Raw genomic sequence first — 41,222 nt, 5'->3', positions numbered from 1 at the left:
TCCGACAGGAGGCCGTCCACGCCCTCCCGGTCGGTGGTGTGGTCGTCCGCGAAACGACGGTCACCCGTCGCGTCCGGCACGTACTTCACACAGACGACGATCCTCAAGCTCATCAGCGGTCTCTCCTGTCACGGGTGCACGGATGCACTGGATCCATGGCCTCAGGTGTTGCCGAGGGTACTGAGTGCCAAGTCCGGCCCGGCCGCGACCCGCGCGCCGCAAGCGCTGCCTGGACCGGCATGCCGTGTCGGCTCTCTTCGACTGGCGTTCAGAGGCTCCACCGAGAGCTTACGGCACTCAGTACCCCTGGTAAAGGCACTCAGTACCCTTCCCGGTGTCCAGGGGCGCGCGGGGCGTCCGTCGGTGCCGGCGCCGGTCCGCCGAGGGCGACGGCGGCCTCTCCCGTGTGGACCCGGAAGGTCAGGGACTCCTGGAGGTAGAGCTCGACGGAGTCGGCGTCGTGGGAGAGGTAGCCGACGGATACGTCCTGGCCGAGGTGGAGCTCGAAGTCGCCGCCCCGGGTGGAGAGCAGGAAGGCGCCCTCGATCGCGGGGGCCCAGATGATGTCGCCGTCCAGCAGCCTGGCGAGGTGGTTGTGCACGGGGTAACCGTGGTCGCTGGTCTCGTTGACCGCCGTGAAGGCGGCGGCTCCGAGCAGGAGCGAGTACGGCCCGCCGACGCCGGCCAGGCGCAGGGCGGTGAGGGCGCGGCTGACCGCCTCGGGGTACTCGCGGATGTCGTCGGGGAGCTGGACCGGAGGGTTGCTGGAGCCGGCCCGGATGCCCTCGATGGCGGCGGCGCCGTAGCCCTCGAAGACGGCGCGGTCCTCGGCCAGGGCCAGGGTGCGAGCCGCGTCCTTCACGGGCTGCCAGTCGGAGTCCTCGGAGCCGCGTTCGACGTCGTCCACGGCCGCGCGGGTGACGGTGAAGGGGACCCGCAGTTCCACCACCGGAAGGCTGCTGCGGGCGTGCGCCCGGACGCCGTCGAGGGGCGGTTCGATGCCGGTCAGGTGGCCGGTGCCGACGGCGGCGAGGGTGGCGCCCCCGGGGCCGTTCAGGTCGACCACCCGGCGGCCGGCGATGTGCAGCTTGAAGGTCTGACGGGCTTCCTCCTCGATCTCCTCCCACGCGGCGGCGGAGATCGGGGCGAGGTCCCGGTGGAGGTTGTTCATGCGCGGGGTCCTGTTCAGGGGGTCGGCTTGAGGCTGCCGATGCCGAGCGAGCCGTCCGCGGGCGCGGCGGCGGCGGTGCCCGCGACCCCGACGACTGGAGCGACGGCGGGCGCGGCGGCCGGCACGTCCACGACGGTCGGCGCGGCGGTGAGCGCGGGCGGCGGGGAGTCCAGGAAGTCGGCGGTCGGGACGAAGAACAGCGAGCCGGTGACGGCGGTGGAGAAGTCCAGTAACCGGTCGGTGGTGCCCGGCGGGTCGCCGATGAACATGTTGCGCAGCATCTCCTCCGTCACCGCGGGGTCGCGCGCGTAGCCGATGAAGTAGGTGCCGAACTCGCTCCCACCCTGGAAGGATCCGAAGGCCATGTTGAAGCGGACGATCTTCCGCTCCTCGCCGTCCGGGCCGGTGATCACGGTGAGCGCGACGTGCGAGTCGGCGGGTTTGACGTCGTCGTCCAGCTCGATGTCGGTGAGCTTGGTGCGGCCGACCGCCCCCTCCTGCTCCTCGACGCTCAGCGCGTTCCACTTGTCCAGGTCGTGCAGGTACTTCTGGACGATGACGTAGCTGCCGCCGGCGAACTCCGGGTCCTCGTCCCCGACCACGGCGGCGGCCTCGGCGGCCCGGCCCTCGGGGTTCTCGGTGCCGTCCACGAAGCCGAGCAGGTCGCGGTCGTCGAAGTACCGGAAGCCCTGGACCGAGTCGACCACGGTGGCCGCCCCGGCGAGGCGGTTGGTCAGCTGGCTCGCCAGCTCGAAGCAGAGGTCCATCCGCTCGGCCCGCAGGTGCAGCAGCAGGTCGCCCGGGGTCGCCGGGGCGCGGTGGCGGGTGCCGACGACCTCCTGGAAGGGGTGGAGGGCGGCCGGTCGGGGGCCGTCGAAGAGGCGGTCCCAGAGGTCGGAGCCGATGCCGGTGACGCAGGTGAGGCCGGCGTCGGGGGCGCGGAAGCCGACGGACCGGCGCAGCCCGGCGAGCTCGGGCAGCAGCTCGCGGACGGCGTTCTCGCCGCCCGCGCCGACGGTGAGGACGAGGAAGACGGCTGCGCCGGTCAGCGGGGAGAGCACGGCTTGCGGTTCGGGCTGCATGGCTGCGCTCCTTCTCACACGCCGGGCTGACGACGGGGCCCCGCACGGGCGGGTGCGGAGCGTGACGGATCAGGACACATCTGATCACGCCGGCGATGACATCGCACGGCGGACGCTTCGGCACGGCCGACGTGCGGCCGAACGGCCCCGTCGGACGGAGCGCGGGCGAGCGGAAGGGGCGGGTGCCGCTACTGCGCACCCGCCCCCGGTCGTCGGGCCTCAGACCCGCAGCGCCGCCAGTTGCTCGGCGAACGGCACCACCTGGTCGGGCAGGGACGGCTTCGCCGCCGGGCCACGGGCGGCCAGCAGGGCCGCCAACTCGCCCGCCGCGCGGTCGATCCGGCCCGGCAGGCCGTCGGTGAGCGCGTCGCCCGCCGTGCCCCAGTCGTCGGTGGCCGCGTACACGGCCGTGGGCAGCACCACCGCGCGCAGGTAGCTGAACAGCGGCCGGACGGCGTGCTCCAGGGCGAGCGAGTGCCGGGACGTACCGCCGGTGGCGGCGATCAGCACCGGCTTGCCGGTCAGCGCGTCGTGGTCGACCACGTCGAAGAAGGACTTGAACAGCCCGCTGTAGGAGGCGGTGAAGATCGGCGTCACCGCGATCAGCGCGTCCGCGTCCGTCACCGCGCCGATCGCCTCGCGCAGGGCGGGGGCCGGGAAGCCGGTGACGAAGTTGTTGGCGATGTCCACGGCGAGGTCCCGCAGTTCGACCACGGTGACCTCCACCGGCCGGTCCTCCAGGGCGAGCCGGCGCACGGTCGCCTCGGTGAGCCGGTCCGCCAGCAGGCGCGTCGAGGACGGCTTGCTCAGCCCGGCGCTCACCACCGCCAGCTTGAACGCGCTCACTTGGCCACCTCCAGGGCACTCTCGGCGCGGGCCGCGACCCGCGCGGCGTGGGTCGGCCCGTCCGGCACCCCGGCCGGGCGGCTCTTGGCGAACTCCTCGCGCAGCACCGGCACGACCTCCTCGCCGAGCAGGTCCAGCTGCTCCAGCACGGTCTTCAGCGGCAGGCCGGCGTGGTCCATCAGGAACAGCTGGCGCTGGTAGTCCCCGAAGGTCTCGCGGAAGGTCAGCGTCTTCTCGACGACCTCCTCGGGGCTGCCCACCGTCAGCGGGGTCTGCTCGGTGAACTCCTCCAGCGAGGGCCCGTGCCCGTAGACCGGCGCGTTGTCGAAGTACGGGCGGAACTCGCGCACCGCGTCCTGGGAATTCCTCCGCATGAACACCTGGCCGCCGAGGCCGACGACCGCCTGCTCGGGCGTGCCGTGGCCGTAGTGGGCGTAGCGCTCCCGGTAGAGGTCGATCAGCTTCTGGAAGTGCTCCTTGGGCCAGAAGATGTTGTTCGCGAAGAAGCCGTCGCCGCAGTAGGCGGCCTGCTCGGCGATCTCGGGGCTGCGGATGGAGCCGTGCCAGACGAACGGCGGGACGTCGTCCAGCGGGCGCGGGGTGGAGGTGAAGCCCTGCAGGGGCGTGCGGAAGCGGCCCTGCCAGTCCACCACTTCCTCGCGCCAGAGCTGGTGCAGCAGCGCGTAGTTCTCGACGGCGAGCGGGATGCCCTGGCGGATGTCCTTGCCGAACCAGGGGTAGACCGGTCCGGTGTTGCCGCGGCCCATCATCACGTCGACCCGGCCCTCGGCGAGGTGCTGGAGCATCGCGAAGTCCTCGGCGATCTTCACCGGGTCGTTGGTGGTGATCAGCGTGGTCGAGGTGGAGAGGATGATGCGGTCGGTCTGCGCGGCGATGTGGCCGAGCATGGTCGTCGGCGAGGACGGGACGAACGGCGGGTTGTGGTGCTCGCCGGTCGCGAAGACGTCGAGGCCGACCTCCTCCGCCTTGCGCGCGATGGCCACCATCGCCTTGATCCGCTCGTGCTCGCTCGGGGTGCGGCCGGTGGTCGGGTCGGGGGTGACGTCGCCGACGGTGAAGATTCCGAACTGCATGGTGCTCACCACACTCCAGGAGGGGCCGGGTCGTTTCCAGGTCGTTCAACTTTCAACCACCCTAGCAGCCCCCGGCGCGGCGTTATTCCCGGGGCCGCCGCTCCCTCCGACAACGGCGGTCCGGGCGGCCACAATGGGAGAAGGGCTCCGGAAGGGCGGCGGACCGATGGCGCCGTACATCGCGGTGAGCGCACTGAGCCACGAGGGCCTGGTGCGGGAGCACAACGAGGACAGCCTGACGGTCGGGCCGTGGACGCTCTGCGCCACCGTCACGACCAACCCGCAGACCCTGCTCTTCCCGCTCGGCCTGCCCTGCGTGGTGGCGGTGGCCGACGGCCTGGGCGGGCATCCGGGCGGCGAGGTGGCCAGCGCGCTGGTCGCCCGCCGGCTCGCCGCCGCCGGGGTCGGGCTGGACGGCGAGGAGGCCGTCCGGGAGGAACTGCAGGAGTGCAACCGGGCGGTGTTCGCGGCCGCGGCCGAGGAGCCCGAGCTCGCCGCGATGGGCACCACGGTGGCCGGGCTGGTGCTGCTGCCCGAGCGGGCGGTGGTCTTCAACGTCGGCGACAGCCGGGTCTACCGCGTCACCGGCGACGGGCTGCGCCGGGTCAGTGTGGACGACAGCCCGCCGCTGCCGCCCGGTCAGCGCACCACGTCGATGGTCACCCAGACCCTCGGCGGCTCGCTCGGCCTCACCTTCGTCGAACCGCACGTCCGGGAGGCTCCGCTGGCCGCCGGTGACCGCTTCCTGGTGTGCAGCGACGGGCTGACCGACCCGGTGCCCGAGGAGGAACTGGCCGGACTGCTCGCCCGGCCGGAGGAGGCGTCGGAACGGGCCGACGGCCGGGCGGCGTTCGAGCTGTGGAAGGCCGCGATCGAGGCCGGCGGCCCGGACAACATCACCCTGGCGCTGGTGCGGATCGGCGAGTGACGCGCACGGAGCCGCCCCGGGGCGGTCGATCACCCCGGGGCGGCTCACCGGCCGATCAGAACTGGCTCGCCACGCTCACCCCGCTGAAGCCCTGCTGGGCGTAGAGGCTGAAGTAGACGTACCCGGCCGGCGGGTTGGTGACGGTCAGCGTCTCGGAGTTGTCCGGGCCCGCCGAGCGCGTCGCGTAGGCGTTGGTGTACGCCCAGCCGCGCGGGTTGTAGTAGAGGTCGGCGTTGCCCGTCCCTCCGCTGACGGTGATCTTCACCTGCTGGGTGCCGGCCGGCACCTGGAGGTAGAAGTGGGCGTAGTTGCCGGTGGTCGCCGCGACGTTGCTGCGGCCGCAGCCCGCGCCGAGTTCGCGGGTGTCGGCCGCGGTGCACTCGGGTACCTGCGGGAAGGTCGGGGTGGTCGCGCAGGCACCGTTGGCGCAGGTGGTCAGCCAGCGGTCGAAGTCGGCGTCGTAACGGGTGCCGATGGTGGTCTTGAGCAGGGTGCGGGCGCCGTTCCAGTCCCCCACCCGGTAGTGGGCGAGCAGGGCGTCCACGTCGGAGCGGTGCTGCTCCAGCATGTAGCGGACGGCGAGGTAGCCCCAGCGGTAGACCCGGTCCTGGTCGCCGTAGACGGTGTCGAAGAGGTCGCTCAGCTTGTAGGTGTGCTGGGCGGCGGCCGTGATGGCGCCGTCGTTGACGACCTTGCGGTACGAGTAGGAGACGAACTCGGCGAAGCCCTCGACCCACCAGACGGTCGGGGTGGTCATGGCGGCGTCGAAGTCGCCGTACATGTCGAAGCGGCCGTCGAGGTAGTGGGTGTACTCGTGGTTGAGGTTCCAGATCTGGAAGTCCGGACGGACCCACTCGGCCTCGTAGCAGAGGAAGCGCGGCTGGTTGCCGACGGCGGCGGGGTCGCCCTCCACGTACATGCCGCCGTTGCCGGTGTCGATGCCGTAGATGGCGGCGGCGAGCACCTGGTAGTCGAAGGAGGAGTGGAAGACCACGACCTCGATGGTGCCGTTGTGGTCGTCCTTGACCGGGCCGTTGTCGCGGACCACCGAGTGGACGTAGGCGTCCTGGCCGGTGAGGCTGGTGCAGGTGGTGGCGACCTGGGTGGCGTCCAGCGCCTGGGCGAGCAGCTTGATGCTCGGGCTGCAGGTGTGGTTCACCTTGAGCACGCCGGACTTGAGCTGGTCGGCACCGTTGCAGGTGCCGTAGTAGGAGCAGTTGTCGGCGTCGTAGTAGCCGACCGCCTCGGAGACCGCGGCCCACTGGTAGACCATCCGGCCGCTCGGCGCGGAGGCCGCGGCCAGCGCCTTGGTCAGCGGACGGACCTTGGCCTGGAGACCGGGGTACTGCAGGAAGCGGGCCAGTTCCCTGGTCGCGTTGTACTCCAGCACGCCGTAGCCGCCGCCGAGTTGGTCCTCGTTGCGGGTCACGAAGGCGGACAGTGCGTCCAGCACGCTCGGGTCGGCCTCGACGGCCGGCTCGAAGCCGGGCAGTTGGTGGCCGCGGAACAGCACGGTGAACATCTGGTTCGCCGCGGTGGCCATGCCGGTCTGGTTCCAGGTGGCGCTGGTGTAGTCGCCGAGCAGCCGCTTGACCACCCACAGGTAGCGGGCGTTCTCCTGGGCGCTGTCGATCAGTGTGACGGCCTCGCCGAGGGTCGCCGCATTGGCCGCGCTGACGTCGCGTGAGTGGGTGCTCGCGAAGAACGCGTCCAGCGCGGCGCGGATCGCGGCCTGCAGGACGGTGCCGTAGGTGCCGACATCGGCCGGGTGGTACCACTGCACGAAGTAGCCGGCGCGCAGGTAGAGCACCAACTGCTCGACGGCGGTGCTGTCGTCACCCGGGTAGGCGGCGGAGGCGTCGCGCAGCGCGTTCGCCACGGTGGTCATCTGCGCCTCGCGGAACGCCCCGGCGGCGTCGGTGCCGGTGAGCTGGAACAGCTGGTTGATGCAGCCGGTGTCGACGGAGGTGATCTGCTGGACCAGGGCGCTGCCGGTCCGGCTGGTGAAGTCGCTTGTGGTGCAGGACGGTTGGGCGCCCAGACGGGGCGCCTTCGCCGCCGGACGGGCCTCGGCCGGGCGGGTGTCCACCGGGAGCGGTGCGCGCTGGTCGGCGGAGGCGAACTGCCGCTCTCCATCCGCGCGTTCGGGAGCCCCGACGGCGGGCTGGGGGGCCGGGCCGGTGGGGGTGGGGGCGGCGCCCCGGTGGGCGGGGGCGGGGGACGCGGTGGCGGGGGACGCGTGGGCGCCCGGGGCGAACATTCCGAACGCCAGGACGAGCGTCAGGGCCAGCGTCAACAATCGTGCCAGCTGCGGGAGTCGCAGCAGACGTGCGGGACTCACGTGGAGGCCTCCGGGCCGTCGTCGGCCGCGGCTTGGCGCGCGGCCGGTGGGGGGCGAGGACCGTTGGCGACGGCGCCGTGGGGGCGGTGCCGTCGTGGAAACGGTGGGGAGTGTGACATGTACCATGGCACACATCACATGCCGCTGGGAAGCCTCCGGATGCGGCGCGATTCGGGCAACGCCAGGAGGTCGTGGTGACGGTGCGCCACCACGACCTCCTCACCAGCGGGGCCTACTTGCGGAGCAGCAGGATCGCCCCGGCGGTGGCCAGGCCGACCAGCACGGCGACCACGCCGTACGCCAGGCGGTGCGGCTTCAGCACCGGCAGGAAGCGGTCCACCGCGTAGCGGCCCGGACCGGTCAGCGCGAGGGCCGCGGCACCCGCGGTCAGCAGCAGCTCGTACTCACTGCCCTTCGGCGCGAAGAAGCCGCCGCCCCAGGTGACGGCGATCGCGTTGACCATCGTGCCGACGACGGCGGCGCCCGCCAGCGGGGTCAACAGGCCGACGGCGAGGCCGAGGCCGCCCAGGACCTCGGTGAGTCCGGCGACCACGGCCATCGCGTGGCCCGCCGGGTAGCCGCTCATGGTGAAGAACTGACCGGTGCCGTCGATGCCGCCCCCGCCGAACCAGCCGAACAGCTTCTGGCTCCCGTGCGCGGCCATGGTGAGGCCGAGGACCAGGCGCAGGAGCAGGAGTCCCGCGTCGTAGGCGTGCGGGGAGGTGGCCGCCGGCCCGGAGCCCTCGCGGGCGGATCGGACGGTGGGGGTGGTGGCGGCGGTCGTGCTCGGGCTGCTGCTCGGCATGGTCGTCTCCATCGGTCGGAAGTCGGTCGTCGGGGTGTGATGCGGGGTGTGACGAGGCGGCCGGGCGGGGATGCGGCGACCCCGGCGCGGATTGTTCAAATTTGAACCGGCCTCGTCGACCGTACCCTGAAGTTCGAATTTGAACAACTTGCGGGTCGCGCAAGGTGCGGCCCCTACCGGAGCCGGGGCAGGGTGGAGACATGGCTCAACGCAGGCAACACCGGCGGGCCGCACAGTCCGGCACGCCCTACCCCGAGGCGCTGGCCGCCTTCGACGAGCGGGTCCGGCTGGTCGCCCCCGATCAGTGGGACTCCCCCACGCCCTGCTCCGACTGGTCGGTGCGCGACCTGGTCAACCACCTCACCGGCGAGCAGCTCTGGGTGCCCGAACTGCTGATGGGCGCCACCGTCGGCGAAGTCGGCGACCGCTTCGACGGCGACGTCCTCGGCGCGGACCCGGTCGCGGCCTGGACGGCCGCCGCCGAGGCCGCCCGCCAGGCCTGGGAGGTCCCCGGCGCCACCGAGCTCACCGTCCACCTGTCCTTCGGGGACGTCTCGGGGCAGTACTACCTCGACCAGCTCACCGCCGACCTGGTGGTGCACGCCTGGGACCTCGCCGAGGGCATCGGCGCCCGTACCCGGCTCCCGGCGGAGCTGGTGGACTTCGCGCTCGGCGAGGTCGGCGGCTACGGGGACCTCTCCGGCAGCGGACTGTTCGACCCGCCGCTGCCCGTCCCCGAGGACGCCGGCCCGCAGACCCGGCTGCTGGCCCTCACCGGCCGGCGGGACACGGGGTGAGCCGGGTTCTCGGAGGCGCGCCGGATACTGGAGGGTACGGGGGTACGAGGAATCCCGTACGAGAGGCGGGCGCGCTATGAGCCGCAGGCCGGACATCCTCGGCGAGTTCACCGCCGACCACCAGGCCGCCACCGAGCTGCTCGACCGGGTCGAGGCCGCCCCGGCCGGCTCCGCCGAACGCGGCGAGCTGCTGGCGCGGCTGACCGACCTGCTGTTCACCCACTGCGCCGCCGAGGAGGAGCACCTCTTTCCGGTCGTCCAGCACGACGTGCCGGACGGCGGCGCGCTGGTGTTCAGCAGCATCCACGAGCACCTCGCGATCGGGCAGTACCTCGCCGACCTCCAGGTCGTGGGCCCGGCCGACCCGGCCTTCGACACTCTGCTGCGCGGCCTGGCGGACGCCCTCCGGCGCCACCTGACCGGCGAGGAGGAGCAGCTCTTCCCGGCCGCCCGCAAGGCCCTGCCCGCCGCGGCCCGGGCGGAGCTGGGCGAGCGGCTGCGGGCCGAGCGGGCGGAGGAACCCTGATCCCCGACGACCGCGGGGCGGCAGCCCCACCCCGGGCCGCGGCGGGAACTGGGCACGGCGACCCCGGCCATGCCTCCGCCCGGGCGGTACGCCCGTCGGCCTAGGCTGTGGAGGTCCCGGGCGGCCGGTGGGCCGTGGGAGTCGGGAGGGGCCCGGCCGCCGGGTGGGCGAGGAGGTTCGCGATGAACAGCGGTGAGACGACCGCCAAGGTGCGTTGCGTGGCGGCCGTTCCGTGCTGGGTGAGCCTGATGGCCCGGGACCTGGAGGACGCCAAGGAGTTCTACGGGCCCCTGCTCGGCTGGCAGTTCGAGCCCGGAGGGGAGCGCTTCGGCCCGTACGTCCACGCGGTGACCGGCGGCGAGGCGGTGGCCGGCCTCGGCGTCGCCGGGTTCGGCGCCGTACCGCTCGCCTGGACCAGCTACTTCGGGACGGAGAGCGCCGACGCGGCCGCCGACGCGGTGCGCGAACGCGGCGCGACCCTGGCCGTCGGGCCGCTGGCCTTCGACGCCGGGCGGGTGGCCTTCGCGGCCGACCCGGCCGGGGCCGTGTTCGGCATCTGGGAGGGCCCGCTGGGCCGCGCCCGGCGGCTGGAGCTGCCGGGCGCACCGGTCTGGATCGAACTGCGCACCCCGGACCCGTTCGCGGCGGCGCTGTTCTACGGCGAGGTGTTCCGCTGGGACGGCCGCGACCCGGAGCGCTTCGAGGTGCGGTGGGAGCACGACCGGGTGGTGCTGCGCGCCGAGGGGCACAGCGTCGCGGCGCTGGCCAAGGAACAGGCGGGCGGCCCGGCGGGCATGCCGCCGCACTGGGAGGTCTCCTTCGCCGTCCAGGACACCGACCGGGCGCTGGCGCGGGCCGCGGAACTGGGCGGCTCAGCGGTCGGGCCGGCCTTCGACTCCCCGTACGGCCGGGTGGCCCGGCTGCAGGACCGCGACGGCGCCCGCTTCGCGGTGATCGGCCCGAAGAGCTGAACGGCGGCGCCGGAAGCGCTGCTGAACGGCGGCCCGCTGGACGCCTTGGAGGCGGTGAAACGGGGCGGGGTCAGCGGACCCGGTTCTTGAGCGGCTCGGTGTCCAGGGAGATGCCGACCGGGTCGGGGAGGTGGACCGTCCTGCCGAAGGGGAGCGTCTGGACGGTCTCGTAGCGGACGCCGTCGGGCCGGCTGTGCACGACCACCTCGGCGGAGTCCCGGTCGATCAGCAGGTAGACGGGGATGCCGGTCTCGGCATAGGCACGGGGCTTCTCCACGCGGTCGCGCCGGTCGGTGTCGGAGTCGAACGACGTGACCTCCGCGACCATGAGCACCTGTTCGCTCGAAGCCCAGTCACCCTGCCCCACGAAGGCGTCCGCGTCGGCCAGTGTGCCGTCCGGGCGAGCGAACCCGCCTCGATAGCCCTGCACCTTCAGTCCTTGATCGTGGAGGTACAGCTCAGGCCGGGCCTGGATGCAGATCCTCAGGAGCCACTGGATGATGCGACCGTGATCGCCGTCCGGCACGGGCTTGACCCCCAGCTTCCCGTTGATGAACTCCGGACGGATGCCCTCGGCGGTTGCGGCCAGGTGACGAGCGAGTTCCTCGAACTCCTCGGGCAGCATCTGCGGGCGGTCGGAGATCGCAGTCACGGGCCTTCCCCCTTCGCCTGAGCACCCTCCGGGGGAACGAGCCGGCCGGCGAGTGGTTACGGGTTGCCTGGCTCCGACGATAGTCGACCACCCGCGCCGACACCCTGATGTGACGCAGGTCACATGATGCCCGGAAATAGCGGGGACAGATTCCCCGTTTCCGAGTACGTTGGCCGAAGCGGGGAGAATTTCCCCGGTATTCTGGAGGAGCAGTCGCCATGACCACCGTCGCCGCCGAGTCGGCCCGAACCACGGGGAGTGTGCGTGCGCCGAAGTTGCGCGCGGACGCGAGCCGGAACCGGGAGCGGATCGTGCTGGCGGCCCGGGACGCCTTCGTCGAGCACGGCGCCGATGTGCCGCTGGACGAGATCGCGAAGCGGGCGGGGGTCGGCAATGCCACGCTGTACCGGAACTTCCCGGACCGGGTGGCGCTGATCCGCGAGGTGGCGCTGCTCGTCAAGAACCGCATCCTGGCCCTCGCCGAGACGGCGACGGCCGAGGCGGACGCGGGCGTGGGCGGCGGTCCGTTCGACGCTCTGCAACGGTTCGCGCACGCGACCGTCGCGGAGAAGGTCGGCGGGCTCTGCGCCGTCTTCACCAGCACCATCGACCCCTACGACCCTGAACTGACCGAGATCCGGGAACGCCTGCGGACCGCCGTGAGCGGTCTGATGGAGCGCGCCCGGGCCGCGGGCGAACTGCGGTCCGACGTGGACCACGGGGACCTGTTCATCGCGATGAGCCAGCTGACCCGGCCGCTGCCGGGCGCCTCCTGCGGGCTGCTCGACGAATTCGTCCACCGGCACCTGCAGCTCTTCCTGGACGGTCTGCGGGCACCGGCCCGTTCCGTCCTGCCGGGCCGCCCCGCGACCTTCGAGGACTTCCGACCCCAGGCCTGACCTTCCACCCGGACCGACCCCACTGATCCGACCCACCGGCACCCTGCCGCCGCGCCGCTGACCGGCGCCGCCCGCGGACGCCCCGGCGCGCCCGCAGCCGTACCCGATCCGTACGGCGACGAGCCGTTCCCGTACGGCCCGTCGACCGTTCTCGCACGCCACGCACCGTGAAGTGAGTACCCCCATGTCTCAAACCGACGCCCGCCCGGCGACGCTGCCCGATCCCCGGCGCTGGAAGGCGCTGATCTTCATCGGCCTCGCCCAGCTGATGGTCGTCCTCGACGCCACCATCGTGAACATCGCCCTGCCCTCCGCCCAGAAGGACCTGGGCATAACCGACGGCAACCGCCAGTGGGTGATCACCGCCTACGCGCTGGCCTTCGGCGGCCTGCTGCTGTTCGGCGGCCGGATCGCGGACCTCTGGGGCCGCAAGCGGACCTTCGTGGTCGGCCTGACCGGCTTCGCCCTCGCCTCCGCGCTCGGCGGCGCCGCGGCCAACACCGCGATGCTTCTCGGGGCCCGTGCCCTCCAGGGCGTGTTCGGCGCGCTGCTGGCGCCCGCCGCCCTCTCGCTGCTCGCGGTGACCTTCACCGAGGCCAAGGAGCGCGCCAAGGCCTTCGGCATCTACGGTGCGATCGCCGGTGGCGGTGGCGCCATCGGTCTGATCCTCGGCGGCCTGCTGACCGAGTACATGAACTGGCGCTGGACCTTCTTCGTCAACATCCCGTTCGCCATCGTGGCCGCCGCCGGCGCCGTCATGGTGATCCGCGAGCCCGCGGAGGGCCGCAACCGCAACCGGCTCGACATGCCCGGCGTGCTGCTGGTGACCACCGGCCTGGTCTCGCTGGTCTACGGCTTCACCCGCGCCGAGTCGCACGGCTGGACGGCCGGCAGCACGCTGGGTCTGTTCGCCGCGGCCGCCGTGCTGCTGTCCGCCTTCGTGCTGGTGGAGCGCAAGGTCAAGGCCCCGCTGCTGCCGCTGCGCGTGGTGCTCGACCGCAACCGCGGTGGGGTGTACATGTCGCTGGGCATGGCCGTGATCGGCATGTTCGGCCTGTTCCTCTTCCTGACCTACTACCTGCAGATCGTGCTGGGCTACAGCCCGGTGCTCACCGGCGTGGCCTTCCTGCCGATGGTGGCGGGCATGATCACCGGCTCGACCCAGATCGGCGCCCGGCTGATGACCCGCGTCCCGGCGCGCTACCTGATGGCGCCCGGCTTCCTGACCGCCTCGGTCGGCATGTTCCTGCTGACCCACATCGGCCTGGACACTTCCTACCCGGCGCTGATCCTGCCCGGTCTGGTCCTGATGGGCCTCGGCATGGGCACCGCCTTCATGCCGGCCATGAGCCTCGCCACGCACGGCGTCCAGCCGCGCGACGCGGGCGTGGCCTCCGCCATGGTCAACACCTCACAGCAGGTCGGCGGCGCGATCGGCACCGCGCTGCTGAACACCATCGCGGCCAGCGCCACCACCAGCTGGCTCGCCTCGCACGCCACCGCCGCCGCGGCCGGTTCGCCGGCAGCCGCCAAGGCCCTGCAGTTCCAGGGCATGGTGCACGGCTTCTCGACCGCGATCTGGGTGTCCTTCGGGATCCTGGTGGCGGCCGGCGCGGTCGCCTTCACCTTCATCAACGCCGGCCGGCCCGGCGTGGGTGCGGGCTCCGGTGCGGGCGCGGCGAAGAGCGACGAGGTGCCGGTGCTGGTGCACTGACCCTCTCGGGGTACCGCCCGTCCCGGGCGACTCGGGTGCGTACGCGGCCCGTCCGGTGTCCTCCACGACACCGGGCGGGCCGCTCGCACGTCCGGAGCCACCCCCAGTAGAAACGGGGATCACTCCCCGATTATGGTGGCCTCAGTGCGAATCGGGGACAACTCCCCGCTTCCTTCGGACTGAGGTGCATACACATGACCCGGAATCAGGAATCAGGGCGGGGGCGGCGGGCCGCCGACTGGGCGGACGGCCGGCTGGGGATCTACACCCTGGCCAGGGCGAACCTGCGGAAGGTTTTTCCGGACCACTGGTCCTTCATGCTGGGTGAGATCTGCCTCTACACCTTCATGATCATCATCCTGACCGGCGTCTGGCTGACTCTGTTCTTCAAGCCGAGCATGGGCGAGGTGGTCTACAGCGGCTCGTACGTGCCGCTCAAGGGCATCGGGATGTCGGAGGCCTACGCCTCCACGGTGGACATCAGCTTCGAGGTGCGCGGCGGTCTGCTGATCCGTCAGATCCACCACTGGGCCGCCCTGGTCTTCGTGGCCGCGATGCTCGTCCACATGATGCGCGTGTTCTTCACCGGCGCGTTCCGCAAGCCGCGTGAGATCAACTGGGTCTTCGGCTTCCTGCTGCTGGTCCTGGGCATGTTCGACGGCTTCTTCGGCTACTCGCTGCCGGACGACCTGCTGTCGGGTACCGGTATCCGCTTCATGGAAGGCGCGATCCTCGCGGTCCCGCTGGTCGGCACCTACCTCCAGATGTTCCTGTTCGGGGGCGAGTTCCCCGGCCACGACATCGTGCCGCGGTTCTTCACCATCCACGTGCTGCTGATCCCGGGCATCATGCTCGGCCTGCTGGTGGCGCACCTGATCCTGGTCTTCTACCACAAGCACACCCAGTGGGCGGGCCCGGGCAAGACCGAGAAGAACGTCGTCGGCATGCCGCTGATGCCGGTCTACCTGGCCAAGGCCGGTGGCTTCTTCTTCCTGGTGTTCGGGGCCGTCGCACTGATGGCGGCGATCGCCACGATCAACCCGATCTGGGCCTACGGCCCGTACCGGCCCGACCAGGTGTCCACCGACGCCCAGCCCGACTGGTACATGGGCTTCGCCGAGGGCCTGATCCGCGTCATGCCGGGCTGGGAGGTCGGGCTGTGGGGGCACACCCTCAACCTCGGGATACTGATCCCGTTCGCGATGTTCCCGCTGGTCCTCGGCGCGATCGCGGCCTACCCGTTCGTCGAGGCCTGGGTGACGGACGACGGACGGGAGCACCACCTGCTCGACCGGCCGCGCAACGCGCCGGTGCGCACCGCCCTCGGCGCGGCCTGGATCAGCATCTACCTGGTGATGCTCGCGGGCGGGGGCAACGACCTGATCGCCACTCATCTGCACCTGTCGCTCAACGCGATCACCTACGCCGTGCGGGCCGGGTTCTTCGTCGTGCCGGTCGCCGTGTTCGTGGTCACCAAGCGGTGGTGCCTCGGGCTGCAGCGGCGGGACCGCGACAAGGTGCTGCACGGCCGGGAGACCGGCATCGTCAAGCGGCTGCCGCACGGGGAGTTCACCGAGGTGCACGCCCGGCTCACGCCCGCCGAACTGCACCGGCTCACGGCACACGAGCAGCCCCGCCCCCTCGAACTGCCGCCCGCGCGGGACGAGAATGGAGTGGCCCACCCGGCGGGCGCGCTCACCCGCACCCGGACGAGGCTGTCCCGCGGGCTCCACGGCGAGCACGCGCGGATCCCCAAGCCCACCGCCGAGGAGTACCGCGCGATCACCGAGGGTCACGAGCACTGACCCGCCCCCACGCCGAGGGAGGACACCGTGCACGATCGAACCGACCAGCTCGCCGACAGCAAGTACCTCCTGCTGACGACCTTCGGCGATGACGGAAGCCGGATCGACTCACAGCTCTGGGTCGTGTCCGACGGCGCCGCGCTCGGCGTCTGGGCCCCCGCCCACTCCCGCGAGGCCGAGCGGATCCGGCGCCACCCCCGGGTGCTGATCAGCCCGTGCGACGCCCACGGGCGCCCGACCGGTCGCCGGCTCCCGGCCCGGGCCCGGCTCTGCGATCCCGAGGCGACGGCGCGCTACCGCACCTCGCTGATCAACAAGTACGGCCTGACGGCGCTGATCACGCTGGCCCGCAGCCGGTTCCGGGTCGGGCTGGAGGGGACGGTCGGGATCCGGATCACGCTGAACGAGCTGGAGCAGCGGCTGGTCGGGCCGGAGTGGCGGCCGCCGACGACGTACTGCGCCAACTGACGGCCGGAGCTCGGCCCCAGACCGCCGGGGCCCTGTGTCCGGCCGAGCTCAGATCCCGTCGTCCGGGGCCTTGGCCAGGTCCTCCGGTTCGCAGGCCTCCCGGCCCGTCCCCGCGTGCACGACCTTGACCGCCCGCTTCGGGCCGCCCGGGACGACCCGCTGCTCGTGCCCGCAGCGCGGGCAGATCAGCGGGATGCGCGGACGCTGGGACCTGCGGTCGGCGTGGTCGCCGTCCGGGCGCGGGGCGGTCACGTCAGCGGGTGGGTCGGGACCGGGCTGACCTCCTGGATCTCGCCGTGGGCCTTGGTGAGCAGTTGCGAGGCGAGGTCGTTGAGCGCACGGGCACCCGCGATCTCCTCGCCGACCCTCAGCTGTTCCGGGTCGGAGGGGTGGCGGCTGCTGTAACCGTGGGCCCGCAGTTCGGTCCCGTCGCCGAGCCGGAGCAGGGCGGCGGCGGTCGTACGGGCGCCGTCCTCCCGGAACTCCATGTCGATGTGCCAACCGACCAGAGTCTGCATGGCGGATCACCTCCATCGGTACTCCTCCAGAGTGCGCCGCGCCCGGCGTGTTCACCAGGGCAGCCGGGGCGGAGGCGAGGTTGAACGCGTTCAACTCGGCAGCGTAGAGTCAGCCGCGAGCTTCATTTGAACGCGTTCAAGAGGGGGGTGCCCGCCATGGGCAAGGGCACGACCGAACTGGTGGACCTGGTGGTCCTGCTCGGCATGGGAGCCGTCCTGCCGCTCGGCCTCGCGCTGATCGACGAACCCGGACTCGCCCGGATCCGCCGCCTCTGGCCGCTCGCCGCCGTCCCCGGGGCACTTTCGCTCTGGCTGCCGCGCGGAGCCGCCACCGGCCCGGCCGTCCTCTACGCGCTCGGAACCCTGGCCGTGGCCCTGCACGCGCCGCTGCGACTGGCCCGCACCCGCTCGCTCGCCCCCGCCGAGATCGCGGTGCTCACCGCGCTCACCGCGCCCTCCGTGGCCGGGGTCGCCCTGGTCGCCGAACGCTCCGGCTACCCGCTCTTCGGCTTCGAGCCGCACATCCTGGCGCTGACCGTCCCGCACTTCCACTACGCCGGGTTCACCGCCGCGCTCGTCGCCGGGCTGGTCTGCCGGGCCGCCCCGGCCTCCCGGGCGGCCCGCTGCGCGGCGCTGAGCGTGCCGGCGGGCACCCTGCTGGTCCTGGCCGGGTACTTCCTCGGCAACTGGTGGCAGTTCGCCGGAGCGGTCGTGCTGACCACCGGGATGTGGCTGGTCGGCCTGGTCAGCTGGCGCGAACTCCGCCCGCGCGGCGGGAACGCGGCCACCGCCCGGCTGCTGGCCGCGTCCTCGGCCGTCCTGGCGCTCACCATGCTGCTCGCCCTGTGGTGGGCCCTGGGCCGCGCCGCCGGACTCCCCCACCCCACCCTGGCCTGGATGGCCGCCACCCACGGCCTCGGCAACGCGCTCGGCTTCGCCCTCTGCGCGCTCCTCGCCTGGCGCCGGATCACCGCCCTCCCGGAGGACCACCGATGAACGACCACGGCGACGACTACAGCTACCCCGAGCGGGGCGCCAGCCGAACCGGCGAACTGCCCTCCGGATACCGCCACCTGCGGCACCGGGCCCGGATCGGCCACGGTCGCGCGGCGCTGGAGGTCGCCGGGGCCGCGCTGCTCGGCTGGCGGATGCACCGGCTGGCCGGCGTGCGGATCGAGGCGGAGGCCGAGGAGGCGGCCGCGGGCGTCGCCGTGCGCTGCGGGATCGGCGTCGGGCCGCTGCGGGCGAGCGCGCCGAACCGGGTGCTGGCCGCCGTCACCGGCCCGGACCGGTACGGGTTCACGTACGGGACCAGGCACGGCCACCTGGGCCGGGGCGAGGAGACCTTCCTGGTCGAGCTCGCGCCGGACGGGGAGGTCTGGTTCAGCGTCACGGCGTTCAGCCGACCGGTCGCCTGGTGGGCCCGGCTGGCCGGGCCGCTGTTCCCGCTCCTCCAGCACGCCTTCGCCCGGCGCTGCGGGCGGGTGCTGGCCGCGATCGCGGCGGACGCGGCGTGAAACGGCCGGCCGGAACGCCGCCAGGCCGGTTCCGGAACGCCGAGCCCGCGCGCCAGGCCTTGTGCGCCAGGCCTTGTGCGCCAGGCCTTGTGCGCCAGGCCTTGTGCGTCAGGCCTTGTGCGTCAGGCCTTGTGGGCGGGGACGGTGACCAGCAGGGCGCCGGTGTTCTGGACCCGGACCTCGAAGTGGTCGATGTCGCCCGGCTGGAGGGCCGCGCCGCCGGTGGTGTGCACCGCGGCCTGGTCGTCCGGGTCGCGCCCATAGCCGGCCGCCGGGACGCTCCAGGTGGTCACCGTCTGGTGCTCGCCGGTGTGCGAGACCGCGACCAGGTTGCAAGTCAACGGGCCCTGGACGCCGGACAGTTGCAGACTGATCTGGCTGCCCCAGGTCTTTCCGTCCAGGCCGACGGTGGCCTTGGCGCCGGTGCTCGGGTCGGTGGCACTGAACTGCTCGGCGACGGCGACCACCGCGGGCACGGTGTCGGCGGTGAGCACCGCCGCGGTCACGGCCGGGCCGGCCGCGACCATCGCGGTGGCGGCCAGGGTGAGCACCAGCCGGCGCACCCGGCCGCGCCGCCGGACGGTCGTGACCTCGGCGACCAGCCGGTCCAGGAGCCGCCCGTCCGGGCGCGGGGCGGGCTCGGACGGGTCCAGGCCGGCGGCCCTGACCGACTCGGCGTACTCGGCCAACATCGGCTCCAGGACGCCGAGTTCCTCCAGCTGCTCGGCGCACTGCGGGCAGTCGGCCAGATGCCGTTCGAAGGTTGCTCGCTCGGCGGGCTGCAGCAGGCCGAGGACGTACGCGCCGATGTGGACGTGCTCGGCGCCGTCGGGCACGCCGGGGCCGGCGTCGGGGGGCTTGGTCACGATGTCACTCCCCGTTCCTCCAGCGCGAGCCTGAGCGAGCGCAGTGCGTAGTACACCCGGGACCGTACGGTGCCGGCCGGGATGCCGAGTTCGGCGGCCGCCTCGTTGGCGGTGCGGCCCTTCAGGTAGGTCTCGACGATGATCTCGCGGTGTGCGGGTGAGAGGGCGCCGAGCGCGTCGGCGACGCTCATCATCCGCAGCGCCCGGTCGATCTCGTCCTCGGCGGGCAGCTGCTCCAGCGCCGCCACGTCCACCTCGCGCGGTCGGGCACGGGCGCTGCGGTGGTCGTCGATGACGATCCGGCGCGCGACGGTGACCAGCCACGGCCGCAGCGAGCCGACCTGCGGGTCGAGCCGGTGGATGTTGCGCCAGGCGCGCACCAGCGTCTCCTGGACGATGTCCTCGGCGCGCTGGCGGTCCCCCGCGACCAGGTGGAGCACAAAGCCGAAGAGCGGTCCGGCGTGCTCGCGGTACAGGGCCCGCATCAGCTCCTCGTCCGCGGCGCCGGTGCCGTGGGCGGCGGGGCCGCCGGCGGGGCGCTCCTCGGTCACCACTTCATCGTTGCGCACCCGGGCCTCCCGGTCGAGGGCGGTGGTCGGCATCGGTCAGCGGCCCTCGGTCAGTAGCCCGGTGCGCTGGGCGCCGGGGTGGGCTTGGCCGGCGCCGGGGAGCCGGGCGTCCCGCTGCCGCCGGCCATCGCCTTGCCGCCGGTGGGGGTCACCGCGAACCAGGTGCCGCCCACGCCCTGGCCTTTGGTGTCGCCGGGCTTGGTGTCGGGCGAGTAGCGGTAGACCGGCCAGCCGTTGAGGGTGATCTGCTTGCTGCCGTCGGAGCGGGTCACGGTGCCGACCAGCTTGCTGTCGATGCCCTTCACTGCGACGTTGCCGGCGGCGTGCTCGGGCGGCCAGACGGTGGCGCAGCCACCGTTGCAGTGGGACTCCGAGGGGTTGCTCGCGTCCTGGTCGAAGCGGTAGAGCGTGAAGCCGGCGCCGTCGGTGACGATCGTGCCGAGCGTGGGGTCGTGAGTGCTCTGCAGCGTCGCGGCCGCCGGTGCGCCCGAGCCGGCGGACGTGCTCGGCGTGCTGGGCTTGCTCGACGTGCCGGACCCTGATGACCCGCAGCCGGCGACCAGCGCGGCCACGGCGAGGCCGGAGGCGGCCAGCACGGCGGCCCGGCGGGTGCGGGGTGTGCTGCGCATGGGATGCCTCCCGGATCGGTGCACGGACTGGACACCCTTCTGTACGGTCGGTGGTGGCCGGGTGCTCAACGCCCGTCAATGCGCATCAGTGCTCATCAGCGCTCGTCCGGGCTCGGCAGGGCTCGTCGACGCCCATCAGGGCTCACCGACCCAGAAGCCCCGGAATACCCCGTCGTGGATCACCGTTGTGGGCGGCAGATGGTCCGTACCGCCGGCTTGGAAGGGAAGGATTCGCGAGATGAGCAACATGGTCGAGCTGACCAAGGAGAACTTCGACGACATCGTCCCCGGTCCGGAGGGCAAGGACTTCGTCTTCATCGACTTCTGGGCCTCCTGGTGCGGGCCCTGCCGCCAGTTCGCCCCGGTGTACGAGAAGGCCGCCGAGCGCCACCCCGACCTGGTGTTCGCCAAGGTGGACACCGAGGCGCAGCAGGAGCTGGCCGCCGCGTTCGACATCCAGTCGATCCCGACGCTGGCGATCATCCGCGAGGGCGTGCTCGTCTTCTCGCAGCCCGGCGCGCTGCCCGAGGCGGTGTTCGAGGACCTGATCGGCCAGGCCCGCAACCTGGACATGGCCGAGGTGAAGCGCAAGGTGGCGGAGGAGCAGGCGGCCGACGGCCAGGTCTGACGCCCACCGCCTGCGAGGGCCCGGGGAGCGTCCGCCGTTCCCCGGGCCCCGTCATGCCGGCGGTCCGCTCTCCGCGCCCCAGGCGGCGAGCCGGGCCGCGAGCGTCCGCACCTCCGCCCGCAGCTCGGCGGGCTCGCGGACGGTGAACGGCCAACCGGTGCCGGCCAGCATGATCGCGGCGCCCTCCAGGCTCTGGGCCCGGGCCCGCAGCAGCACCCGGTCCTCGGCGAGCTCGGTGAGCGTGCCGACGACGGGCGGCAGCCGGCGGCGGGCCTCGGCGAGCGTGGTGCCCAGCTCGACCTCCACCCGGTACCGCCAGGGCACTCCGGCCAGTGACTCCACCACCCGCTGCACCGGGTCGACGTCCTCGGGCGGTTCGAAGCCGGTGCCGCCCTGCTCGACGCGCTCGATCCGGTCCAGCCGGAAGGTCCGCGGCTCGCCGCTGCGGTGGTCGAGCCCGGTGGTGTACCAGCGGCCGGAGTGGAAGACCAGGCCGTACGGGTCGAACTCGCGCTCGCTGGGCCTGTCCTCGCGGTCCCGGTAGGCCAGCCGCACCCGGCGTCGGCGGCGGGCCGCCTCGGCCAGCGCGAACAGCGCGGCGGCGGCCGGGCTCGGACCCGCGGTCGGCGCGGCGGTCAGGCCGAGGGTCTGTTCGACGGCCGTGATCCGCTCGCGCAGCGGCGGGGGCAGCACCCGCTGGATCTTGGCGAGCGCCGTCTCGGCGGCCCGCTCGCCCACCGACAGGCCAGAACTGCGGCCGGCCAGCAGGCCGAGGACCACCGAGGCGGCCTCGTCGGGGCTGAGCATCAGGGGCGGGAGCCGGTAGCCGGGGAGCAGGCGGTAGCCGCCGTGGCGACCGCGCTCGGAGCGGACCGGGATGCCGAGTTCGGCCAGGCGCGAGACGTAGCGGCGGACGGTGCGCTCGTCCACGTCGAGTCGGGCGGCCAGTTCGGCGCCGGTCAGACCGGGGCGGTCCTGGAGCAGTTCCAACAGGGCGAGCACGCGGCTGACCGGGTGTTCCACCGGAGGCGCTCCTTTCTCCCGGGACTTCGGGTCCGCCTCCCGCGGCATCCCGCGACATCCCGCGATATCCGGGTCGGATCCGTCCGGATTCGATCCTAGAGTCGGCGGTGACGGCGGTCCCACCGACGAAGGAGCGATCCATCATGAGCACGTTCGTACTGGTTCCCGGGTTCTGGCTCGGCGCCTGGGCCTGGGACGGCGTGGCCGGGCCGTTGCGCGCGGCCGGGCACCAGGTCTTCCCGGTGACTCTGCCCGGCCTGGCCGAACGGGCCGGTGAGAAGGGCGACTTGGGGCTGGAGGACCACATCGCCGACCTGGCCGACCTGCTGGTGCGCGAGGACCTCTGGGAGGTCCTGCTGGTCGCCCACAGCGGTGCCTGTGCCCCGGTGGGCGGCGTCGCGGACCGGATGCCGGAGCGGATCCGGCGGGTGGTCTACCTGGACAGCGGCCCGCTGGCCGACGGCGCCTCGGTCTACGACCTGTGGCAGCCCGACTTCCGGGAGGTCGCCGACGCCGCGGTGGTCGACGGCCGCCTCCCGATGCCGTCCTGGGAGTTCATGGCCGCCCACGGCTCCAGCCCGGAGGGCCTGGACGAGGCCGCGTTGGCCCGGATCGGCGCCCGGTTGACCCCGCACCCGGTCGGCGCGTACCGGGACGCGCTGCGGCTGACCGGCGCCGGGGCCGCGCTGCCGCAGGCGCTGGTCACCTGCTCCTTCCCGCTCGAGCGGGTGCGGGCGATGATCGCGGCCGGCCACCCGTGGTTCGCCGGCATGGACGGGCCGAACTGGGAGCTGCGCGAACTGCCCACCGGCCACTGGCCGATGTTCTCCCGCCCGGCCGACACGGCGGCGCTGCTGGCGGAGCTGGCGGCAATCTGATCCCGTCCGCGTGTTCGCCCGCGCGAACACGCCGCCGCGTCGCAGGATGGCCCCACGCCACGCCCGGGTAGGGGTGCCGGGTAGGGGGCACGGACGGCCGCATAGCCTGCCCGTGCCCGGGTGGCCGGTGAAACGACGCGCGACGATCGCGAGACGATGGAGGACGGGACACATGACCAGCAGCACCGCCGAGGAGTACGACGTCATCGTGGTGGGCGCCGGCCCGACCGGCGAGAACGTGGCCGACCGGACCGCCGCGGCCGGGCTGCGCACGGTGATCGTGGAAGCCGAGCTGGTCGGTGGCGAGTGCTCGTACTGGGCCTGCATGCCGAGCAAGGCGCTGCTGCGCCCGGCCGCCGCGCTGAGTGACGCCCGGTCGGTGGGCGGTGCCCGCGAGGCGGTCGGCGGCGGGCGGCTGGACGCCGCCGCGGTGCTGGCCCGGCGGGACTCCTTCACCTCGAACTGGAAGGACGACGGCCAGGTGCAGTGGCTGCGGGACACCGGCATCGAGCTGGTCCGCGGCCACGGCCGGCTGGCGGGGGTGCGGACCGTCGCCGTGGAGGCGGAGGACGGCAGCGAGCGGGTGCTCACCGCCCGGCACGCCGTCGCCGTGTGCACCGGCAGCCGGCCGGTGCTCCCCTCCGGGGTGCCCGGGCTGGCCGAGGCGCACCCGTGGACCAACCGGGAGGCGACCGGCTCGTCGACCGTCCCCGGGCGGCTCGCGGTGGTCGGCGGCGGGGTGGTCGGGGTGGAGATGGCCACCGCCTGGCGGGCGCTCGGCGCCGAGGTCGTCCTCCTGGTGCGCGGCGACGCGCTGCTCCCGCGGACGGAGCCCTTCGCGGGCGAGCTGGTCGCCGACGGCCTGCGGGAGGCGGGGGTGGACCTCCGCTTCGGCACCGAGGTCGCCGCGCTGGAGCGCAGCGGGGCCGCCGGGCCCGTCGTGCTGACGCTCGCCGACGGCGGGCGGCTGACCGTCGACGAGGTGCTGTACGCGACCGGACGGGCCCCGCGCACCGCCGACGTCGGGCTGGAGCAGGTCGGGCTGCGGCCGGGCGACTGGCTGGACGTGGACGACAGCTGCACGGTGCTCGGGGTGGACGGCGAGTGGCTCTACGCCGCCGGGGACGTCAACCACCGGGCGCTCCTCACCCACCAGGGCAAGTACCAGGCCCGGATCACGGGCGCGGCGATCGTGGCCCGCGCCCAGGGGCGCCCGCTGGACACCTCGCGCTGGGGCGCGCACTCTGCGTCGGCCGACCTGGCGGGCGCGCCGCAGGTCGTGTTCACGCAACCGGAGGTCGCGGCCGTCGGCCTGACCCTGGAGGCGGCCGAACGGCTCGGGCTGCGGGTCAAGTCCGTCGACCACGACCTCGGGGCCGTCGCCGGCGCCTCGCTGTACGCCGACGGCTACCGCGGCCGCGCCCGGGTCGTCTACGACCTGGACCGCGAAGTGATCGTCGGCGCCTGCCTGGTCGGGCCCGCCGTCGCCGAACTGCTCCACTCGGCCACCGTCGCGGTGGTCGGCGAGGTGCCGATCGACCGGCTCTGGCACGCCGTCCCCGCGTACCCGACGATCAGCGAGGTGTGGCTGCGGCTGCTGGAGGGCTGCCGGGGGTGATCCGCCACCCGGGTGAGCGGCGCGGCGAGATGTGACCTCCGGCGGACGGCGGGACACTGGCAGTCGGGGGGCGTCCCGGGGGGCCGTGCTCGTGACCAGGTGGTGTGAGGCATGACCGAGGTGCTGTTGGCCGTCGGAACCGAGAAGGGCCTCTTTCTCGGCCGCAGCCGCGACCGGCTGGACTGGGAGTTCAGCGGGCCGCACTTCCCGATGAACGCGATCTACTCCGTCTCGATCGACCGCCGCGGGGGCCGGACCAGACTTCTGGTCGGCGCCGACAGCAGCCACTGGGGGCCCTCCGTCTGGCGCTCCGACGACCTCGGCACCGGCTGGTATGAGCCGCCGCGGCCGGCGATCCGCTTCCCCGAGTCCACCGGCGCCTCGCTCACCCGGGTCTGGCAGCTCCAGCCCGCCGGGCCGGAGGCCCCCGGGGTGGTGTACGCCGGCACCGAGCCGGCCGCGCTGTTCCGCTCCACCGACGGCGGTGAGACCTTCGCCCTGGTCCGGTCGCTCTGGGAGCACCCCCAGCGGGCGGCATGGGGCGCCGGCTACGGCGGCCAGGGCCTGCACACCATCGTGACCGACCCCCGTGACCCCCAGCGGCTGCTGGTCGCCGTCTCCAGCGGCGGCGTCTACCGCAGCAAGGACGGCGGCGACAGCTGGGAGCCGTCCAACACCGGCCTGCGCGCCGAGTTCCTGCCCCCGGACGGCCAGTACCCCGAGTTCGGCCAGTGCGTCCACAAGATCGCCCCGGACCCGGTCCATCAGGACCGGCTCTACCTGCAGAACCACGGCGGCGTCTACCGCAGCGACGACTGGGGCGGCAGCTGGCGCTCCATCACCGACGGACTGCCCGCCGAGTTCGGCTTCGCCGTCGCCGCCCACCCGCGCCGCGCCGACACCGCCTACCTCTTCCCGCTCGGCGGCGCCGACGACCGGATCCCGCCCGGCCGCCGCTGCCGGGTCTTCCGCACCACCGACGGCGGCAGCAGCTGGCAGCAGCTCGCCGACGGGCTGCCCGGCGAGGACCACTACGGCATCGTGCTGCGCGACGCCCTGCGCACCGACGACGCCGAACCGGCCGGGATCTACTTCGGCAACCGGACCGGGGAGGTCTACGGCAGCCGGGACGAGGGCGAGAGCTGGTCGCTGCTGATCTCCCACCTGCCGGACGTGCTCTGCGTCCGCGCCGCGGTGGTGGGCTGAGCGCCGATCGGCTGGGCGCTCAGCCGCAGGGTCGCCGGGCGCTGCGGTCGGAGGACCCGCCGGTCGAAAACCTGTTGCCGGGACGCTCCGGCCCGGTGAGCATGAGCCGCCGAAGGACGTCTCGTGAGGTGGGGTGGGGCCGTGACCGGAGCGGACCGGGTGGTCAGGCGGAACGGCGGGGGCACACCGGTGGTGCGCTACCGGCCCGGCGAGCGGGCGGGACGGCCCTGGGCCGACCTGCTGGAGGTCCTGGACGACTCGCTGGACGCGGCGGGCGCGGCGGAGTTCGTCCGCGCCGAGCTGCCCGGGTGGGTGGTCTCCGCCGGCCCCGAGCTCGGGCGGCGACTGCTGGAGCGGGGCGCCCGGCCGCTGCGGCACGCCCACGCCTTCCGGCGTGACCTGCGGGCCGATCCCCCGCCCGCCGGCTGGGCCGGAGCGCCGCTGCGCGAGGGCCTGCGGGCGGTGCCCTGCGACCGCGGGCCCGAGGAGCTGCTGGAATCCTGGCGGGCCGCCTTCCACCCCGGCCATGTGGACCGCTTCCCCGGGGACGACGCCCAGGCGCTCGCCGAGAGGATCGGTCCGCTGCTCGCCGGAGCGGACATCGGCCCCGTGCTGCCCTCCAGCGCGCTCGCGGTGGACGCCGAGGACCGGGTTGTCGCCGCGGCCGTGCTCACCGACCGGGGTGGTCTGCCGTGGGTCGCCGAGGTGTTCCGCCACCCCCGGCTCGGCTACCCCGGCCTCGGCGCCGACCTGCTGCGCCGGGCGATCGCGGACGCCGCCGGCCGCGGGCTGGCCGAGGTGCACCTGGCCGTCTCCGAGGGCAATCCGGCCCGCCGGGTGTACGAGGCGATGGGCTTCGTGCTCCAGCGGACCTCGCTCACCGTGATCGTGCCGGAGAGCGACACGGACGAAGGGTAGGGCGTCGGCCGGTGTGCGCCCGGGCGCTGCGCAGCACGACCGTCGTCAGGTCCGCGCCGCACGCGCTCACGGCCGATCGGAGGCTTCCCCGGGGCGCGGGAAATCCGCTGGTCGGAGGGGCTGTGTAGGCTCAACGGTCATGGCGAGGGTGACACGGGACGATGTGGCGCGGGCGGCGGGGACGTCGACCGCGGTCGTGAGTTATGTGATCAACGACGGGCCCCGGCCGGTGGCACCGGCCACCCGGGCCCGGGTGCTCGCCGCGGTCGAGGAACTCGGCTACCGCCCCAACCGGGTCGCCCAGGCGATGGCCCGGCGGCGGACCGACCTGCTCGGCATGGTCGTCCCGGACGCCCGCCAGCCCTTCTTCGCCGGGCTCGCCCACGCCGTCGAGCAGGCCGCCACCGAGCACGGCCGGCTGCTGCTGATCGGCAACTCCGACTACGCCGACGAGCGCGAGGCGCACTACATCCGCGCCTTCCTCGGCATGCAGGTGGACGGTCTGATCCTGGTCACTCAGGACCCGGCCACTCCCGGGCTGACCGGTTTCGACTCGGCCGACGGCACCCCGGTCGTGCTGCTGCACCACCGTACGGAGACCGTCGGCGGTGTGGCCGTGGTGGCGGACGACGAGGGCGGCGCCCGCGAGGTGGTCCGCCACCTGCTCGACCACGGCCACGCCGAGGTGCACTGCTTCGGCGGCACCCTGGCGCTCAGCCCGCTCGACCCGGTCACCGGGCGGACGGCCGGCTGGGCCGCGGCGCTGGCCGACGCCGGGGTGTCGGCCGAGGGGCGGCTCACCCCGGCTCCCTTCGACCGGGTCCGCGCGCACGCCGAGGCGCTCGCCCTGCTGGCCCGGCCGGACCGGCCGTCCGCCGTGTTCTGCGCGACGGACGACCAGGCGATCGGCCTGCTGCGGGCCGCCGACGATCTCGGCCTGCGGGTTCCGGAGGACCTCGCGGTGGCCGGCTTCGACGACATCGCCGAGGCGGTGATCGCCGGGCCGGCGCTGACCACCGTCACCACCGGGCAGGACGCGATGGCCCGGGCCGCGGTGGACCTCGTCCTCGGCGGGGCGGAGCGCCGCGCCGCCGGGGCCAGGACCTTCCCGGCCGAGCTGGTGGTGCGGCGCTCCTGCGGCTGCCCCTCCCCGGGCCGCTCGACCTGAGGTCGAACGGCCGGGGTTGAGCGGTCAGTTCAGCTGGAAGGTGGCCTCGACCGGGTAGTGGTCGCTGGGCGCGTTGGTGTCCAGCTGCCCCGGCGCCCAGCCGGCCTGCGGGTCGAAGTCGACCTTGACGTCGGACATCCCGGCCGGCACCGGTCGGCCCGGGGCGTTGAGGTAGCCGATGTAGTCGAGGTCGTCCCGGTAGTCCTTCGGGAAGGTCTCGACGCCCGACATGTACTGGCACCAGGAGGAGACGGCGCAGTCCATGGTGGTGCGGTTCTGGCCGGGGACGGTGGCCGGGGTGCCGAGCACGCCGTTCACCGCGTTCTGCGCGTCGGTGTAGTCGCCGCGGCTCTGGCCGTGGAAGTACTCGACGTTGAGGTCGCCGCCGATCAGCACCGGCGCGCTGCTGCCGACGATCCCGTCCACCCAGGCGCGGATCTCGGCGAGCTGGCCGAGCCGGGTGGACTGGGTGGTGTCGGTGGAGGCGTCCGACTCGTCGGCCTGGAGGTGGGTGCCGACCACCCAGGACGTGGTGCCGTTCTTCTTCACCTGCACCAGCGCCGCGCCCTTGTTGGCGTGGTAGTCCCAGGTGCCGTAGGTGGAGTTGCTGAAGACGTGGGCGTACTGGGCGGCGATCGGGTACTTGGAGAGGATCATCGTGCCGCCGTTGATGACGAACCACGAGTTGGAGCAGTTGCCGCTGATGCCGGTCCAGCCGCCGCCGGAGCAGGTGCCGCCGACCACGGGGGTGCGGTAGGGGTAGAGGTCGGCGAGCTTGCTGTTGATGTCGGCGGTCGAGCTGTTGTTGAACTGCTCGTCCAGGATGACGACGTCCGCGTTGTGCTGACGGACGATCTGCTCGATCACCGGGGTGCGGCGAGCGGCCTGCTCGTTCTGGGTGCTGTCGACGACGGCGGTGCCGAGGTCGACGTTGAAGGCGAAGACGGAGAGCGTGGTCGGGCTCGCCGTGGTGGTGGCGAAGGCGGTCGGGCCGGTGCCGCCGAGCAGCAGGGCGGCGGCGGCCGCCGAGGTGAGGGCGGTGGCCGTGCGGCGCGAGAGCATGGGCGTTCTCCTGGGGGAGGGATCCGTCAATCCGGTGGGGCCCGGCGCCGGGAGGACCGGCCGCCGGGGATTGGCGGGGGAACGCTAGCTACCGCTCGGTACGTCGGGAAGAACGCCAGGCGATCGGTTCCGACCGATCATGTGGCCATGAGATGTCTGTACAGCTCGGGGCGGGTGGACGACAAGATGTCTGTACACCCTCGCACCGGGAGGCGGCGCGGCCATGAGCCTGCGTCAGCCGTCCGACAGTTCGTCCGCGAGCAGGTCCATCAGCAGGTTGTCGTGCCAGCTGCCGTCCGGGCCGCGCTCGTACTGGCGCATGGTGCCCACCGGACGGAAGCCGACCTTGCTGTAGCAGCGGATCGCGGCGGCGTTGTCCGCGGCCGGGTCGATCACCAGCCGGTGGTAGTGGTGGTCGTGCACCAGGTGCCGGGCCATGGTGCGCACCGCGTCGGTGCCCAGGCCCAGGCCGTGCACCGACGGGTCCAGGTAGAGGTCCATCCCGGCGTGCCGGTAGTCGTCGTCGTTGTTGGCGTACCACTGGACGGCGCCGACCACCTTGCCGCCCAGGTCGATCGCGAAGGTCTCGGTGTCGGGCGAGTCCAGATCCCTCGCGACCTCGTCGGCCAGGTCGTCGCCACCGCGCCAGCGGGCGAACACCTCGGGCGTGGCGCGGATCGCCGCCAGCGCCGGGATGTCGTCCGCGGTGGCCGGGCGGAGGGTGACCAGGGTGCCGTGCAGAATCGTCCCCATACGGGGCATGTTGGCACGGAAAGCGGTCCGCGGCGAGCGGTTTGGCCGCCCCGTCGGGGCCCGTGGAGCGCGCTGCCCGCACCCCGCGCGACCAGGGAGGATGCGCCCTCGCCGCGCGCCGCGATGTGGTGTGGTGTGATGCGGTGAGCGTCAGACGCGGCCGAGCCGGACGGCGGTGACCCCGCTGACGTAACGGGCGCCGCAGTGGTCGTCGGGAACGACCAGCTGCGGGCCGGCGGCGTCCAGCGGGGCGCCGTCCATGCTGGTGGCGAGCAGGATCCGGCGTCCGCCGAAGTCCGGATCGATCTCGGCCCAGGAGACCACGGCCCGGTGGCCGTCAGCGCCGACCACGTCGAGCAGGAAACGCAGCCGCTGCTTGCGGCCGGAGAAGTCGATCCGGGGCCGGGCGGCGAGCAGGACGTCCAGCAGTGCCGGTCCTTCGTAGCCGTGGCGCTGCTCGCCCTCGGCCAGACAGTCGAAGCTGACCTCGGCCCGGTGCGCGGGGAGGGTGCGCAACTGGTCGACGGTCAGCTCGGCGGGCCGGTCCAGGTGTCCGTGCAACCGGACGGTGGGTCTCGCGGGGGTCATGGTGCTCCTCCTCCCGGGTCGCGTCGCTGCGGCCCGGGAGGAGGGTTACCCGAGGGGGAGCTCAGCCATTCGCAGGCGCGAGGCTGAATGCCTGTTTTCATCGGTGATTGCGATGGACGATGGGGCCTGCAGCTTGCAGACGCCAGACGACGGCGGGGGCGCGCCGGAGGAGACGGCCCGGCGCGCCCCGCACCGATTGAAGCAACTCGGCAATCGGGGGGACGACTGGTTCCGGGCACCAGCCCGGAGGCTCTTCACTGGATGATTCGACAAGAAGATTCACGGCCGCCACGTTGGCACTTACGATGCGGAAAAGGCGCCGCCCCTCGCATGTGCGAGTGGTGATGCGCGTGAAGCACCACCCCGACACCGGGCGAGAGCGAGCGAGAGATGATCGTCGGCGACCTGCTGCACCTCGACGACCTGTCCATCCGACTGGCCTGGAGCACCCCCGAATTGCTCGACCGACCGGTCACCGGCGTGAGCTCCACCGACCTCCAGGACCCGGCCCGCTACCTCCAGCCCGGCGAACTGGTGCTCACCGGGCTGGTCTGGTGGCAGCCCGCCGACACCTCCGGCGCCCTGCGCTTCGCCACCGCGCTGCGCAGCGCGGGCGTGGCCGCACTGCTGGCGGGCGAGGGCACCCACGGCAGCATCCCGGACAGCCTGGCGGAGGCCTGCCGCACCCACGGCATCCCGCTGCTCGCGGTGCCCGCCGGGGTGAGCTTCCGGGCCGTCACCGACCGGATCTACCTCCGGCTCTGGGGCGATCTGCGGGCCGGGGCGCAGGACACCGCGGCCATTCCGGAGACCGTCCGGCGCGAACTGCTCGACCTGGTCCGCGCGGAGGCCGGGCCGGGCGAGGTGCTCGCCCACGCGGTCGGCCGCCTCGGGCTGCCGGACTGCTCGCTCAGCACGGCCGGCGGGCGTCCCGTCGTCGCCGTGGCGCCGAGTGCCGCGTCCGTACCGCTCGCTGGGCGCGGCGGCTCCGACCGCGGCGGCTCCGACCGCGGCGACTCCGACCGTGGCGACGCCGGGCTGCCGGTCGGCCCGCAGGACGGCTCCCCCTTCGACGGGTGGCGGCTGCGCGCCCACCCGCGCACCGCGGCCGCCGAACCGGTGCTGCACGCGCTGGCCGAACTACTCGCCCCGCTCGCCGCCCGCGCCCAGGCCGCGGCGGCCACCCGGCGCCGAGCCGCCGGACGGCTGCTGGACGCCCTCGCCGACGACGGCCGGCTCGCCGATCCGCTGGCGGCCTGCGGACTGCACGGCGCCGGGCCGCTGGTCGCGGTCGGCGCCCGGATCGACCCCGGCCGGTCGGGCGACGAGGTGCCGCCCGGCTGGGCGGCGCACGCCCTCGCCGAGGCGCTGCACCCGCTGGCGGCACCGTACGCGGCGGGCACCGACCGCACCGGGTCGACCGCCGCGCTGGTGGCCGCCCCCGTGGAACGGGTCGCCGAGCGGCTGCGCCGGGCGCGGCCCGCCCTCCAGGCCCGGCTGACCGGCCGGCGCACCCTGCGGATCGGCGTCGGCCCGGCCGCCCCGCCCGTCCCCGACTCCCTGCGCGCGGCACTGGTACAGGCCCGGTACGTGCTCGCGGGCGCACCCGGCCCGCTCGCCACCGCGGCCGAACTGGACTCACTGGACGGGCTGCTGCGCGGCATCCCGCCGGAGGTGACGGCCGCCTTCCACGCCCGGCTGCTGGCACCGCTGGCCGCCCACGACGACGAGAACAGCGTCTCGCTGCTGGGCACGCTGGCGGTGTTCCTGGAGCACGACGGCTCCTGGGCCCGGACGGCGGAGTCGCTGCACGTCCACGTCAACACCGTGCACTACCGGATCCGACGGATCGAGGAACTGACCGGCCGCAACCTGGCCCGGCTGCGCGACCGGATCGACCTGCGGGCGGCGCTGCTGTGCGCCCCCCGGCCCGTGGCGCACTGAAACGGCGAAGAATTCTTCGCGGCGGGTGTCGATCCGCCGCCGGCCCGATCGACGCAGGGGTGAGAGGCGGGGAGAGGCCCCGCCCACACGACCGAGGAGTCACCATGCCCCGCTTCATGACGCTGATCCGCGTCGACGAGAACGCCCGCGACGGCTGGGAGCCGGACCCGGGGTTCGAGCAGCGGATGGGGGCGCTGTTCGAGGAGATCACCAAGGCCGGGGTGATGCTGGAGACCGCCGGGCTGACCCCGACGGCCGAGGGCACCCGGCTGTCCTGGGCGGACGGGAAGATCGGCTACACCGACGGGCCGTTCACCGAGACCAAGGAGGTCGTCGGCGGCTACGCCATCATGCAGTGCAAGGACAAGGCCGAGGCCCTGGAGTGGACGCGCCGCTTCCTGCGGGTCCACCCGGCGAACTGGACCGTCGAGGCGGAGGTCCGGCAGATCGACGAGATGCCGCAGCCGCCGCGGTAACGCCGTTGCCGCTGTTGCCGGTGCTGTTGCCGGTGCTGTTGCTGCTGCTGTTGCTGCTGCTGTTGTTGCCGGTGTTGCCTCCGTGGCCTCCAGGGGCGGTGTTTGCCTCCCTCTCCGCCGGCTGCTCTGATGGGTGGCCGTGACGGAGAGGGATGCGGCGGCGGCCGTGGAGACGGTGTTCCGGATCGAGTCCGCGCGGATCATCGCCGCGGTCGCCCGGATCGTACGGGACGTGGGAATCGCCGAGGAGCTGGCGCAGGACGCCCTGGTGGCGGCGCTCGAGCAGTGGCCGCGCGACGGCGTCCCGGACAACCCGGGCGCCTGGCTGACAGCCACCGCCAAGCGGCGGGCGATCGACCTGGTGCGCCGCCGGGAGGTCTACGCCCGCAAACTCGCCGAGGTGGGGCGGGCGGTGGAGGACGTGCCGCCGCCGGAGCCGGTCGAACCGGACGACATCGACGACGACCTGCTGCGACTGATCTTCACCGCCTGCCACCCGGTGCTGTCCGCGCCCGCCCGGATCGCGCTCACCCTGCGGCTGCTGGGCGGGCTGACCACCCCCGAGATCGCCCGCGCCTTCCTGGTGCCCGAGGCGACGGTGGCGCAGCGGATCGTCCGGGCGAAGCGGACGCTCGCCAAGGCGGCCGTGCCGTTCGAGGTGCCGTACGGCGACGACCGGGCGCGGCGGCTCTCCTCGGTGCTGGAGGTCGTCTACCTGGTCTTCAACGAGGGCTACTCGGCCACCTCCGGAGACGACCTGCTGCGCCCCCAGCTGTGCGAGGAGGCCCTGCGGCTGGCCCGGGTGCTGGCGGCGCTGGTGCCCGGCGAGCCGGAGGCGCACGGGCTGGCCGCGCTGTTGGAGTTCCAGGCCTCCCGGACGGCCGCCCGGACCGGACCGGACGGGCGGCCGGTGCTGCTGGCCGAGCAGAACCGGGACCGCTGGGACGGGCTGCTGATCCGCCGCGGCTTCGACGCGCTCCAGCGGGCCGGCACCGGGCCGTACTCGGTGCAGGCCGCGATCGCCGCCTGCCACGCCAAGGCGCGGCGGTACGAGGACACCGACTGGGCCATGATCGCCACCCTGTACGGGCGGCTGCTCGCGCTGACGCCCTCACCGGTGGTGGCGCTGAACCGGGCGGTGGCCGTCTCGATGGCCCAGGGCCCGGCCGCCGCCCTGGAGTTGGTGGACGAGCTGGCGGCGGAACCGGCGCTGCGCGAGTACCACCTGCTGCCGAGCGTGCGGGGTGACCTGCTGGCCAGGTTGGGGCGGGCGGCGGAGGCGCGGGCGGAGTTCGAGCGGGCGGCGGGGCTGACCCGCAACGAGCGGGAGCGGGAGCTGCTGCGGGCGCGGGCGGCGGCGGCGGGTCAAGGCGGCGATGGTGCTGGGTGAAGGCGGCGGCGGGTGAGGCTAGTGAGGGTTTTCGTCCCGGCGCAGCCGGGCGCTGACCTCGCCGAGGCCCTCGGCGAGGACGGCCAGCTGCTCGCGGGTGAGCACGTCGATCAGCAGCTCGCGCACTAGGGCGACGTGCCCGGGGGCGGCCCGGCGGATCATCTCCCGGCCGGGGTCGGTGAGTTCGGCGATGACGCCGCGCACGTCGCTGGGGCAGGAGCGGCGACCCACCAGGCCCATCCGCTCCAGCTGGGTGACCTGGTAGGTCAGGCCGCTCTTGGAGGTGACCAGCTTCTCGGCCAGCTCCGTCATCCGGAGTGAGTCGCCCGGGGCGGCGGACAGGTGCACCAGGATCTCGTACTGCTGGTGCGAGAGACCGGAGTCCTCCTTGAGCTGGCGCTCCAGCCGGCGGTTGAGCAGGTTGCTCGCGACGACGAAGCCCCGCCAGGCGGCCATCTCGTCCTGGTCGAGCCAGCGGGGTTCGTTCAGTGAGGACATGGGGTGAAGCCTACTCCCGTTGTTCAAATTCGAACGAAGGTGTACCGTCGGCGAGTAGAGGTTCAAATTTGAACTATTCGCCTCGATCCCCCTCCGAGGAGGACGCCATGAGCGCCGCGGCCCCCGGGCGCATGCCCGCCCTGTACCTCTCGCACGGCGCGCCGCCGCTCGCCGACGACCCGGTCTGGCCCGCCGAGTTGGCCGCGTGGTCGGCCGACCTGCCACGCCCCGCGGCCGTCCTGATGGTCTCCGCCCACTGGGAGGAGGCCCCGCTCGCCGTCGGCGCCGTCACCACCGTCCCGCTGGTCTACGACTTCTGGGGCTTCCCCGAGCACTACTACCGGGTCCAGTACGCCGCCCCGGGCGCGCCGGAACTCGCCGAGCGCGTGCGCAAGCTGCTGCGCGCCCCCGGCACGCCCGTCCAGGACATCCCCGACCGCGGCCTCGACCACGGCGCGTACGTGCCGCTGGTCGAGATGTTCCCGGCGGCGGACATCCCGGTGCTGCAGATCTCCATGCCCACCCTCGACCCCCAGCGCCTGCTGGAGATCGGCCGCCGGCTCGCCCCGCTGCGCGACGAGGGCGTGCTGATCATCGGCAGCGGCTTCTTCACCCACAACCTGCGGGCGCTCAGCAGCGACGGACGGGTCACCTCGGTGATGGCCGAGTTCGACGACTGGGGCCGGCGCGCCCTGGACGCCCAGGACCTCGACGCGCTGCTCGACTTCGAATACAAGGCCCCGGCCGGACGCCTCGCCCACCCGCGCACCGAGCACTTCGCCCCGCTGTTCGTCACCCTCGGCGCCGGCGAGGCCGACCTCGGCAGCCAGCGCAGCGTCATCGACGGATTCTGGATGGGACTGGCCAAGCGGTCGGTCCAGCTGGGCTGACCGCCGGCGCGTCACAGCGCGCAGCAGGTGAAGCGCTCGCCGATGTGCTCGGGCTGCTCGATCTCGTCCACCAGGGCGACCGCGTAGTCCGGCACGGAGATCCGGCTACGGCCCTCGGCGTCGGTGAGCAGCTGCTCCAGGCCGGTCCGGTAGCGACCGGTCCGCTCCCCCGGGCCGATCTCAGCGGACGGGCTGAGCACCGTCCAGCGGACGTCGGAGACCGTCCGGTAGTAGTCCAGCGCCGCGCCGTGGGCGTGCATGATCTGCAGGACCGGCTCCGGCAGGCCCGGTGCGTCCCAGACCCGCACACCCGGCGCCGTCTCCAGGCTGCCCGCGCCGCCGACCACCACCAGCCGGGGCGCCCCGTCGCCGAGCGCGCGCAGGCCCTCGACCAGGGAGCGGGCCGCGGGCTCGATCAGCGCCGCGTGGCCGGGGCCGTCACCACCGCCGACGGCGCTGACCAGGACGTCCCGGCCGCGCGCGACCCGGGCCACGTCGGCCGGGTCCAGCACGTCGGCGCGCTCCACGGAGGCGGCCCCGCCCCGGTAGCGGGCCGGGTCGCGGACCACCGCGGTGACCTCGTGCCCGCGAGCCGCCGCCTCCACCACGACGGCACTGCCGATGCTGCCGTTGGCGCCGATCACGGCGATGCGGGCCATGGGGTACCTACCTGTCCGGGGGTCGGGGGCCGCCTGGTGGTCCGGGGGCCGGGTGTGCCGGACGGCGGAGTGTGCCGACCGACGTGGGACAGGTCGATTGTCCGGCGGCATCCCGGCGGCGGCCCGGGGGTTGGGCCTATCGTGTGACGGCCAGCCAGAAGCGCGTTCGAGGGAATGACCGGAAGAATGATCGTCATGAATGGTGACCCCGTACGGGAAACCCTGTACGAGTGTCTGCAGGTACTCGGCCCGCACACCCGGGACCGCGACTGGAGCGTCCCCGCCGGGCCGCTGGAGTGGAGCTGCCGCGACACGGCCGCCCACATCGCCCACGACCTGCTCGCCTACGCCGGCCAGCTCGCCGCCCGGCCCAGGGACCGGTACCTGCCGTTCGACCTCACCGTCGAGCCGGAGGCCGACCCGGACCAGGTCCTGGCCGTCGTCACCGCCGCCGGGCAGCTGCTCGGCAACGCCCTCGACGCCTCCCCGGACGACCTGCGCGCCTACCACCACGGGCCCTGCGACCCGGCCGGATTCGCGGCGATGGGCGTGGCCGAGCTGGTGCTGCACACCCATGACATCTCCCTCGGCCTCGGCCTGGACTGGCGGCTGCCCGAGGCGGCCAGCCGCTTCGTCCTCGCCCGGCTCTTCCCGAGCGCCCCGGAGGACCCGGAGGACCCGGAGGACCCGGACCCGGGGGCCGTCCTGCTCTGGTGCACCGGGCGTGGGGAACTGGACGGCCGCCCGCGCAGGACCTCGTGGAACTGGCGGGCGGCCAGGGGTGAGTGGCTGGACTGATCGGATCCGCTACGCGTCGCCGGTCGTGGCGGCGCGCTCGGCCCTGCTGCGCTCGACGCACAGTTCGTTGCCCTCCGGGTCGGCCAGGGTGACCCAGCCCTTGCCGTCCGGGGTGCGGTGGTCCGCCAGGACGGTGGCGCCCAGGGCCACCAGTCGCGCCACCTCCTCGTCCCGGCTGCGGTCCTGCGGCTGGAGGTCGAGGTGCACCCGGTTCTTCACCGCCTTGCCCTCGGGCACCCGGATGAAGAGCAGCGAGGCGCCGGCGGCGTCCACCACCGCCTCCTCGTCGCCCGGATTGTCGTCCTCGCCCAGGGTGCCGTCCAGCGCCTGGGCCCAGAAGCCGGCCAGGGCGTGCGGGTCGGCGCAGTCGATCGTCACGTGTCGCACCAGAGAAGCCATGCGCCTACTGTGACCCGCCCCGTTCGGGCCCGTCCAGTCGTTTGCGGGAGTGCCGGTGCCCGTCCAGCGGATACGGCGGGAAGGCCGGGACGATCTCCGCGAAGGCGTAGCCGCTCTTCTCCGCGACCCGGCAGGAGGCGTCGTTGTCCCCCGCGTGCAGCAGGTCGATCCGCCGCAGGCCGTCCTCGGCGAAGACGTCGAAGGCCCAGGCGGTGAGCGCGGCCACGGCGCGCGGGGCCACGCCCCGGCCGCGTGCCCGGGCCACCGTCCAGTAGCCCACCTCGGCCGTCGCCGCGCCGGGGGCGCCCCGCTTGAGCACGACGTTGCCGGCCAGTTCGCCGCCTTCGAGGACCGCGAAGGCGTAGCGGGTGCCGGCGGCCCGGCCCGCGCGCTGCAGGCCCAGCCAGTGCGCGACCTGCTCCGCGTCGGACGGCGGGTTGTGGGTGAAGCGGCGCAGGGTCTCGTCCCGGTAGGCCTCGATGAGGGCGGGCGCGTCGGCGTCCTCGAAGGGGCGCAGCAGCAGGCCGTCGGCTGTCGGGCGGGCGGTGAGGGCTGCCGTGACCGCGATCCCCGCGCTTCCCGCGCCCGGAGCCGGAGCCGGTGCCTGAGCCGTCGGTCGGTCGCTCATGGTCGTTCTCCCCCGTGGCTGCGCGTGATCAGGAAGGCCGATCCTCCCACCGGACGGACGGCCGTCGACAGGCCGGTTTGACCTTGACGCTGACGACAGGGTCGGAGGCTTGGCCGCATGAGCGACGAGAACATGACGGAGCAGCGGGTCGTGGTGGTCACCGGGGCCGGGACGGGGATCGGGCGGGCGACCGCGCGGGCGTTCGCGGCCGAGGGGGCGCGGGTGCTGGCGGTCGGGCGGCGGCCGGGGCCGCTGGCGGAGACGGCGAGCACGTACCTCGGGCTGATCGAGCCGGTGGTCGCGGACGTCACCGGGCCGCACGCGCCGGAGCAGATCGTCGGGGCCTCCCTGGAGCGGTACGGGCGGCTGGACGTCCTGGTCAACAATGCGGGGATCGTGCAGGGCGGGCGGGGCCTCGGCGGCTACCAGCGGGAGGGGATCGAGGCGCTGCTGTCCGTCAACCTGGTCGCCCCGGTGCTGCTCGGGCAGGCCGCGCTCCCGGCGCTGACCGAGAGCCGGGGCGTGGTGGTCAACGTCAGCACCGCCGTCGGGCAGCGCGGCTGGCCGTCCAACGCGGTGTACGCGGCGAGCAAGGCCGCCCTGGAGACGGTCACCCGCAGCTGGGCGGTGGAGCTGGCGCCGCGCGGCATCCGGGTGGTGGCGGTGGCGCCCGGGGCGATCGACACCCCGATCGGCGACCACTCCGGGTACGGCCCCGAACAGCAGGCCGCGGTGCGGTCGTGGCAGATCGCGCACACCCCGCTCGGCCGGATCGGGCGGCCGGAGGAGGTGGCCTGGGCGATCACCCGACTCGCCGCCCCGCAGGCCTCGTTCGTCACCGGCGTAGTGTTGTCGGTCGACGGGGGCGCGCTGGTGGCCTGAACGGCGGATCGCCTGAAGGACAGGACGGCGCGGACGGTCGGAGCGATAAGAACGGCGCGGACGGCGGGAGCGTGCGGGGTGCGGATCGGTGAGCTGGCGGAGCGGACGGGCAGTACCGCCCGGGCGCTGCGGCACTACGAACAGGCCGGACTGATCCACTCCGAGCGCGCCGCCAACGGCTACCGGGAGTACGGCGAGTCGGCGGTCGCACGGGTGCGCAACATCCGTGCGCTGGTGGGCGCCGGACTGACCCTGGAAGACCTCCGGCCACTGCTGGGCTGCCTGGACGGCGACGTGCTCTCGCGGCCGCCGTCCGAACGGATGCTGCGCACCGTCCGGGAGCGGCTGGCGGTGCTGGAGGCCCGGATCGCCGCCCAGACCGAGGCGCGGGACCGGCTGGTGGCGGCACTGGCCGCCGCCGGGAGCCCCGCCCACGGGTGACACCCCCGATCGGGGGTGTGCAGGGGGCGGACGGGAGAGGACAGTGGGCGCATGCAGATTCCACTCTCCGTCATGGACTTCCTCGACCGGGCCGAGCTGGTCTACGGCGACCGGGTCGGCATCGTCGACGAGCCGGTGCAGCCGGCCGAATCCTGGGGCGAGCTGAGCTACCGACGGATCGCCGAACTCGCCCGCGCCCAGGCGGCCGGGCTGGACCGGCTCGGTGTCGGGCCGGGCGAGCGGGTCGCGATCGTCTCGCACAACTCGGCCCGGCTGCTGACCTCCTTCTTCGGGGTGAGCGGGTACGGCCGGGTGCTGGTGCCGGTGAACTTCCGGCTGAAGGCCGAGGAGGTCGCGTACATCGTCGAGCAGAGCGGCGCCACCGTGCTGCTGGTCGATCCCGAACTCGCCGACGCCCTGGACGGGGTGGTGGCCAAGCACAAGTTCGTCCTCGGCGCGGACAGCGACGCCCTGCTCCACGACTTCGCCAACCAGCCCCGCCGGTACGCGATCTCCGAGAACGACACCGCCACCGTCAACTACACCAGCGGAACCACCGCCCGCCCCAAGGGCGTTCAGCTCACCCACCGCAACGTCTGGCTGAACGCGACCCTGATGGGCCTGCACTACGGCGCCAACGACCGGGACGTGTACCTGCACACCCTGCCGATGTTCCACGCCAACGGCTGGGGCCTGCCGTTCTCGCTCACCGGGCTCGGCGCGCGGCACATCGTGCTGCGCAAGGTCGACGGCGCGGAGATCCTGCGCCGGGTCGAGCGGCACGGGGTGACCTTCCTGTCCGGCGCGCCCGCCGTGGTCCAGCTGGTGCTGGACGCGGCCGCCGACTGGGACGGCCCGGTGCCCGGCCGGGACCGGGTGCGGATGATCGTGGCCGGGGCGCCGCCGCCGACCTCGGTGGTGCAGCAGGTCGAGGAGCAGCTGGGCTGGGAGTTCATGCAGCTCTACGGCCTGACCGAGACCGCCCCCATCGTCACGGTCAACCGCTCGCGCGCCGAGTGGGATGCCCTGCCGGCCGCCGAGCGGGCCGAGAAGCTGGTGCAGGCCGGCGCCCCGGCGCTCGGCACCCAGCTGCGGGTCGACCCCTCCGGCGAGGTGCTGGTGCGCTCCAACACCGTGCTCGACGGCTACTGGCAGCAGCCCGGGGCCACTGCCGAGGCGCTGCGCGACGGCTGGTTCCACACCGGCGACGGCGGCACCCTCACCGACGGCCAACTGACCATCTCCGACCGGAAGAAGGACGTCATCATCAGCGGTGGGGAGAACGTCTCCTCGATCGAGGTGGAGGACTGCCTCTACAGCCACCCCGCGGTGGCCGAGGCGGCGGTGATCGGGGTGCCGCACGAGAAGTGGGGCGAGACGGTCAAGGCGCTGGTGGTGCTCCGGGAGGACCGGCGGGACGTCACCGAGGCGGAGCTGATCGCGCACTGCAAGCAGCGGCTGGCCGGCTACAAGTCGCCCACCTCGGTGGAGTTCCGGGACGCGCTGCCGCGCACCGCCACCGGGAAGCTGCAGAAGTTCCGGCTGCGCGAGCCGTACTGGACGGGGCGGGAGCGGCAGGTCAACTGACGCCTCCACCGACCAGCCCGGCCTCCCTGGCGGCGAGGGCGAGTTCGGTCCGGTTGCGGACCCCGAGCTTGTGCATCGCGGACTTGAGGTAGCCGGTCACGGTGTTGCGGGTCAGCCCCAGGCGGGCGGCGATCTCCGGGTTGGTCCGGCCGGTCGCCGCCCAGCGCAGCACCTCGTGCTCGCGCGGGGTCAACGCCCGTGCGGGGGCCGCCGGTCGGGGCTCCTCCCGGCTCCAGGCGGCGGCCCCGGCGAGCGCCCGGGCCGCCGCCCGGGCCAGCGTGCCGACGGCGGAGATCCGGACGTCCCCGAACGGCACGACGGCGCGCACCGAGGCGTACACCACGCCGTGCACGGTGGCACCCTCCAGCAGGGGAACGGTCAGCATCGCGTACAGGTCCTCGGCGGCGACGGCCGCGTCGTAGTGGTGGGAGATGGTCGTCGCCGCCCGGTAGTCGGGCACCCAGGTGGGGGGGGGGGGGGGGGGGGGGGGGGGGGAGAAGGGGAGGGGGGGGGGGGGGGGGGGGGGGGGGGGGGGGGGGGGGTGGGGGGGGGGGGCGGGGGGGGGGGGGGGGGGGCTGGCTGCCCCGCAC

45 protein-coding genes and 1 pseudogene are annotated in these 41,222 nt (G+C 73.6%); 24 read left to right on the top strand and 22 right to left on the bottom strand.

Going from position 1 to position 41,222, the window contains the following annotated elements; genetic code table 11:
* From ACZ4WV_RS20465 to ACZ4WV_RS20445, 5 genes and pseudogenes are all read right to left on the bottom strand, one after another.
* A pseudogene (locus ACZ4WV_RS20465) lies at positions 1-113 on the bottom strand (electron transfer flavoprotein subunit beta); the annotation flags it as partial.
* A gap of 206 nt (positions 114-319) precedes the next feature.
* Entirely contained in the window at positions 320-1,171 is an 852-nt protein-coding gene (locus ACZ4WV_RS20460; RefSeq protein ID WP_465748620.1) for a family 1 encapsulin nanocompartment shell protein, read from the bottom strand.
* Between the two features lie 14 nt (positions 1,172-1,185).
* Positions 1,186-2,253: a Dyp-type peroxidase gene (locus ACZ4WV_RS20455; RefSeq protein ID WP_465748618.1), complete on the bottom strand. Its 1,068-nt coding sequence runs from the start codon at positions 2,251-2,253 to the stop codon at positions 1,186-1,188.
* A 219-nt stretch (positions 2,254-2,472) separates the two neighbouring features.
* Entirely contained in the window at positions 2,473-3,099 is a 627-nt protein-coding gene (locus tag ACZ4WV_RS20450) for an FMN reductase (protein WP_465748616.1), read from the bottom strand.
* Complete coding sequence (locus ACZ4WV_RS20445; protein WP_465748614.1) at positions 3,096-4,193, bottom strand: LLM class flavin-dependent oxidoreductase; 1,098 nt, start codon at positions 4,191-4,193, stop codon at positions 3,096-3,098. Before ACZ4WV_RS20445 ends, ACZ4WV_RS20450 begins: the two co-directional genes overlap by 4 nt.
* A 166-nt stretch (positions 4,194-4,359) precedes the next feature.
* Between ACZ4WV_RS20445 and ACZ4WV_RS20440 the strand changes: the two genes are divergently transcribed.
* Positions 4,360-5,121 (top strand): PP2C family protein-serine/threonine phosphatase, encoded by a 762-nt coding sequence (locus ACZ4WV_RS20440; protein WP_465748612.1) that lies wholly within the window; start codon positions 4,360-4,362, stop codon positions 5,119-5,121.
* Between the two features lie 55 nt (positions 5,122-5,176).
* Here ACZ4WV_RS20440 and ACZ4WV_RS20435 read toward each other — a convergent pair whose 3' ends face one another.
* Both ACZ4WV_RS20435 and ACZ4WV_RS20430 read right to left on the bottom strand, forming a co-directional pair.
* A complete protein-coding gene (locus tag ACZ4WV_RS20435; RefSeq protein WP_465748626.1) occupies positions 5,177-7,381 on the bottom strand; it encodes a M9 family metallopeptidase in 2,205 nt (734 codons plus the stop codon).
* 313 nt (positions 7,382-7,694) lie between these two features.
* Positions 7,695-8,267 (bottom strand): DoxX family protein, encoded by a 573-nt coding sequence (locus tag ACZ4WV_RS20430; RefSeq protein WP_465748610.1) that lies wholly within the window; start codon positions 8,265-8,267, stop codon positions 7,695-7,697.
* A gap of 200 nt (positions 8,268-8,467) precedes the next feature.
* Between ACZ4WV_RS20430 and ACZ4WV_RS20425 the strand changes: the two genes are divergently transcribed.
* From ACZ4WV_RS20425 to ACZ4WV_RS20415, 3 genes are all read left to right on the top strand, one after another.
* On the top strand, positions 8,468-9,064 hold the full coding sequence (locus tag ACZ4WV_RS20425; RefSeq protein ID WP_465748608.1) for a TIGR03086 family metal-binding protein: 597 nt from the start codon (positions 8,468-8,470) through the stop codon (positions 9,062-9,064).
* A 76-nt stretch (positions 9,065-9,140) separates the two neighbouring features.
* Complete coding sequence (locus ACZ4WV_RS20420) at positions 9,141-9,590, top strand: hemerythrin domain-containing protein (protein WP_465748606.1); 450 nt, start codon at positions 9,141-9,143, stop codon at positions 9,588-9,590.
* Between the two features lie 182 nt (positions 9,591-9,772).
* Positions 9,773-10,561, top strand: a complete 789-nt coding sequence (locus ACZ4WV_RS20415; RefSeq protein WP_465748604.1) for a VOC family protein — start codon at positions 9,773-9,775, stop codon at positions 10,559-10,561.
* Between the two features lie 70 nt (positions 10,562-10,631).
* Here ACZ4WV_RS20415 and ACZ4WV_RS20410 read toward each other — a convergent pair whose 3' ends face one another.
* Entirely contained in the window at positions 10,632-11,213 is a 582-nt protein-coding gene (locus ACZ4WV_RS20410) for a Uma2 family endonuclease (RefSeq protein ID WP_465748602.1), read from the bottom strand.
* Between the two features lie 218 nt (positions 11,214-11,431).
* Here ACZ4WV_RS20410 and ACZ4WV_RS20405 point away from each other — a divergent pair, with 218 nt between their 5' ends.
* The 4 genes from ACZ4WV_RS20405 to ACZ4WV_RS20390 all read left to right on the top strand — a co-directional run bounded on the left by ACZ4WV_RS20405 (position 11,432) and on the right by ACZ4WV_RS20390 (position 16,099).
* A complete protein-coding gene (locus ACZ4WV_RS20405) occupies positions 11,432-12,112 on the top strand; it encodes a TetR/AcrR family transcriptional regulator (RefSeq protein WP_465748600.1) in 681 nt (226 codons plus the stop codon).
* Positions 12,113-12,296: 184 nt separating this feature from the next.
* A complete protein-coding gene (locus ACZ4WV_RS20400) occupies positions 12,297-13,826 on the top strand; it encodes an MFS transporter (RefSeq protein ID WP_465748598.1) in 1,530 nt (509 codons plus the stop codon).
* A gap of 194 nt (positions 13,827-14,020) precedes the next feature.
* Positions 14,021-15,631: a cytochrome bc1 complex cytochrome b subunit gene (gene qcrB / locus ACZ4WV_RS20395; RefSeq protein WP_465748596.1), complete on the top strand. Its 1,611-nt coding sequence runs from the start codon at positions 14,021-14,023 to the stop codon at positions 15,629-15,631.
* Positions 15,632-15,658: 27 nt separating this feature from the next.
* Positions 15,659-16,099 (top strand): PPOX class F420-dependent oxidoreductase, encoded by a 441-nt coding sequence (locus ACZ4WV_RS20390; RefSeq protein ID WP_465748594.1) that lies wholly within the window; start codon positions 15,659-15,661, stop codon positions 16,097-16,099.
* A gap of 48 nt (positions 16,100-16,147) precedes the next feature.
* On the opposite strand, the gene ACZ4WV_RS20385 is transcribed toward ACZ4WV_RS20390, so the two are convergent.
* Positions 16,148-16,351 carry a hypothetical protein gene (locus ACZ4WV_RS20385; RefSeq protein WP_465748592.1) on the bottom strand — a complete coding sequence of 68 codons (204 nt, stop codon included), beginning with the start codon at positions 16,349-16,351 and terminating at the stop codon, positions 16,148-16,150.
* A complete protein-coding gene (locus ACZ4WV_RS20380; RefSeq protein ID WP_465748590.1) occupies positions 16,348-16,617 on the bottom strand; it encodes a DUF1876 domain-containing protein in 270 nt (89 codons plus the stop codon). Before ACZ4WV_RS20380 ends, ACZ4WV_RS20385 begins: the two co-directional genes overlap by 4 nt.
* A gap of 156 nt (positions 16,618-16,773) precedes the next feature.
* Here ACZ4WV_RS20380 and ACZ4WV_RS20375 point away from each other — a divergent pair, with 156 nt between their 5' ends.
* Positions 16,774-17,613 carry a YndJ family protein gene (locus tag ACZ4WV_RS20375; RefSeq protein ID WP_465748588.1) on the top strand — a complete coding sequence of 280 codons (840 nt, stop codon included), beginning with the start codon at positions 16,774-16,776 and terminating at the stop codon, positions 17,611-17,613.
* Positions 17,610-18,134, top strand: a complete 525-nt coding sequence (locus ACZ4WV_RS20370) for a DUF1990 family protein (RefSeq protein WP_465748586.1) — start codon at positions 17,610-17,612, stop codon at positions 18,132-18,134. Before ACZ4WV_RS20375 ends, ACZ4WV_RS20370 begins: the two co-directional genes overlap by 4 nt.
* A 122-nt stretch (positions 18,135-18,256) precedes the next feature.
* Here the strand turns inward: ACZ4WV_RS20370 and ACZ4WV_RS20365 are convergent, their stop codons facing one another.
* From ACZ4WV_RS20365 to ACZ4WV_RS20355, 3 genes are read right to left on the bottom strand one after another with little or no spacing between them, the layout of a single operon-like run.
* Positions 18,257-19,000, bottom strand: a complete 744-nt coding sequence (locus ACZ4WV_RS20365; RefSeq protein WP_465748584.1) for a zf-HC2 domain-containing protein — start codon at positions 18,998-19,000, stop codon at positions 18,257-18,259.
* The gene (locus tag ACZ4WV_RS20360; RefSeq protein ID WP_465748582.1) at positions 18,997-19,602 is read right to left on the bottom strand and encodes a sigma-70 family RNA polymerase sigma factor; all 606 of its coding nucleotides are present in this window, start codon (positions 19,600-19,602) and stop codon (positions 18,997-18,999) included. The genes ACZ4WV_RS20365 and ACZ4WV_RS20360 overlap by 4 nt, the downstream gene beginning before the upstream one ends.
* 17 nt (positions 19,603-19,619) lie before the next feature.
* A complete protein-coding gene (locus tag ACZ4WV_RS20355; protein ID WP_465748580.1) occupies positions 19,620-20,198 on the bottom strand; it encodes a hypothetical protein in 579 nt (192 codons plus the stop codon).
* 238 nt (positions 20,199-20,436) lie between these two features.
* On the opposite strand from ACZ4WV_RS20355, the gene ACZ4WV_RS20350 reads away from it, so the two are divergent.
* Positions 20,437-20,826 carry a thioredoxin family protein gene (locus ACZ4WV_RS20350; RefSeq protein ID WP_465748578.1) on the top strand — a complete coding sequence of 130 codons (390 nt, stop codon included), beginning with the start codon at positions 20,437-20,439 and terminating at the stop codon, positions 20,824-20,826.
* Positions 20,827-20,877: 51 nt separating this feature from the next.
* On the opposite strand, the gene ACZ4WV_RS20345 is transcribed toward ACZ4WV_RS20350, so the two are convergent.
* Positions 20,878-21,849: a helix-turn-helix transcriptional regulator gene (locus ACZ4WV_RS20345; protein WP_465748576.1), complete on the bottom strand. Its 972-nt coding sequence runs from the start codon at positions 21,847-21,849 to the stop codon at positions 20,878-20,880.
* A 143-nt stretch (positions 21,850-21,992) separates the two neighbouring features.
* Between ACZ4WV_RS20345 and ACZ4WV_RS20340 the strand changes: the two genes are divergently transcribed.
* The 5 genes from ACZ4WV_RS20340 (at position 21,993) to ACZ4WV_RS20320 (ending at position 27,637) form a co-directional block, all read left to right on the top strand.
* Positions 21,993-22,727 carry an alpha/beta fold hydrolase gene (locus tag ACZ4WV_RS20340; protein ID WP_465748574.1) on the top strand — a complete coding sequence of 245 codons (735 nt, stop codon included), beginning with the start codon at positions 21,993-21,995 and terminating at the stop codon, positions 22,725-22,727.
* A gap of 172 nt (positions 22,728-22,899) precedes the next feature.
* Positions 22,900-24,345 carry a dihydrolipoyl dehydrogenase family protein gene (locus ACZ4WV_RS20335; RefSeq protein WP_465748572.1) on the top strand — a complete coding sequence of 482 codons (1,446 nt, stop codon included), beginning with the start codon at positions 22,900-22,902 and terminating at the stop codon, positions 24,343-24,345.
* Positions 24,346-24,456: 111 nt separating this feature from the next.
* Positions 24,457-25,551, top strand: a complete 1,095-nt coding sequence (locus tag ACZ4WV_RS20330; RefSeq protein WP_465748570.1) for a WD40/YVTN/BNR-like repeat-containing protein — start codon at positions 24,457-24,459, stop codon at positions 25,549-25,551.
* A gap of 141 nt (positions 25,552-25,692) precedes the next feature.
* Positions 25,693-26,469 carry a GNAT family N-acetyltransferase gene (locus ACZ4WV_RS20325; RefSeq protein ID WP_465748568.1) on the top strand — a complete coding sequence of 259 codons (777 nt, stop codon included), beginning with the start codon at positions 25,693-25,695 and terminating at the stop codon, positions 26,467-26,469.
* A gap of 139 nt (positions 26,470-26,608) precedes the next feature.
* A complete protein-coding gene (locus ACZ4WV_RS20320) occupies positions 26,609-27,637 on the top strand; it encodes a LacI family DNA-binding transcriptional regulator (RefSeq protein ID WP_465748566.1) in 1,029 nt (342 codons plus the stop codon).
* Between the two features lie 24 nt (positions 27,638-27,661).
* Here the strand turns inward: ACZ4WV_RS20320 and ACZ4WV_RS20315 are convergent, their stop codons facing one another.
* The 3 genes from ACZ4WV_RS20315 to ACZ4WV_RS20305 form a co-directional block, all read right to left on the bottom strand.
* Positions 27,662-28,699, bottom strand: coding sequence for a sphingomyelin phosphodiesterase (locus tag ACZ4WV_RS20315; protein ID WP_465748564.1), 1,038 nt, complete (start codon positions 28,697-28,699; stop codon positions 27,662-27,664).
* Positions 28,700-28,933: 234 nt separating this feature from the next.
* Positions 28,934-29,452: a GNAT family N-acetyltransferase gene (locus tag ACZ4WV_RS20310; RefSeq protein ID WP_465748562.1), complete on the bottom strand. Its 519-nt coding sequence runs from the start codon at positions 29,450-29,452 to the stop codon at positions 28,934-28,936.
* Positions 29,453-29,602: 150 nt separating this feature from the next.
* Positions 29,603-30,040, bottom strand: a complete 438-nt coding sequence (locus tag ACZ4WV_RS20305; RefSeq protein WP_465748560.1) for a molybdopterin-dependent oxidoreductase — start codon at positions 30,038-30,040, stop codon at positions 29,603-29,605.
* Between the two features lie 390 nt (positions 30,041-30,430).
* Here ACZ4WV_RS20305 and ACZ4WV_RS20300 point away from each other — a divergent pair, with 390 nt between their 5' ends.
* The 3 genes from ACZ4WV_RS20300 (at position 30,431) to ACZ4WV_RS20290 (ending at position 33,850) form a co-directional block, all read left to right on the top strand.
* Entirely contained in the window at positions 30,431-31,984 is a 1,554-nt protein-coding gene (locus ACZ4WV_RS20300; protein ID WP_465748556.1) for a PucR family transcriptional regulator, read from the top strand.
* 104 nt (positions 31,985-32,088) lie between these two features.
* A complete protein-coding gene (locus tag ACZ4WV_RS20295; RefSeq protein WP_465748554.1) occupies positions 32,089-32,460 on the top strand; it encodes a YciI family protein in 372 nt (123 codons plus the stop codon).
* A 139-nt stretch (positions 32,461-32,599) separates the two neighbouring features.
* Positions 32,600-33,850, top strand: a complete 1,251-nt coding sequence (locus ACZ4WV_RS20290; RefSeq protein ID WP_465748552.1) for an RNA polymerase sigma factor — start codon at positions 32,600-32,602, stop codon at positions 33,848-33,850.
* Between the two features lie 18 nt (positions 33,851-33,868).
* Here ACZ4WV_RS20290 and ACZ4WV_RS20285 read toward each other — a convergent pair whose 3' ends face one another.
* Positions 33,869-34,339 carry a MarR family winged helix-turn-helix transcriptional regulator gene (locus tag ACZ4WV_RS20285; RefSeq protein ID WP_465748624.1) on the bottom strand — a complete coding sequence of 157 codons (471 nt, stop codon included), beginning with the start codon at positions 34,337-34,339 and terminating at the stop codon, positions 33,869-33,871.
* Between the two features lie 116 nt (positions 34,340-34,455).
* Between ACZ4WV_RS20285 and ACZ4WV_RS20280 the strand changes: the two genes are divergently transcribed.
* A complete protein-coding gene (locus tag ACZ4WV_RS20280) occupies positions 34,456-35,238 on the top strand; it encodes a dioxygenase family protein (protein WP_465748550.1) in 783 nt (260 codons plus the stop codon).
* An 11-nt stretch (positions 35,239-35,249) separates the two neighbouring features.
* Here ACZ4WV_RS20280 and ACZ4WV_RS20275 read toward each other — a convergent pair whose 3' ends face one another.
* Positions 35,250-35,897 carry an NAD(P)-dependent oxidoreductase gene (locus tag ACZ4WV_RS20275; RefSeq protein ID WP_465748548.1) on the bottom strand — a complete coding sequence of 216 codons (648 nt, stop codon included), beginning with the start codon at positions 35,895-35,897 and terminating at the stop codon, positions 35,250-35,252.
* A gap of 195 nt (positions 35,898-36,092) precedes the next feature.
* Here ACZ4WV_RS20275 and ACZ4WV_RS20270 point away from each other — a divergent pair, with 195 nt between their 5' ends.
* Entirely contained in the window at positions 36,093-36,695 is a 603-nt protein-coding gene (locus ACZ4WV_RS20270) for a maleylpyruvate isomerase N-terminal domain-containing protein (RefSeq protein ID WP_465748546.1), read from the top strand.
* A 9-nt stretch (positions 36,696-36,704) separates the two neighbouring features.
* Here the strand turns inward: ACZ4WV_RS20270 and ACZ4WV_RS20265 are convergent, their stop codons facing one another.
* Both ACZ4WV_RS20265 and ACZ4WV_RS20260 read right to left on the bottom strand, forming a co-directional pair.
* Positions 36,705-37,094: a VOC family protein gene (locus ACZ4WV_RS20265; protein WP_465748544.1), complete on the bottom strand. Its 390-nt coding sequence runs from the start codon at positions 37,092-37,094 to the stop codon at positions 36,705-36,707.
* 4 nt (positions 37,095-37,098) lie between these two features.
* On the bottom strand, positions 37,099-37,722 hold the full coding sequence (locus tag ACZ4WV_RS20260) for a GNAT family N-acetyltransferase (protein WP_465748542.1): 624 nt from the start codon (positions 37,720-37,722) through the stop codon (positions 37,099-37,101).
* Between the two features lie 117 nt (positions 37,723-37,839).
* Between ACZ4WV_RS20260 and ACZ4WV_RS20255 the strand changes: the two genes are divergently transcribed.
* The 3 genes from ACZ4WV_RS20255 to ACZ4WV_RS20245 all read left to right on the top strand — a co-directional run bounded on the left by ACZ4WV_RS20255 (position 37,840) and on the right by ACZ4WV_RS20245 (position 40,632).
* Positions 37,840-38,604 (top strand): SDR family NAD(P)-dependent oxidoreductase, encoded by a 765-nt coding sequence (locus tag ACZ4WV_RS20255; RefSeq protein WP_465748540.1) that lies wholly within the window; start codon positions 37,840-37,842, stop codon positions 38,602-38,604.
* 78 nt (positions 38,605-38,682) lie between these two features.
* Positions 38,683-39,045 (top strand): MerR family transcriptional regulator, encoded by a 363-nt coding sequence (locus tag ACZ4WV_RS20250; protein WP_465748538.1) that lies wholly within the window; start codon positions 38,683-38,685, stop codon positions 39,043-39,045.
* A gap of 51 nt (positions 39,046-39,096) precedes the next feature.
* Positions 39,097-40,632, top strand: a complete 1,536-nt coding sequence (locus ACZ4WV_RS20245; RefSeq protein ID WP_465748536.1) for an AMP-binding protein — start codon at positions 39,097-39,099, stop codon at positions 40,630-40,632.
* Here the strand turns inward: ACZ4WV_RS20245 and ACZ4WV_RS20240 are convergent.
* Entirely contained in the window at positions 40,625-41,092 is a 468-nt protein-coding gene (locus ACZ4WV_RS20240; protein ID WP_465748534.1) for a helix-turn-helix transcriptional regulator, read from the bottom strand. The genes ACZ4WV_RS20245 and ACZ4WV_RS20240 overlap by 8 nt on opposite strands.
* Positions 41,093-41,222 lie beyond the last annotated feature (130 nt).

The organism is Kitasatospora sp. NPDC029312 (assembly GCF_055569215.1).
This window is presented reverse-complemented; position numbering and strand designations above follow the sequence as displayed.

Coding starts and splice junctions, on each gene's coding strand:
- ACZ4WV_RS20245 (WP_465748536.1), top strand. CDS start 39,097: ATGCAGATTCCACTCTCCGTCATGGACTTCCTCGACCGGGCCGAGCTG.
- ACZ4WV_RS20310 (WP_465748562.1), bottom strand. CDS start 29,452: ATGGGGACGATTCTGCACGGCACCCTGGTCACCCTCCGCCCGGCCACC.
- ACZ4WV_RS20425 (WP_465748608.1), top strand. CDS start 8,468: ATGGCTCAACGCAGGCAACACCGGCGGGCCGCACAGTCCGGCACGCCC.
- ACZ4WV_RS20435 (WP_465748626.1), bottom strand. CDS start 7,381: ATGTTCGCCCCGGGCGCCCACGCGTCCCCCGCCACCGCGTCCCCCGCC.
- ACZ4WV_RS20320 (WP_465748566.1), top strand. CDS start 26,609: ATGGCGAGGGTGACACGGGACGATGTGGCGCGGGCGGCGGGGACGTCG.
- ACZ4WV_RS20335 (WP_465748572.1), top strand. CDS start 22,900: ATGACCAGCAGCACCGCCGAGGAGTACGACGTCATCGTGGTGGGCGCC.
- ACZ4WV_RS20295 (WP_465748554.1), top strand. CDS start 32,089: ATGCCCCGCTTCATGACGCTGATCCGCGTCGACGAGAACGCCCGCGAC.
- ACZ4WV_RS20380 (WP_465748590.1), bottom strand. CDS start 16,617: ATGCAGACTCTGGTCGGTTGGCACATCGACATGGAGTTCCGGGAGGAC.
- ACZ4WV_RS20360 (WP_465748582.1), bottom strand. CDS start 19,602: ATGCCGACCACCGCCCTCGACCGGGAGGCCCGGGTGCGCAACGATGAA.
- ACZ4WV_RS20350 (WP_465748578.1), top strand. CDS start 20,437: ATGAGCAACATGGTCGAGCTGACCAAGGAGAACTTCGACGACATCGTC.
- ACZ4WV_RS20370 (WP_465748586.1), top strand. CDS start 17,610: ATGAACGACCACGGCGACGACTACAGCTACCCCGAGCGGGGCGCCAGC.
- ACZ4WV_RS20440 (WP_465748612.1), top strand. CDS start 4,360: ATGGCGCCGTACATCGCGGTGAGCGCACTGAGCCACGAGGGCCTGGTG.
- ACZ4WV_RS20260 (WP_465748542.1), bottom strand. CDS start 37,722: ATGAGCGACCGACCGACGGCTCAGGCACCGGCTCCGGCTCCGGGCGCG.
- ACZ4WV_RS20275 (WP_465748548.1), bottom strand. CDS start 35,897: ATGGCCCGCATCGCCGTGATCGGCGCCAACGGCAGCATCGGCAGTGCC.
- ACZ4WV_RS20255 (WP_465748540.1), top strand. CDS start 37,840: ATGAGCGACGAGAACATGACGGAGCAGCGGGTCGTGGTGGTCACCGGG.
- ACZ4WV_RS20415 (WP_465748604.1), top strand. CDS start 9,773: ATGAACAGCGGTGAGACGACCGCCAAGGTGCGTTGCGTGGCGGCCGTT.
- ACZ4WV_RS20330 (WP_465748570.1), top strand. CDS start 24,457: ATGACCGAGGTGCTGTTGGCCGTCGGAACCGAGAAGGGCCTCTTTCTC.
- ACZ4WV_RS20400 (WP_465748598.1), top strand. CDS start 12,297: ATGTCTCAAACCGACGCCCGCCCGGCGACGCTGCCCGATCCCCGGCGC.
- qcrB (WP_465748596.1), top strand. CDS start 14,021: ATGACCCGGAATCAGGAATCAGGGCGGGGGCGGCGGGCCGCCGACTGG.
- ACZ4WV_RS20265 (WP_465748544.1), bottom strand. CDS start 37,094: ATGGCTTCTCTGGTGCGACACGTGACGATCGACTGCGCCGACCCGCAC.
- ACZ4WV_RS20305 (WP_465748560.1), bottom strand. CDS start 30,040: ATGACCCCCGCGAGACCCACCGTCCGGTTGCACGGACACCTGGACCGG.
- ACZ4WV_RS20355 (WP_465748580.1), bottom strand. CDS start 20,198: ATGCGCAGCACACCCCGCACCCGCCGGGCCGCCGTGCTGGCCGCCTCC.
- ACZ4WV_RS20315 (WP_465748564.1), bottom strand. CDS start 28,699: ATGCTCTCGCGCCGCACGGCCACCGCCCTCACCTCGGCGGCCGCCGCC.
- ACZ4WV_RS20455 (WP_465748618.1), bottom strand. CDS start 2,253: ATGCAGCCCGAACCGCAAGCCGTGCTCTCCCCGCTGACCGGCGCAGCC.
- ACZ4WV_RS20420 (WP_465748606.1), top strand. CDS start 9,141: ATGAGCCGCAGGCCGGACATCCTCGGCGAGTTCACCGCCGACCACCAG.
- ACZ4WV_RS20405 (WP_465748600.1), top strand. CDS start 11,432: ATGACCACCGTCGCCGCCGAGTCGGCCCGAACCACGGGGAGTGTGCGT.
- ACZ4WV_RS20280 (WP_465748550.1), top strand. CDS start 34,456: ATGAGCGCCGCGGCCCCCGGGCGCATGCCCGCCCTGTACCTCTCGCAC.
- ACZ4WV_RS20340 (WP_465748574.1), top strand. CDS start 21,993: ATGAGCACGTTCGTACTGGTTCCCGGGTTCTGGCTCGGCGCCTGGGCC.
- ACZ4WV_RS20270 (WP_465748546.1), top strand. CDS start 36,093: ATGAATGGTGACCCCGTACGGGAAACCCTGTACGAGTGTCTGCAGGTA.
- ACZ4WV_RS20375 (WP_465748588.1), top strand. CDS start 16,774: ATGGGCAAGGGCACGACCGAACTGGTGGACCTGGTGGTCCTGCTCGGC.
- ACZ4WV_RS20430 (WP_465748610.1), bottom strand. CDS start 8,267: ATGCCGAGCAGCAGCCCGAGCACGACCGCCGCCACCACCCCCACCGTC.
- ACZ4WV_RS20300 (WP_465748556.1), top strand. CDS start 30,431: ATGATCGTCGGCGACCTGCTGCACCTCGACGACCTGTCCATCCGACTG.
- ACZ4WV_RS20460 (WP_465748620.1), bottom strand. CDS start 1,171: ATGAACAACCTCCACCGGGACCTCGCCCCGATCTCCGCCGCCGCGTGG.
- ACZ4WV_RS20445 (WP_465748614.1), bottom strand. CDS start 4,193: ATGCAGTTCGGAATCTTCACCGTCGGCGACGTCACCCCCGACCCGACC.